Genomic DNA, 57,671 nt, shown 5'->3' on the forward strand with positions numbered 1-57,671 from the left:
GAACTCATCCTACCGCTGAGAAGTGAGGGCGCTTAAGTCGACCGCGGTGAAGAGAGCTTGAAGGTGCCCAAGAAGATCAACACCTATTGTCCCAGGTGCAGGAAGCACACCGAGCACAGCGTGACCCTCTACAAGGGCGGTAAGCGAAGATCCCTCGCGGAGGGGGAGAGGAGATATAGGAGGAAGCAAGAGGGCTACGGCTCTAAGAGGAAGCCGGAGCAGAAGAGATTCGCCAAGACCACGAAGAGGATGACTCTCAAGCTGACGTGCACAGTCTGCAAGCGCGTCAGCCACAGAGAAGGCATAAGACTCAAGAAGCTCGAAATCGTAGAGGTGCACAGGTGACGGCCTCGTGAAGAGGCGCGCGATTTTAGTGCCGAAGCCCAGAAGCTACTTCATCTTGGCGAGGTGCCCGAGCTGCGGCAATGAACAGATATTATTCTCGCACGCGACCTTCCCGGCCAGATGCATAGTGTGCGGGCACCAACTCGTCGAGCCGCGGGGCGGGAGATGTAAGATAAACGCGCAGATCATGCGATATCTAGGCTAGCAGAGGCGCGGGTCCCCCGAAGTTAGGAGGTGCGCGTTTTGGTCAAGAGTAGGCGCAAGCTACCGGAGATCGGGGAACTCGTCGTAGCCACGGTGAAGGAGATCTTCGACTTCGGCGCGTATGTCGAGCTCGACGAGTACGAGGGCACGAGGGCTTACCTCCCGTGGAGCGAGGTAGCCTCCAAGTGGGTTCGCGACGTGAGAGAGCTCCTCAGAGAGAACCAGAAGATAGTGGTCAAAGTGATCCGCGTAGACAGGAGCAGAGGTCACATCGACGTATCGCTTAAGAGGGTCTACGACTCGGAGCGCAAGAGAAAGATGATGGAGTTCAAGCGAAAGCAGAAGGCCGAGAAGATCCTGGAAGAGGTAGCTCGTAGCTTGGGAAAGACCCTCGATCAGGCGTACGAGGAGGCCGGTTGGAAGCTCGAGGACTACTACGGCGAGATATGGGCCGCGCTCGAGAGGGCGTCCCTCGAGGGCGAGGAAGTCTTCCTCGCCGCCGGCGTGCCGCGCGAGTGGGCTCGCGCTTTGCTCGAGGAGGCTAGGAAACACGTCGAGGTAAAGAAGGTCACAGTAGAGGGGATCTTACGCGCGTGGACCTTGAGGCCCGACGGCGTCGAAGCCCTAAAGAGGGTCTTCGAGGCCGCTCTCGGCGCCGACGGGGCGGCCAACGTCAAAATAACCATAACGGCGCTGGGAGCTCCGAGATATAAGATCGAGGTGGAGGCCGAGGACTACAAGACGGCGGAGGAAGTTCTGGCCGAAGCGGTGAGGAGGGCAGAGGAAGCCGCCAAGAGAGAGAAAGTAGAACTTCACTTCCAGAGGGTAAAGAAGTGAGATTTCTCCTAAGAAAGTGCACGGCCTGCGGCAGGTATACGTTGAGAGACTCTTGCCCTCTCTGCGGCTCGCCGACCAGGGTAGCGCACCCTCACAGGTTCTCGCCGATCGATAAATACGCGGCCCTTAGGTTGAGAGCTAAGAGAGAGGGCTCGTCGGAGGTCACCAGGGGACCCTCTTAAGCCCCAGTTTGTAGGCCGCGTAGTTCGTGCTCAAGTGTAGGAGCGGAACCAGGATCAGTCCTAAAAGGAAGCTGGCGAGGAGCGGCTGTGCGCACTTGTCACACGCCAGGACGAGCAAGGTCGCTCCCAAGTAGAAGTCCAGCTGATCGGCCGGGACGAGAGGGGCCCCGCGCTCTATCCCCGCCCTCCTCTTGAGGAAAGACTTCGCCAGATCCCCAATTATGGCGCCACACGACGATACCAGGCCCGTCCTCAACAGGAGGGAGGAGAACTCGGGCAACGATAGCGCGAGGAGGAGAGAGACCGCGAGTCCCGAGACCAGACCCACCAAAACGCCCTCGACGGTCTTGCCGTCGCCGAGCAGCCTCCGACCATCAGGGAGAACCAGCCCGAGGTCCAACGGCGTGCACCTCCTCCTCGAGAGGAACGCGACTGGCGCGGCGTTAGTCACCATAGCTGGCAGATAAACAGTGATGAAGTTGGCGGCGAGATCGTAGCGGGGATCCACGAGCCGCTCGCCTCTCGAGCCGCGGAAGCACTTTAACCCTCTCCGCGATATTAAGCGCGTGCGCGGAGACTCTTCAGAGCCTAGGCTCGTGGTAGTCACAGTGAGGCCCAGGACCTTCGTAGCGATCCTTAGCAGGTTGAGAGAGCTGAGCTTACCGTACAAAATACCGGAGAGCCTGCCGTACGAGTGCGGCTCGGGCGAAGTCGTCATATACGACGACGCTCGCGCGTACAGAGGCCCTTGCAAAGCCGTAGAGGCGCGCGGGCCAAGCGAGACCGAGAGAGCCGTGATAAGCGCTTTGCTCGCATTGCGCGACAAAGAAGCGTTCGACGAGGTTCTGGTTGGTGTGGATGTTGGCGAGAAGCGCCACGCCGTCGCGGTCTTAGCCGACGGAATCCTGCTCTACTCATTCAAGGAGGAGGCGGCTAGGCTCGCGCAGAGGTTGGCCGAGGCTCTGCGAGGAGTGCCGCGCTCTAGGCTGAAGATCAAAGTGGGCTATAAGCCGGCCAAGTCCGAGGCCGCTCTCTCGCTCAGCGTCGAGATCTCGAAGGCCTGCGGGACGTCCGTAGCGCTAGTCGACGAGAGCTCAACGAGCAGAGCCCTCCGCCTGAGAGCGCGAGAGGGCATGGATCCCGACATCGTGGCTGCGCGATTTATAGCGCTGAGAGAGGACTACCTCGAGAGCCTGGGCTAGGTGCTTAGCTCTATGGGAGCCGCTACGGCTGCGCTCGCTCCCACGATAGAGTCCTTCCTCAGCAAAATGGGCTTCGAGGTTCTCGAGGAGGAGTTAGAGCCAGGCCCCGAGGTCTCCAAGCTCTTGAGGAGCCGGGAGGGCTCTCGACCGTTGGTTTTCAGAGTCAAGGGGTCGCGCTTCCCGATCGCGTCGAATCTCGTTGACACGAGAGAGAAGGCGGCGGCCGCCGCCGAAGGAGTCGGCGGTGAGGACCTCCTCTATAGGGCCCTGGCGTCGCTCCCCCCGGATCCTAGGGATAGCTTCGTCTCGGCCTCCTTCGACGAGCTCTACGATAGAGTCGAGCTGTCGGCGCGCGAGCTCGGAGCGATTAAATACTACGAGGGCGACGCCGGGCTCTACATAACCTCCGCTATCATCGTGGCGCGAGCGGGCTCCTCCCTGAACGCCAGTGTGCATAGGATGCTCGTGGTGAGCGACAAGAGGCTCGTCGTGAGAGTATCGCCAAGACATCTGCACAGGTCCATCGTTGAGGCGAGAGAGGCCGGGCGCGAACTCGAGGTGACCATACTCTTGGGGTCACACCCGGCTCTTCTCCTAGCGGCCTCGACCTCTCCACCCTATGGCTTCTACGAGCTGACGACGGCCTCGGTGCTCTTGGGCAGGAAGCTGCCGGCGGCCCCGTCCCCCATTCACGGCCACCTCATCCCATTGGGAGCCTCGATCGTGGCGGAGGCTAGGATCACGCTCGAGGAAGCGCCGGAGGGCCCTTTCGTCGATCTGCTGTTGACTTACGACAAACAGAGGCTTCAGCCCGTGGTGGAGATCGACGGGACGTGGGTCATTCGGGGCGCTAAGCCTTGCCTCCACGCTATACTCCCCGGCGGCTCGGAGCACGCTCTCCTCATGGGTTTACCGCGCGAGGCTGCGATAAAGGAGGCGGTCTCGCGCGCCGTGCCCCACGTGGTTAAGGTCAGACTGACCAGAGCCAGCGGCTGCTGGCTTCACGCCGTGATCTCCATAAAGAAATTGAGCGATGGGGATCCCAAGAACGCGATACTAGCGGCCTTCGCGGCTCACCCGAGTCTCAAGCACGTCGTAGTGGTCGACGACGATGTGGATCCGGACGACCCCGAGGAAGTTGAGTGGGCCATCGCGACGAGATTTCAAGCTGATAAAGGTCTCGTCGTAATCTCGGAGGCTAAGGGCTCCACAATGGACCCCAGTTCGAGGGACGGCCTCACGGCCAAGATGGGCATCGATGCCACGAAGCCCGTGGGAGCGGGCAGAGAGTTCGAGAGGGTGCGACTCCGTTAGGCGGGAGGGACCTTTCTTGTATCTGACTAAAGAGGAAGAGAGAATGCTCAGCGGCGAGGCCGGACCGGCTATCGAGCTAGCTATGAGGGCGATTGTTAAAGTCGGCGAGGCCATGAAAGCCGAGAGGCTCGTCGAGGTGGCTCACGCTCACGTCTCCGGGATTTCCTACATGAACATCGGGGAGCCCGGCAGAGCTTTCATCGAGAAGTTGGCATCGATGGGGGCTCGCGTCAAAGTCTTTTCAACGGTGAATCCCATTGGAATGGACCTCAACAGATGGCCGGAGATGGGGATCCATCGGGACTTCGCCGAGAAGCAGCTGAGCATAGTTAGGAGCCTGACTCAAATGGGCTTCGCGCCCTCGTTTACTTGCGCCCCCTATTTGCTCCGATCGCCCTCGGTCGGCGAGCATTTGGCATGGGGCGAGAGCAGCGCCGTCGCCCTCGCTAACACGTACTACGGGGCAATGACCAATAGAGAGGGGGGTCCTTTGGCCCTCCTCTGCGCTATAGCTGGGAGGACTTACGAGGCGGGGCTCCACCTATCCGAGAATAGAGTCCCGACCATTGAGCTCATAGTCCCCAGAGAGATATCGCGAGAGCTGAGCGACCCGGGCGTGGCTGGGGCGCTCGGCTATGTGGTCGGCGAGAAGCTTAGCGGCCACGTGCCCCTCCTCAGAGGAGCCTCTCGCATGACCTTCGAATCGCTGAGAGCTTACACTGCTGCTGCGGGAGCGACCGGTGATATAGCTCTCACGATAGTGGAGGGCGTGACCCCGGGCTGGCAGCGTGCGCTGGCCTCGGCCGGGCGGCTGGAGAGGGTAGAAATAGAGGCCGAGGAAGTGAGAGGGCTCCTGCGAGATCTCGATGATAGCATCGATACGATTTTCATTGGGTGTCCCCACGCCACCCTCGAGGAGATTCGCTCCGTCTTCGAGACCCTCTCGCGGAGAGGCCGGGCCGAGCAACCAAGGATAGTCGTCTCGACGTCGAGGCAAGTCTATGAACTCGCCGAGTCGATGGGCTTTATCTCGAGAGCAGATGAATTGGGCGTCGAGATAGTCAAAGATACCTGCCCCGTCGTCTCTCCCATGGCGCCGCGACTAGGCGCCGTGGCTACGACGAGCGCCAAGTGCCTCTTCTATTTACCACGCCTTCACGGAACAAAAGCTAAGTTGATAGCCTGGTCCTCGCTGGGGGCTTTGAACGTTGTGGCGCAGAAGCGTTAGGGTGTTAGTAGAGGGAGAAGCCGAGGGCCCCCTGCTGGTCCACGAGGGACCCCTGTCGCTGCTAGGAGACGTAGACGCGGAAACGGGGGAGCTGCGAGCACGCCCTGGCGCCAAGATCGCGGGGAGGGTGCTCGCGATTTCCCACGTTCGTGGTAGTACCGTTGGCAGCTACGTGCTCTTCGCCTTGAAGGAGAAGGGACTCGGGCCCTCGGCCATAGTGACATGTAGGGCTGACCCCGTGCTCATAGCGGGCTGCGTCTTGGCCGCTATACCGCTGGCCGAGGGGCTAAGCAGGGAAGACTTGAGAGAGCTGAAGTCCCTGAATCGAGCTAGGCTGGATGGGGCCGGGGGAGCACTCGAGGCGTGGAGAGAGTAGAGTTCTACTTGCTCGACTGAGTAGAGTGGGACTTTAACCTCCTGATCCTCTCGAGGACCTCGAGCCACGCGGACGCTCTCCTAGCCGTTTCCTCGTCGGCTAGAACCTCCATCTCTTCAACGAGAGAACTTAGCCTCCTAGCTATTTTCTCCTCCATAGCTAGCAGAACCGAGTCGATAGAGTGCCTCACGAGGTCCTCGTCTCTCTCTATGACGAGGACCTTACCGTGGAGAGGACAGAGGACCTCGCCGGACTTGAGCTTAAAGAGCGGAGCCCCGCAGGCGGAGCAGCTCATCGAGAGCATGGCGGCGCCCTGCCTGAGAAGCTCAACGCTCCTCCTGACGATCAGCCCCTTTTCGTCCTCCACGCGCTCCGCCACCTCGAGCGGTCCGTGCTGCAGATGCTCGTCACGGCCTCCGAGGGCTCGGTCCGCCCGTCGAGCGTCATTCCGCTTAATACTTCGGCCCGTAGCAAGAGATAAGCTTGACCGCGAGCGCCCCACGGTGAGCTCTCCGTGAAGCGCGATGTTGTCGACGAGATATTCGAGAGGGCTCTAGCTAGTAGGATCTTCAAAGATAGAGACAAACTCAGCCCGGACTACGTGCCCTCGCGACTTCCCTTCCGCGAGGAGCAGATATCGAAGCTCGCGTCGATACTCGCTCAAGCTCTTCGAGGCTATAAACCGAACAACGTCCTCGTCTACGGTCTGACGGGCACGGGCAAGACCGCGGTGGTACGTTACGTCCTGTCGAAGCTGGGGGAGAAAGCGAACGAGCTACGCGTCCCCCTCATGACAGTCTACGTCAATTGCAGGCAGAAGGACACGGAGTACAGAGTCCTGGCCGAGGTCCTTGAGGCGCTTGGGGTGCCCGTGCCGTTCACGGGGCTCAGCGTCGCCGAGCTCTACAAGAGGCTGGCCAGGCAGCTGGATCGCTCGGGGAGCAGGCTCATCGTCTCGCTCGACGAGGTCGACTACGTCGTCAAGAGGCACGGCGACGACCTACTCTACAGGCTCTTGCGATTGAACAGCGAGCTGTCCGAGCCGTCGATCAGCCTCATCGGCATAACGAACGACTTGAACTTCGTCGAGGAGCTGGACCCCCGAGTCAAGAGCAGTTTGGGCGAAGAGGAGCTCGTCTTCCCGCCTTACGATGCTCAACAGCTCAAATCGATACTCGAGGAGAGAGCAGGCCTGGCCTTTCGGGAGGGAGTGTTGGGCGAAGGCGTGATAGGGCTCTGTGCGGCGCTGGCCGCGAGAGAGCACGGCGACGCAAGGAAAGCCCTCGACCTGCTGAGAGTCGCCGGGGAGATCGCGGAGAGGGAAGGAGCGCAACGCGTCGAGGTGAGGCACGTCGAGGCCGCGCGGAATCAGCTCGAGAGAGATAAGATCCACGAGGTAGTCTCCACGCTCCCGCTTCACGCGAAGCTCATTCTGCTGGCCGCGCTGTCTATAGCCGAAGCCAAGGGCAGGGCGACAACGGGCGAAGTATATGCCAAGTACCTCGAGTTAGCGGCGAGGGTGGGAATAGAGAGCGTGACGCAGAGAAGAGCCACCGATATTCTAAGCGAACTCGACATGTTGGGCATAGTCACGGCCAGAGTGATCAGCCGAGGGAGATACGGTAAAACCAAAATCGTTAGCATACGGAGCGGGAGAGACAGCATATTAGAAGCTCTGCGCACCGACGAGCTCGTCTCGAGACTCCTGCAGGAGTGAGCCAATGGAATCTTGCCCCGCTCTCATCGGAATAGACGACGGATATTTCCCGCATCCCAAGAGCGGGGGCTCGACCGTTCTGGCGGGGGTCTTGTGGAGCGGGTGGGCTCCGCGCGACTGCTCGCTCGAGCTGATTGAGGTCGACGGCCTCGACGGAACCGAGAAAGCGTTGAGACTCTACGAGAGGCTCCTCCCGTCTGGGGCGAGAGACGTCGTGATATTGCTCGATGGGATATCGGTGGCGGGCTTCAACTTCGTGGATCCCGTCGCCCTAGAGGACGAGACGGGCTCCCGCGTCTTAGTGATCTTCAAGAAGCCTCTAGACCTCGGGAAGATTGAGGCGGCTCTGCGCGGCAACTTCCGAGACTGGGAGCTGCGGTTAGAGGTCTACGCGGAGGTCGTGCCGAAGACAAACAGGCTGGTGACGAAGAGAGGAGTGGTGCACTACTACTCCTCGTCGATGGGGCGGAGGGAGGCGTTGCGAGCCGTCGAGTGCGGCCAAGTCTTCAGTCCGACGCCAGAGCCCCTGAGATTATCTCACATGCTCGCCACGGAGGTCTCCCTCCTATTGCGGAGGCTCAAGCTACTTTAGCTCCTACGCGAGAGTGAGCGCGAGGCGAGCTCGCGTGAATCGAGAGAGGGAGTCTCGCAGAGCTCTGATAGAGCTCGCGGAGGTACGAATAGAGTACGATCCTCAGAGCGACGTACTCTACATAGACTTCGCCCCCGACTCCGAGGAAGCGAGCGAGGAAGAGCTCATCGGAGACGACGTAGTGGCCAGGCTCCGCGAGGGGGTTCTAGTGGGCTTAACCGTGCTCGACTTCTCGAGGAGAATCCAGCGCGAGATACTCTAGGCTCAGATTTGTCACCTCAGAAGGCTCGTCGATCGCAGCCGGCTCGAGGCACTTCTTATAAAGAAAAGCATGTAATATCGTAACTCATGGTGCCGAGATTTGAGCCATGCTATCGACGCGATGCGCGAGATAATCTCTTTCATAGATAACGCGATAAAGCGGCTCGAGAGAGCTCAGCTCGAGGGCTTGTGCGACCTCCTCATCGACGCCTACAAAGCGAGGAGGTCGGTGCTGGTAATGGGGGCTGGGAGGAGCGGGCTCGTCGGGCGGGCCTTCGCTATGAGGCTCAGGCATCTGGGATTCGAGAGCTACGTGCTCGGCGAGACAATAACGCCGGCTCTTAAAGAGAACGACTTGGTGTTGGCCATAAGCGGCTCAGGCTCCACCGAACTGATAGTCACGGCGGCGACTGCTGCCAAGAAGGTTGGCGCCAAGGTGGTGGCAATCACATCTCATCCCAACAGCCCCCTCGGCAGGATAGCGGACCTGATCGTGGAAGTGCCCGGTAGGACGAAGATATCCGGCGAGAGCAATTACTTCGCTAGACAGATACTAGGGATACACGAGCCCCTCGCTCCTTTAGGTACGCTGTTCGAGGACACGACCATGATAGTTCTCGATGGTCTGATAGTCGAGCTGATGCAGAGGCTAGGTAAGAAGGAAGACGAGCTCAGGATCATGCACGCCAACATCGAGCTCTAGTCGCCGGGAAACCGAGAAAAGCCAAAATAGAGACCCCCATATGAGGGGCGGAGAGCGATTTGACGTCTAAGAGGATATACTTGTCCGTCGACTTCGAGGGCCTCGCCGGCGTCTCGTCGATGGCGCATCTCGGGCCCGGGTCCCCCTTCTATAGTGACGCGAGAGAAGCCGCTCTCTTTCTCGTCAAGGAGGTCGTGGCGACGTTGCGGGAGGCGGGAGTCGAACCTCTCGTAGCCGACAGCCATGGGTCCATGGTAAATCTGCGCTACGTCGACCTCGACGCTCAGCTAATCCAGGGCTTTCCCAGGCCTATAGCCATGGTGGCCGGAATCGAGGGGGCGAGCGCCGCCATCTTCCTCGGCTACCACGCGGCGGCAGGCACGCCGAGCGCGTTCTTCGATCACACGGTGAGCAGCGCAGCGATTCACAGAGTGACGCTCGACGGCGAGCTCGTGGGAGAGACCACGCTGAACGCTCTTTACGCTGGAGAGCACGGGGTCCCCATAGCGCTGGTAGCCGGCGATGAGGCCCTGTGGACCGAGCTCAAGAAGTTCGTCCCCTGGGCCGTGTTCGTCCCATTGAAGCGAGCTCTCTCTAGGTACTCCGCTCTCTCCCTCTCGCTCTCCGAGGCGAGGAGGACCCTGAGGAGCGGGGTCGAGGAGGCCCTCAGGAGACTCAAGGAGGGCTCGCTCAGGCCTCTCAAGCTGGAGTGGCCGCGCAGGCTGAGGGTAGAGCTTCGAGACCCGGGACTTGCCGATCTTCTAGTTGGCTTGAGAGGCGTTGAGAGAATAGACGGCTACACGCTGGAGCTCGAGGTCTGGAGCGCGAGAGAGGCCCTGATCTTCATTGAGCTGGCTGCTCTAGCTCACGCGGGCCTCAGAAAGCTCGTCGAGATCAAGTGAGTGAGAGGGTGCAGCCAGAGCCTCAAGTGCTCGCTCCGAAGATGAGTCGGAGCGGCACGTAGCCGGCTATCACGTGGTGCAGTACCAAGAGCAATAGGAAATGATCGCTGTAGTACTTTATTTTGCCGCGAACTATCTTGCTAATGAACAGTGAGGCGAAGAGCGATATCAGCATGTTCCCAATGTACATATAGATCCACATGATCTTGGGCTCTATGGGAGGGGTCAGTAAACCGAGCCCGGCTCCCCCCGCATATATCCTCTGTGATATGTAAAGCATCAGAACGCACGCCCCCTCGAAGATCAACACGGCCATCAAAACGATGTAAAGGTACGACCTTAAAGTGTCGCGCTTTATCCTGTCGAAGACCAACATCCTCCTCGCGAAGTCGGCTAGGACTTCCGCGACTTCTGCCGCTCGGCCGCCGCCCTCGAAGAGCGGTTGCAAGAGCGAGAACACCACGGCCGCCCTCTCGGGGAGACCTCGCGTGACCTTCTCGAGGGCCGAGCTCAAGCCCTCCTCCCAGAGCAGCGCCTCCAACAACAAGACCCTCCTCCGGAGAGGAGCCGACGTCAGTTTCAATGCACTCATCACGAGAGAACGGCGGGCGTCGAGACCCGCACTCAGGTTGGAATACATAGACCCGGCTAAGACGGGCAGATCGGCGTTGAGTTTTTCGAGCTCTCTATAGGCGAGGACTGACCTGACCGCTGTCGGCGCGTGAGCGACTATGAGCGCCGTGCAGAGGCTCATCCAGAGCTCAGGCCTGTAGAGCATTGAGGAGAGAGGACCTCGAGGCACCCACGCATAGAGCATGACCGCGAGCGCTAGAGCGCCGGCAGCCGCTCCGCTCAAAACGGCCCTCCAGCCTATGGAGCCCACTTCCTCGAGCTCGAGCTCGCGTGCCGCTCGCGAGAGCCTGTGCCCGATCATCAAGCGCTCACCTCGCTCAGAGCCGAGTCGGCCAATATGAGCAGGATTACGAACATCGTGGGCACTACGATGAAGTCAACGATGACGAACAGTAGGATCGGAGAGATCGGCATGCCCACGAGGCCTCCCAAGAATAACACAGCGACCTCGACCGTGAGGGGCAGCACTAGCGCTCCGACGACGAACATCTCTGAGAGAACCGCTAGAGAGTCCACGGTTTTCCTTAACTTGGCTTCGAGTTCGTCGAGGACTGCGCGCATTGAGTTATCGAGGTACTCGAATAACCCTACCCCGGTCCTAGCTATAGACGCCAGCCCCTCGTAGAGGCCGGAGAGCACGGGCGAGGCAACGATAGTGCTCTCGCGGTAGAGAGCGTCGGCGACTTCCGCTCCCGACATAACATCGAACAGGATCCTCGAGAGAGACCTCCTAGTTGCGCGGCACAACACGAAGCGAGAGGCCATCAGGAGCGCCTCTCGCACGCTCAGCCCAGCGGCCGCGGCGGTCGCTAAGACCACGAGAGTGAAGGGCGCGTATTTATTCATCGAGGACATGGACCTCTTGAATTTTATCACCGGCGCGTAGAGTAGAGTCGCTAAGACGAACAAAGACGCAATGAAGGAGAGCAGAGCGGCCAAGAGGATCGATGCGAGGAGGTCGTATCCCAAGACTAGCATGTGGAAGGGCAATAGCGCGATAAAAGAGGCCGCCAGCGCTAAGAGAGAGGCTCCGAGAGAGGCGCGGGCGTAGTACTCGCTAGGGAGGGGGAAGCCGGCTTCGATGACATATCTCTCGAGCCACGAGAATCTGGACACGATGAGCCTATCGAGCGGCGTCCCCTCGACAAGTTTAGCTAGATCGGTGAACCTCAAGGCGCGCACTCTCTCACGCGTATCCGGCGCCTCGAGCTCTATCGTAGACTCTCTCCGGGTACTCGTGGAACTCTCTCAGGACGCCCGAGAGCTGCTCCGGGGATATTATCCCCTCGCCGGCCAACCACTTCATTATGGTCACTCTCCTATTGAAGTCTTCGATGACTTTCTCCTCGCTGAGGCCGCTCCTGGCCGAGATGACCGCGAAGGTGGAGTGAGGGGTCCTGAAGGAGAACTTCTGAGTATAGGGATCATATCTGGCCACGACGGAGCTCCTCACGAGATTCCTCTCCGGATCGTAGCCTAAGACCTCGACGAGCTCGAAAAGCCTCCTCGTCGTCCCGGTCTCCTCCCTAATGCTCCTCATGACGGCTACGGCGTTGAGGAGCCCGATCATTTGTCTCGAGACGTTCATGGGGGGGTTCTCCAGCCTCCTGATAACGTGCTCGTAGCTATCCCCGTGTATCGTGCCGAGACCGCCGTGGCCAACGGCTATGGCCTGGAAGAAAGTGTAGGCCTCCTCGCCCCTGATCTCGCCCACGATGATGTAATCGGGCCTCTGCCTCAGGCTGGACTTTAACAGGTCGTAGAGGGTCACATTGGCCACGCCCGGCTGTCTGCTCTCTCGGACTACCATGGGGGTCCAATTCTCGTGGAAGAGCCTGATCTCGTTCACTTCCTCTACCGTGACGATCTTCTTTTGCGGGGGGATGAGCATGGCTATCGCGTTTAATAGAGAGGTCTTACCGCTGGCCATCGGACCTGCCACTAGGATCGTCAACATGTTGCTCACGAGGAGCCAGAGGTAAGCGGCTATCTCCGGTGAGAGCGTGCCAAGCCTCACGAGCATGGGCAACGTGAAGGGGGCTTCGGCGCCTTTCCTGACCGTGAAGGTGGAGCCTCGTATTGAGACCACCTCCAACGTCAGATGAGCTCTATACTGTTTGGGAGGGAGAGGGCCCTCGACTATTGGGTTCGCGTAGACCAAGTCTTGGCCAGCTTTCCAGGCAAGTCTGCGCGTGAAGTTCAAGAGCTCTTCGGGGTCCTCGAAGATCACGGTCGTCTTGAGCCATGAGTATTTCCTATGGTAGACGTAAACGTGACTCCCTGCTCCAGCGCACGTTATGTCCTCGACAAACGGATCGTTGATCATTACGTCGATGGGACCCATGCCAATGAAGTCTCTCCTCAGATAGTACATGAGCTTCCCAAACCTCGCTTGATCGAGCTTCAGCCCCATGAGCCCGAGGACCTTTTGCGCGGCTCTCTCCAACTCGCTGCTCGTGGTCTCGAGACCTCTGCCGAAGAGCCTGGCCTCCGCTTTGAGGACCCTCGGGACATACTCCCTCAGAATCGAGAGGAGCTTAGCCTCATTCTCGACGAGGAGAGGCTCCACGGGCATGTACCCGAGGCTCGCGTCCTCTCTATATATCAGGGCTCCGCTCCACGGGCTAATGCGATAGAATTCCACTACGTCGAGCTCCTGCACTAGCTCTTTCTCCAGCGAGTTGTTCCTAGCGCCCCAGCTCTTCTCGTTAGCCAAGCGTGAGCACCGGATAGACGACGCTCAAAGGATATCATGAAGCGCTCGACCTTTAAACCTACATAGCGTAGCGAACCACGCTCGAGGGGGCATATGCTTTGAAGGTGACGCCGGATCTCGTAGCTCACATAGTCGAGGAGAGGGCGAACGAGGTCTCGGCCCTTCTGTGCCGCGAGAGCAACGACACGGAGCTCTGCGTCGGCGCGTTTAACGAAGTTCTGCGGGTCGTGGCAAGTTATTCCACCCCGGCAACAGAGGTGGTTCTCTTGGCTACGGCCTCGTACAGGGCTCTCAAACGTTTGCTGAGGTCCAATGACCCCCATAGGAAGCTGAAAAGCCTCGAGCTGGCCACGGCCTCGAAGATCAAAGACGAACTCCTCGGAGGCGAGGGGCGAAGTCTCTCCGATATAGTCAAGCTCTCGGCGCTGTTGACGACGCTCAGCCCCTCTCTCGACAACGCCGACGTCCTAAGATCGCTGGGGAGCCTCTCGGAGATACCGCTCGAGAGCGTTGGAGCCGTGGACCTCTCCGAGCTAAGAGGTAAGAAGGTGGCGTTTGTGCTGGCCAATATAGGCGGTTTGCCAGCCGACGCCCTGCTCATTAGGAGGCTCACGGAGGAGCTAGGATGCAGCGTAGACGTCTACGCGAAGACCGGCGCATACTCCAACGATGTAACATTCGAGGAGCTGGAGGAGCTAGGCCTACTCGAGGGGGTTCGCGTTCTACCCGTCGACACAGACGCGGCGGGGATAGACGAGAGCGTCTACCCGAGGCGAGACCTCAGGGAGATCCTGGAGCACGATTGGGTCGTCGCGAAAGGCCTCATGAATTATTGCGGGCTCCGCGAGCTGAGCCCCGGGAACGCGCTCTGTCTTTTGACGGTTTCTAAGAGTAGCGTAGCGAGAGCTCTCGGGTTGAAGCCGAACGTGCCAGTGCTGGCGAGAGTGTGAGTCAAGTCGTCCCGACGAGAATCGATTCTATAGGCGATCGCGATATCCACAATTACTTATACCTAAATATCCCCTAGGCCGGTAAATCGACTGCGAGGGCCGCCGCGGAGCGAGCGGTCGAGCTCGCAATGACGTGTGATGAGGCTCGTGGCCGCCGTAGCTCAGCCGGAAGAGCGCCGGACTGTGGATCCGGAGGTCCCGGGTTCGAATCCCGGCGGCGGCCCTCAGAAGAGCTCGCTCGAAGACGTTATTTAGCTGGTTCGAGTGACTATTGGGCCGCGTCGTCTCGGTGATCTGTGACATGGGCGAGAGAATAGCTATCATCGGAGCCGGGAAGATGGGTAGAATTTTAATAAAGACGCTCGTGTCCTCCGGCTACTCCGTCGTGGCTACCGGGAGGTCCGAGGCCACGATAAGAGAAGCAGAGGCTCTGGGGGCCATCGCCACGCGCGACAACGACCAAGCAGTTAGAAGCGCCGATTTAGTGATATTAGCGGTCAAGCCCTTTCACCTCTCCAACGTGGTAAAGGAAGTAAAACCTGAGAGCTGGGACGGCAAAGTCGTGCTCTCTATTCTCGCCGGAGTCAAGATAGCCACCATAAAGCGTTTCACCAGAGGCTCCGAAGTCTACAGGGCCATGCCCAACGTGTGCGCTCTTGTCGGTAAATCATCAACTGCGGTCTCCCACGACGGTGGAGGCAAGGGACCGGGCGCCGAGGTCGTCGAGAGGGTCTTAAGCCAGCTCGGTAGAGTTTACTGGGTTCCCGAGGAGCTCCTCGACGCCTGGACCGGGCTGGTTGGCTCCGGCCCGGCCTACATAGCAGAGATAATCGATGGACTCGTGCTGGGCGGGCTGGCCGTCGGGATGCCGAGGGAGCTCGCTCTCGCCTCAATCCTCGACGTCCTCGAGGGGACGGCAGAGTACCTCAGGAGGCTCGGAGTTCACCCGGCTCAGATGAGAGACGCGGTGATAACGCCCCGGGGAACTACCATTGCCGGCATAGCGGTCTTGGAGAGAGGCAGAGTGAAGTCGACGCTGATCAAGACCGTGCAGAGCGCCACGAAGAAGTCCGAAGCGCTCAGCAAAATGGTCAACTCCATGGTGGAGGAGGGAGGCGCGAACTGAAGATAAGAGCTCTTACCGCCCACGCGAGCCCGCGCGATTGGAGTAAAGCTGAGTTAGAGAAGACGTTGCTCGACGCCTCCGAGCAATTAGAGCGCGCGGAGAGATCGCTGAGAAGAGCTCACCTAGACGTGTGGTCCAAGCGGGTCTCTCTACCTCCTCCCCCTCCCGGCGTTGACGTGCGCACCCTCGTCTCGGCTGCTCTGAACTTAGACGAGAGCCTCATGATATCAATAGGGGGCTTTCTCTCGAGCGACGCGCGCTTGCGAGAGATCAAAGACGCTCTGAGCAGCGGCCTCTTCGCTCACGCCATAGTGGCGAGTAGGGAGGATCTGGGGAGGCTCGCCGAGCTCTTGATCGATTGGTCGGCCGAGGAGCCCGAGAACCTCACGAGATTCGCCCTCGACTTCCACGGCGGAGAATTCGTCTCGCCGTACTTCCCCATTTCTCGCTCTCCTCCCGCTGCTCTGGAGGCGCCTATGCTCACGGTGGCGCTGCTCTACGTTGAAGACGCCGAGGGAGCGCTGAGGAGAGGAGGGCTCGCCGCTCTCGAGGAGATGCTCATCGATTTCTCCGAGAGGATCAGGGGTGCCCTCTCCGAGGTCGACGACGGGAGGGCGCGCTTGAGGGGAATAGACTTCTCTCTAAGCCCCTGGATGGAGTCGTCGGTGGCCAAAGTGATCGAAGCGTATGGGCGCTGTCGCCTAGAGGGTGGCCGCTGCATACCAGTCGTGAGAGACCTGAATCGCGCGTTGAACTCCGAAAGGCTGCGCCCGCTCTCCACGGGCTTCAACGAGTTGATGCTGCCCGTGGCCGAGGACGAGGCGCTCAAGCTGAAGGCAAAGACCGGGAGCATGCGCGTGGCCGACCTGCTACTCTACGTGCCGGTCTGCCTGGCCGGACTCGACATGGTGGCCTTTCGAGCCGGTCGCCGAGACCTGCTGACTGTCCTCGACTCTCTCTACTGCTACTCCGAGGTGAAGAGGAGGCCGCTAGGATTCAGGGGAATACCCGTCGAGCCCGAAGAGAAGGTCGAGAGCATAGAAACCTCGGTCTTCGGAGAGATCCCCGTCATTGAACTCTGAGGAGGCTCAAGAGCTCTTGCGGCTGAAGCTGTACAACACGCTCACGAGACGCGTGGAGGAATTCGAGCCCTCTACCCCGGGCCTGGTCAAGATGTACGTGTGCGGCCCCACCGTCTACGACGAGACGCACGTCGGGCACGCTAGGACGTACGTCGCCTTCGACTCTCTCAGGAGATTTATGGAGAGCAGAGGAGCTCTCGTGATCTACGTGCAAAACATCACGGACATCGACGACAAGATCATCAAGCGGGCTCAAGAGCTGAACGTCGCGTGGAGAGACGTGGCCGAGACCTACATCAAGGACTACGCCGAGGCTCTCCAGAGGCTGGGCGTGGAGCCCGTGATCCATCCGAGGGTGACCGAGCACATAGACGATATAATCTCTTTCGTGAGCCTCCTCCTCGAGAAAGGCTTCGCCTACGTATCGCACGGCAGCGTTTACTTCGACGTGGCGCGCTTCCCCGACTACGGCAGACTATCGGGCAGGCTCGAGCGCGAGTCGTGGAGACAGGAGGAGGAGCTCCTGCGAGAGAAGAGGAACCCCTTCGACTTCGCCCTCTGGAAGAGGGCGAAGCCGGGGGAGCCGAGCTGGGACAGCCCATGGGGGCCCGGAAGGCCCGGATGGCACATAGAGTGCAGCGTGATGTCCACGAAGTACCTCGGCGAGGACGTGGACGTGCACGGAGGAGGACAGGACCTGATCTTCCCTCACCACGAGAACGAGAGGGCTCAATGCGAGGCTCTACTGGGCAAGAGATGGGTGAGGCACTGGGTCCACACGGGCATGCTCACGGTTCGCGGAGAGAAGATGAGCAAAAGCCTCGGCAACATCGTGACTCTGCGCGAGCTCCTATCGAAGTTCGATGGGGGAGTCCTAAGAACCTGGATCCTGAGCTCGCACTATAGGTCTCAGCTCGACTTCTTGGAGGAGTCTCTGGAGCAGGCCAAAAAGGCGAGGGACAGAATAATCGCGGCCCTCAGAAAGGTCGAGGACCTCGTGGCCTCGAGCAGCTCAGACTACTCTCTCAGCGAGAGGGACGTAGAGCTGGCCTCCAGGATCGCTACGCTGTTCTCGCGCATGGAGGAGAGCCTCGCCGAGGACTTCAACACCGGGAGGGCTCTGGCCGAGGTGTTAGAGGCGGTGAAGCTCTTCCACCGCGACATCGAGGACTCTCCCAAGCTGGCCCACTTGCTCATGTTGCGACGCGTGCTCGGATTCGCCGACGAGATCTACGGGTTCAGCGTGGGGCTGGAGAAGCCGGAGCGTCGGGGGATCGAGCGCGAGCTCATAGAGGCGCTCGTTAGAGCTAGAGCCGAGCTGAGGAGGCGAAAGCTCTTCGACGCGGCCGACGCTCTCAGGGAGGAGCTCAAGCGGCTCGGTGTGATACTCGTAGACCGAGGGACCGAGACTCGCTGGTACTACGCGAGCGAGAGGGCTGGCGAGGAGCCTCCAGGCCGATAGACGAAAACTAATGAGACCAGCGGAGCTCCCGGCGCCGCGGCGTAATCCGCTGCCCGCGACTCGGAGCTCGTGAAAATGTGAACAATCGATGCGGAGGCGCGTGGGAGAGCGCTTGCCGAGAGGGGGCCTCGGCCTCGCCTGGCCGCGCGTGATCGCGGCTCTGTTGGAAGCATCGAGGTTCTACGAGCTCGCGAACAAAATCATGAGCCTAGGAACCGTGGGCTATCTGAGGAGAGCGGCGGCCCGCGGCCTCAGAAAGTGCGAGGGCCCACTCCTCGACGCGGGCAGCGGCCCGGGCCAGATGCTCGTTGAAGCCCTGCGAGCCGGGGCCAAGCCCAGCGTCTTCGTAGCACTGGACCCGCTCGAGGAGATGCTGAGATTGATTGGGGGGGTCGACGAGCTGGCGCTCGAGAGAGTGCGCGGGGTATTCGAGAGGCTACCCCTCAGGAGCGGCGCCTTCGAGTGCGTGGCGACGAGCTTCGCGCTGCGCGACGCATTAGACGTTTACAGAGCTCTCAGAGAGCTGTCAGCGGTCGTTGGGCCGGGCGGTCGACTCGTGATCTTGGAACTTCACAGACCCCGCGAGCCGGTGAGGAGGATCCTTGTGGAGCTGTACTTCAACTTGGCTCCAAGGATAGCTGGGGCGATCGTCGCCGGACACCGAGGGCTCAAGCTCTACGGAGCTCTGCCGTTGACGATGCGCCTGCTACCTCCGGGGAGACTCTACGAAGCGGTGCTTAGGAAATTGGGCCTGATCGCTTCATCGAGGCTGTTTTTCGCGTCCTCGGTGGCCATAACCGTGGGCGTGAAGCCGCTCTCGCGGGCACGGCCCGCGGCCGCCTCAGGTGACCCTGATCTTCGCTAGAGCCACGACGGGGCGGAACGGGAAGCCCGTGCCGAGGTAGAACTTCGTGAACCACTCGTAGAAGTGCAGCCTCAGCGTGTGAGCGAACACTATGATGCCCTCTAGAGCTATCGCCATCAGATTGCCTATCGCGTATATCAAGAGAGCAGCCGCGCTTCCGAGGACCCCACCATTGACGAGCTCGGCCAACAGCATGAAGCCTACCACCATCCCACTGTGAGCCACGGCTAGGCCCATGATCCTGAGGAAAGAGGCGGTGTTGCCTATCACGAGGAGGACGCTCTCGAACAACTCCAGGAAAGCCGCGCCGAGGCTCGCTCTGGCGTGAGAGAGGCCGTGCTTCACTCCCTCAATGATGGGCTCTAACATCAGCAGACCAAAGAGGGAGGCTAGGCATCCGTACCTGGTCAAGGCGCCCTCGAAGGTCGCGGCTCCGCCGAACGTCGCGTCGTAGATCACTAAGCCAGCGGTCTTAAGGTCAAAGAAGAGGAAGGGGTAGGTGGCGAATAGGAAGAGCAGGAACTTGGGGAGCCTCACGGTCAGGGCATCCTCTACGTTCCCAGCGAGGATGGAGTTCACCACTCCGAAGAGCGTCCCGCTGATTAGCATCACGGCCGCGAGCCTGAAGGCCGCGAGCATCAGGAGCTCGAAGGCCCCTCCCTCGGCTCCAGCTTCTATGGGCGAGGCGAGCGGCGGGTGACCGTGCCAAAGCAGCTCGGAGAGGCCCGTCACAGGGCCGAAGAACTCGCCGGCGAGGACTCCCGAGACGAAAGAGGCGGCTCCCAAGTAGAGAGCGAGCATCCCTAGAATTTCTCTGGTCTCTCTACCTCTAGCCGTCTTCAACACCAGCGCTCCGAAGGCCATGATCGCTAGCGCGTGGCCCGCGTCGGGGAACATGAGAGCGTAGAGTAGGGGGAACGTGACTGCGACGAAGATCGTCGGCACGAGCTCGTGCGAGGCCGGGGTCCCGTACTGCGTCACCAGCCAGTGGAAGGGCTTTAGAGGCTTAGGCACCCTAACCAAGGTGGGTTGAGCCCCCCTCTCCTCGGACCCCCTCACCGTGGAGCCTATGAGCAACAAGTAGCGGCCCCCGGTGGCCTTATCGATAGCCTCGACGAACTCCTTCTCCTTCCTCTCGGGCACGTACCCTGCCAGAAACGCCATTCTACCGACTCGCAGAAGCGAGGAGAGGACCCTGTAGACCTCTCTCAACGTGTAGAACGTAGCGTGGAAGAGCCGCAGCTCGTCCGCTCGCGACGCTATTTCTCGGCGCATGCTCCGCAGCCTGTCCTCGAACCTCTCGATGTCCTCGACAATAGCGCGGTAAGCGAGCGACGGAGTCCTCGGATAGTTCTCGGGGATCTGGAGAGGCTTGAAGCCCCCCCTCTCCAACATCTTAGAGAGCGAGGGGAAGTCCTCGGAGCGGCAGATCAACACGACGCTGGCCGAGTCGTCCTCGCGTACCATCAAGGCTACATGGGGGATTCTCCTCTCCTCGAGCGAGCGGAAAACCTCCTCCAGTTTCTGAAGAGTCATGCTGCCCACCGCGACTTTGACCCGCTCGAGCCGCGAGAGCTCATCCAGGTCCACGTCGAAGTCCTTGAAGTGCTCGAGCTCCTCTCTCCTGCTCGTCAACTGCGCCAACGTCTCTCTAGATCTCTCGATCTCCTCTATCACGCGGTCTAAAGGCTCCTCGATTTGCGCGAAAGCCCTGAGCGCTCGCTCAGCGGATTCCCTCCACCCACCCTCGCCAACGACGAGCTCGCCGGTCGCGTCAGAGAGCTCGAGGCCGGCCTCTCTCAGGTATCTGTCCACTTTATCGAGCTTGCTCGAGAGCTCGCCGAGGACCCTGCGCGAGTAGGCGTCCTCCTCGCCCTCGAGCTTCGGCCTCGCGGGATGAAAGGTCCCGAGCTCAGCCAGAGAGGCCACGAGCTTGGGAACGTCGCTCTCTGCTACGATCAGGCCGACCTCGGCGAGTCTCTCGGGCACGAGCGACAAGCCGTCGCGCCTCCTCGCGAGCGATATCCCGCGCAGAGGGGTCCGAGCGGGGGCTAAAATGATTGAGTGCGCCGAGAGCGCGGCAATGTTTAAAATACGTTGATAATTCACGATAGCGCGAGTTTCGGAGGCGCGCTGAGCGGATGGACCCCCTCCTCCAGGGGAAGATCGTAGTGATAGGGGGCGAGGACCTCGCCACGGCCTACGGGTTACTCGGTTGCGAGACGAGAATAGCATCCTCGCCGGACGAGCTGCTCAGCGTGCTCGAGGAGGTCGTTGCAGCGGACGACGTGGCCCTAATACTGATCTCCCAGGAACTCTCCGAGCCCGTCCGAGGGGAAGTAGACGCTCTCATAGCCAGGACCAAGAAAATAATCTCGTATCTACCGACGCCGACAAGCGAGGGCAGGCCTATCGACATGCGTAAGCTCCTGCTCAAAGCGCTGGGCTTCGGGTAAGATGAATGGTGTGCTGGTGATAGCTTGGCCGAGGTGCGCGGAGACTTAGTTAGGCTCGTCGACTCAGTGATAGAAGAGGCCCTCGCTAGGGCGAGGAAGGAAATAGAGGAGGTCTATAGCGCATCCTCTAAGATTCTCGACGAAGCCCGCTCTGCGCTCGAATCGAAGATAGAGCGCGGGCTACTTGAGAGCTACTCGAGAGCGCTCGAGTCATTGAAGAGCGCCGAGGCCTCGGCGGAGAGCTCCATCAGGATGAAGCTCTCCGAGGTGAAGTCCAAGTGGATAAACGAAGCTCTCGGGGTCATACGAAGCGAGGTCCTCTCGTGGCGCGGTGAGAGGCTCAAGAAAATACTCGAGAAGCTCCTAGAGGACCTGATCTCGAAGGCGCCCGAGGGATTGAGCATCAAGCTATTGGCTCCCCCCTCATCGGCTGAGGCTCTTAGGTCCCTCCTCGAGCGAGGCGGCGCTGCCGATTCCGCTCGAGAGAGGAAGCTCAGGCTCGTGGTGGAGATCGATGAGAAGATAAGCTCGGGGTTCAGAGCGGTCTCGGAGGACGGGAAGATCTCGTTCGATTACACGCTCGAGCGATCTCTAGAGCACTTAAGACCCGCTCTGGAGGCTATGCTCTCGGAGGAGCTATTTGGGGAGAGGTGAGCGAACCGTGGGCGTAAGAGGTAGAATAGTTCGCGTATCGGGCCCCCTCGTCGTGGCCGACAACATGACGGGAGCCCAGATGTACGAGATGGTGGAGGTCGGCGAGGACAGGCTCGTGGGCGAGATAAATAAGATGCGAGGAGACCTGGCCTACATACAGGTCTACGAGTCGACCTCCGGGCTGAGACCCGGGGAGCCCGTCTACGGGACGGGCGGACCTCTCAGCGTGGAGCTCGGACCGGGTCTGCTCTCTCAGATCTACGACGGCATCCAGAGACCGCTGAACGTCATTAAGGATCTAATGGGGGACATTTTCATCAGGAGAGGGGTCAAAGTCTACCCCCTCTCCCGCGAGGCCCAATGGCACTTCGTGCCCAGAGAGGACTTGAAGCCGGGGACCGAGGTCTCGGGAGGAGACTTGTTGGGCACGGTCCAGGAGACCCCCCTCATTGAGCACAGAGTAATGGTGCCGCCCGGCTTGCGCGGGAGATTGGTCGAGCTCTCCCCGGAGGGACGTTACGGGGTCGAGGACGCGATAGCCGTCGTGGAGCACGACGGGCGTAAAGACGAGGTGAGGCTGCATCACAGGTGGCCGGCTAGGCTGCCCAGACCGTTCGTCGAGAAGTTGGAGCCCACGGAGCCTCTGATAACCGGGACGAGGATCATAGATACGCTGTTCCCCATGGCCAAGGGAGGCACCGGCGCTATCCCCGGGGGCTTCGGCACGGGAAAGACCGTCACGCTTCACAGCTTGGCTCAGTGGAGCGCCGCGAGGGTGGTCATCTACATAGGATGCGGCGAGAGGGGCAACGAGATGACGGAGGTCCTCGAGAGATTTCCCAAGTATAAAGATCCGTGGACTGGCAGACCTCTGATGGAGAGGACCATACTGATAGCCAACACGAGCAACATGCCGGTGGCGGCGAGAGAGGCCAGCATATACGTGGGAGTGACGATGGCCGAGTACTATAGAGATCAGGGCTACGACGTGCTGCTCGTCGCCGACTCCACGAGCAGGTGGGCCGAGGCGCTCAGAGAGATTGGGGGGAGACTCGAGGAGATGCCGGCGGAGGAGGGCTTCCCGAGCTATCTCGCGTCCAGAATAGCGGAGTTCTACGAAAGAGCGGGCAGAGTCGTCGCGGTCGGCTCCCCTCGGAGAATCGGCTCCGTAACGTTGGTGGGAGCAGTCAGCCCGCCCGGCGGAGACTTCACCGAGCCTGTAACGAGCCATACCAGGAGGTTCATAAGGGTCTTCTGGGCTCTCGACACCGCTCTGGCTTACTCCAGGCACTACCCGGCGATAAACTGGATCCTGAGCTACAGCGCCTACGCCGATACCGTGGCGGACTGGTGGACGCGAGAGACGGGACCCCAGTGGAAGAGGCTCAGGGAAATCGCGATGGAGGTTCTCCTCAGAGAGGACGAGATAAAGGAGATAGTTAGGTTAGTCGGCACCGAGGGGCTTTCAGAGCAGGACAAGCTCGTTCTCTTGGCTTCCAGGCTCCTCAAGGAGGGCTTCCTCAAGCAGAACGCCTACGATCCCATCGACGCCTTCGCGACTCCCCTCAAGCAGTACAAGCTCCTCGAGGCCATCGTGAGCTTCTACGAGGAGGCGCTGAAGCTCGTCAGGGCTGGCAAGGTGACTGTCGCCACCATACAGAGCGAGATGTCCGAGCTCCTGGCGGAGCTCATGAGGGCGCGCTTCCAAGTGACTAACGAGCAGCTCGACAAGGTGGACTCACTACGAGATAGACTCCTCCGAAAGCTCAACGAGCTGGGGGGTGGTAGGGCATGAGCTCGAGGGCGAGCAGGGCCAGACCCCTGGGCCTGATCGAGTACGAGACCATCGAGGCCGTCTCCGGGCCGCTCGTCTTCGTGAGAGGCGCCTCGATGGTAGCCTACGACGAGCTGGTCGAGGTAGAGCTCCCCAGCGGCGAGAAGAGGCGCGGCAGAGTGCTCGACGTTAGCAGAGACGTGGCGGTGGTGCAAGTCTTCGAGGGAACCACCGGCGTAACCACCGTGGGAACGAAGGTCAGATTCCTCGGTAGGACCCTAGAGATCCCGGTCTCCGACGACATGCTGGGGAGAATATTCAACGGATTGGGGGAGCCTATAGATGGAGGCCCGCCGATCGTGGCCGAGGAGACGAGAGACGTGAACGGGGCGCCGCTCAACCCGGCCTCGAGAGCTTATCCCGAGCACTTCATACAGACGGGAGTGAGCGCTATAGACGGTATGAACACCCTCGTGAGGGGGCAGAAGCTGCCTCTCTTCAGCGGCAGCGGCCTCCCTCACAACATGTTGGCCGCTCAGATCGCCAGGCAGGCGACGGTTAGGGGAGAGGGAGAAGAGTTCGCGGTAGTCTTCGCGGCGATGGGAATAAAACACGACGAGGCCCTGTTCTTTAGGAGATTCTTCGAGAAGACCGGAGCAATGAGCAGAGTAGCTATGTTCTTGAACTTAGCCAACGAGCCGGCCATGATAAGGCTCGTGACGCCTAGAGCAGCTCTCACTCTAGCCGAGTACCTGGCATTCGAGAGGGACATGCACGTTCTCGTCATATTGACCGACATGACCAACTACGCCGAGGCTCTCCGAGAGATAAGCGCGGCCAGAGAGGAGGTGCCGGGCAGGCAGGGCTACCCGGGCTACATGTACAGCGATCTGGCTTCGATATACGAGAGAGCGGGCAGGGTCCACGGCAAGAAGGGCAGCATAACGCAAATGCCTATACTCACCATGCCAAACGACGATATAACCCACCCCATCCCAGACCTCACAGGCTACATCACTGAGGGCCAGATAGTGCTTGACAGAAGCCTTCACAATAGGGGCATCTATCCGCCGGTCAACGTCTTGATGAGCCTCTCCAGGCTCATGAAGGAGGGCATCGGTAAGGGCAAGACGAGGGAGGATCACGCCAACGTCTCCGACCAGCTCTACGCGGCCTACAGCAGGGCTCAGGAGCTGAGAGGGCTCGCCACGATCATCGGCGAGGAGAGCCTCAGCCCGGTCGACAAGAGGTATTTGAGATTCGCTGAGGCCTTCGAGAGGAGATTCCTGAGTCAGGGGGTCACGGAGAATAGGAGCATAGAGGAGACCCTAGACATAGCGTGGGAGGTGCTGAGCATTTTGCCAGAGACTGAGCTGACCAACATCAGGCCGGAATTCATAGAGAGATACTACCGCGGCGAGAGGCGCCTCCCAAGCTGAAGAGGCTGAATTCGCTTGGTCGTGGACCCGAGGCGCCTTTTACCAACGAAGATAAATCTCATCAGGCTTAGACGCGAGGAGCGCGGCATAAAGAGGATCAGGAAAGTCCTCGAGGAGAAGAGGAGCGCGCTCGTCCTTTACGTCAGGACCATGATAGAGGAGTACGAGAGACTTTATCGAGAGGTCTACGAGAGCCTGACCAGAGCCTACGACGTCTACGGGAGCGCACTCATTCGGACGGGTTACGAGAGAGCTAGAGAGCTCGCGGCCGCCGTTCCCCCGACGCTGAGCGTCGTGGTGCAGGAGAGGATGGCATTCGCCGTGAGAGTCCCCGTGCTCAGACTCGCCGAGGAGGCGCCGGAGAGCCTCAGCGAGGTCCTCGATGTGCCCCCAGCCTTGGTCGAGGCCGTTGCCTCTCTCCGCGAGGCCCTCGCGAGCTACGTGAAGCTCGTTGAACGCGAGTACGCTCTAAGAAGGCTAATAGAGGAGCTCAAGAAGACGCAGAGGCTGATAAACGCCATAGATAACGTCGTCATGCCGAGCATTCAGAAGGCGATAAAGCACATAGGTCTGGTTCTCTCGGAGAGGTCGAGGGAGGAGTTCATTCGACTGAAGCTTATGAAGAGGAAAAGGAGCGCATAGAACTTTTAACACCCTCACTGCGAGCGTCCGCTCGGAGGATGCCCATTGAGGAGCAGCATCGAGGAAACGAAGCCAGCATCGTTTAACGGTCTGCTACTGCTGCTAGCTCTGAGCCTCGTTATCTGCGTCGCCGAGCCAGCTTTTGCCGAGAGCTCCCCCGAGGATGTGATCTACAAGCCTATCGGCGCCGCGCTAGCCGTCGGGTTGTCGGGGATAGGAGCGGGACTAGCTATAGCGGTGGCCGGGGCCTCGGGCCTCAGCGCTTTAGCTGAGAGACCAGAGATGTTCTCGTCAGTCCTGCTTGTCGTCGCTCTCGGCGAGGGGATAGCCATATACGGACTCATAGTGGCTCTGCTGCTCATAATCATGTGAGGACCGCTACGGTCGAGCGTCAGTTTTTTCCTCGCTCGGCATACTCTATTCGAGGAGCTTGCCGCGAGGCACCGCGCCTTGCTCGAGAGGCCCGAGCCCGAGAGCTTCGGCGAGTGGTTCGACAAAGTATTGAGCGACGCCGAGCTCTACGACTATGGCAGGTACCCGGTCAAGGGCGCCGGGGTGTGGATGCCCTACGGCTTCGCGCTGAGGAGGAATGTTCTCGAGGTGGTCAGGAGGCACCTGGACTCCACGGGGCACGAGGAGGTCCTATTCCCCATGTTGATTCCCGAGGAGCTCCTCGTTAAGGAGGAGGAGCACGTGGCCGGCTTCAGAGACCAGGTGCTCTGGGTGACGCACGGAGGATTGGAGGAGCTCGACATCAAGTACGCTCTCAGACCCACTAGCGAGACATCGATAAGCTACATGGAGAGTCTGTGGTTGAGCAGCTACAAGCAGCTCCCCAAGAAGTACTATCAGGTGGTCAGCGTCTTCAGGTACGAGACCAAGGCCACGAGGCCTATGATAAGGCTAAGAGAGGTCACTACGTTCAAGGAGGCTCACACGGCTCACGCCTCATTCGAGGACGCCGAGAGGCAGGTGCTCGAGGCGATCGAGATCTACAAGAAGATCTTCGACGAGCTGCGCGTGCCCTACGCGATCAGCAAGAGGCCAGACTGGGATAAATTCGCCGGCGCCCTCTACACGATAGCCTTCGACACAGTCTTCCCGGATGGCAGAGTCCTTCAGATAGGCACGGTCCACCACTTGGGGCAAGCCTTCTCGAAAGCTCTTGACGTCAAGATACAGTTGGCCGACGAGGACCACGACTACGTCTGGCAGACGAGCTACGGCTTATCGGATAGAATTATTGCCTCCGTCGTAGCGATCCACGGAGACGTTCGAGGGCTCATTCTGCCCTTCGCGATAGCGCCGATCCAGGTGGTGATAGTACCGATACCAGCGAGGAGCGAGGAGGTCAGGAGGAGAATAGAGGAGCTGGTCTCGAGCCTAGCCTCTCAGCTGGCCGAGTGCGGCCTGAGGGTCAAGGTGGATCTCAGAGAAGAGCTCACGCCGGGGAGGAAGTTCTACGAGTGGGAGACCAAGGGAGTCCCTCTGCGCCTCGAGGTGGGCGCCGCCGAGGTAGAGAGCGGCGAAATCGTGGTGGCGAGGAGAGACACTCTTACGAAGATGAAGGTAAAGCGCGAGGACCTGTGCCAAGAGCTGAGAAGGCTGGGCCAGGAGATAGACTCAAATCTCTCGGCGAGAGCCTGGAGGTGGCTGCGCGAACACTACGCGGTCGTGAAGAGCGTCGACGAGGCGAGGAGCGTCCTGAGCAGCGTCGGCGGGATTGTGGAGGTGCCGTGGTGCGGCAGGAGCTCCTGCGGTAAGGGGCTGGAGGATAGAATCGACGCGAGAGCTCTCGGAACTCCGTTGGACGAAGTCAGGGCGAGCGGGGACTGCCCTCTCTGCGGGAGCCCCTCGGTCACGTCATTGCGCTTCGCTAGGACATATTAAGAGGAGCGGAGCATCGATACGACAGCACGGGGTGCGACGAGTTGCCGAAGAAGAGGGAGAGCAGAGGTAGAAGAAAGGGCGATAAGGGTTACGTGGAGAGGATCCAATGCGATAACTGTGGAAGGCTCGTGCCGGAGGACAAGATAATAGTAGTCACGAGAACGTATAGCCCGGTGGATCCTCAGCTCGCGAGAGAGCTGGAGAAGAAGGGAGCGATGATAATGAGATTCCCCATCGAGAAAAAGTACTGCGTGTCGTGCGCTATACACTACGGGATAATCAAGGTGAGAGCCGAGGAGGAGAGGAAAAGGAGAGGCCTGACGCTTTAGCTTGCGCGCCGCGCTGGTCGTCTTCTCTCTCCGCGGCGAGACTGAGATCTCGTCTCTTCCTCGCCGCGGCTTCGCCTCGGCGTCGCGCAGACTCGACATAGCGATTAGAGTCTCCTACTACATTCTCACCAACCGCTACCTCGTTAGACGTCTGAAGCCCAGGATCTCCATAGTGATAGGAGAACCTCCTCGCCGCCCTCTCCACCTTATGTTGCGCGAGGACTTCTGGGAAGACTTCGCCGGAGCCACGGAAGTTGAGGCTCTCGGGTACTTCAGGGACTCGGTGGCCGGCCGGAGGAGAGTCAATCGACTGAGGGAAGGGCTTTACGAGGCTCTATCGCGTTACGTCCACTCCGGCTACAGGGTCGTGGTGCTCAGAGAGCGAGGCGCGAGAATAGCTCCGCAAGAGTTTCGGAGCCTCGGGGATCCCGTCTTCGTCGTAGGCAGCGACGCCGACCCCCCCGATTGGGTGGAGAGATACTTCAAGGGCTCGATAAACATCTCGCTGGGCTCCAGAAGCTACTTGACGCTCCACGCGGCTCTCTTCGCTCTCTTATGCTGCGCCTCCTGGGAAGATTACGTCCTCATCCCTCGCAGGCTCTCGCGCACATCTCTCGCATTACGATAGCGTCTCTCTCGAGAAGGGGGCTCTCGCTTATCACGACGGCGTCTATCCCAGCCTCCGAGTAAGCCGAGCATACTGCCCCGAAGTCAGGGCCCCCCTCGTCGGACATCACCAGGTGCCTCTTCTCTCCACCCCGCCCGTGCTCTATCTTCGAGAAGTGCGTGTGGAGGGGCCTCACGGCCTCTCTCCCGAGCTCTCTCTCGATCAAATCGATGGTTCTCAGAACGTCGCTCGGACTCGAGGGGAACTTGCCGCCGCTCCTCGCGTACAAATGAGCCCAATCGATGGTCGGTCTGCATCTATCGACAGAAGAGCATATGGCGATGATCTCCTCGACGCTTCCTATCTGCTTGGTCTTGCCCGTGGTTTCGGGCGCTAGCCACGACGACCTGCCGCTCACGATCTTCGAGACTTCCTCGACGCCTTTCACGACCATCTTCAGGGCCTCGGTTCGCGTGAAGGCGCCGTAGTAGCCCGGGTGGAAGACGACGGCGTAGCTTCCCATCCAATCGCTGGCCTCGACGGCCTCGGCGAGTCTGCGCACGCTAGCCTCGCGAGTCTGCTGCTTCTCGCTGGCTAAATTGATGTAATATGGCGCGTGGAGGCTCAATAGCACGCCATTTTCCGAGGCGGCGCGTCCGAGCGCCTCAGCCCTCTCCTTGGAGATGTTGACCCCGCGGACAGCTTCGTATTCCATGGCGTCAAGGCCCAATTCTCTGAGGAATCGAGGAGCCTCGAGCAGGTCTCCTCTGAGGTCGATCGGCTTCCCAGCTGGACCGAACCTAACGTCTCCGCACTTGCGGCCGAGCCTCAGAGAGCACCGCCCGGCTCGACGTACGTGAAGACTCTAGATTTTTATTGTTTCGCTCTGCGCGGAGTCGAAGGCAGCTGCGCTGTCGGCGTCGAAAATCTTATTAATTGAGCGCGGCCCGGAGCGGGCCGCGGAGGTCCAGGGCCTTGGTCAAGATGGAGTGCCCAATCTGCGGCGGAGAAATCGAAGTGCCCGAGGATGCGATGCCGGGAGAGGTCTTCGAGCACGCGGAGTGCGGGACGCAGCTCGTCCTCTATGAGGAGGGGGGAGCGCTCAAGCTGAGAGAGCTCGAGGAAGTGGCCGAGGATTGGGGCGAGTAGCGGCGAGCCTCACAGAATTATCTTGAGCCCTCTCTTAGCCAAGAAGACTTCTCTGTGAATGGCGAGAGCCTCACTGAGCAGCAGCCACTCTCTCCCCCTATATCTGGTGCTCCTGTGGAACAGCACGAGCATCTTGCTATTGGTCTCCTCGGCAACGAGAGCGGCGTCGCGAGCCGTGGAGTGTCCATATCGATGCGCTACCTCTCTATCAAGCCAACTGAACGTGGCATCGTGTATCAGGACGTCGGAGCCCTCGACGTGGCGAAAATAGTCGGGGCAGGGGCTCGTGTCGCCGGTGTAAGAGACCTTGAAGACCCTCGAGAGCCCCTCTCTCTTCTTCCTGTACCCGCTGACAGCGTACCCGTAGGACTCCGAAACGTGGCACGTTCTGAAGCACGAGACCTCGAGGAGAGCTCCCGAATCCTCGAAGATCACGGGCTCGTTGCACGAGGCAAAGCGCACGGAGTAGGAGGGCTCGAAGCCCGTATTGACGAACGAGGCCTCGAGGAGAGACCTCACGGCCTCGGGCCCCTGCAAAATCAAGGGCCGAGAGCGAGAGGACATGCTCATGCTCTGGAGGAGGCCCGGGAGGCCGAACACGTGGTCTCCGTGAGCGTGGGTTACATGGATTGAGTCCAATCTGGCGGGCCCCACGCCTGCTCTCAAGAGCTCGAGTTGAGCTCCCTCTCCGGCGTCTAAGAGGATCTTCCACCCGCGGAACGACATGAGGATCGCCGGCATGCCCTCCGACGGCAAGGGCGCTCCCGCCGAAGTTCCCAAGAACAGCACGTAGCCCTCACTCACGCTCGTACACCGTTATCTGCCTGGTGAGCGCCGAGTGGACGTACATGGGGCATCTCCTCCAGAGCGCCAGGCCTCCTTCGCCTCGGCGGGGCAACCTCCACTCCATCGGTGTTACGATCACGGCTCTTCCTCCTCTTTTCAGGAGGAGGGGGAGCAACTCGATGAAGCGTCGAGCTAGCTCCTCTTCGCAATTGGGCCCTCGGGTCGATCTCCCGTACGGCAAATCCGAGGCGACGGCCTCTATGGCTTCTCCTCGGAGCGGCGGAGAGCGCGCGTCCCAGCGAACGACGTCGCAATTGGCCTCGCGCTCGGATCCCGCATTTAGCTTCGCGCACTCAGCGTAGTCGCGCCTCAACTCGCCGCAGAGCACGTAGAGAGAAGCACCGATGGCCTGCCTCGCGATCGTGCCCACTCCACAGAAAAAGTCAGCGAACTTAGAGACTTGATTGCGCGAGGCTAAGTTGAAGAGTAGCCTTGCGAACCACGCGTTGAGAGCACCAGGCCTATAGCAGGGAAGCTCGTGTGGGTTCTCGAGAAGCAGAGCGCCCTTGCTCTCGCTCGAGAGCACGCGCCCCAGAGCCATGAGGCCGTCGACTAGCGCGATCCTAATCGCCCCAGCTCTCCCTCTGCCCCCTAGTCTGACCCTCACGCCCCAGCGCCCCTCAATGAAACGAGCGGCCTCGCGCAGAATCTCCTCGCCCGTCGGAATCGCCGACGCCGAGCCGAGAGTCCTCAGGCTCAGGGTCACGCCGATCGTCGGAGGCTCGCGCAGGCACTCCTCGAGGAGAGACCCCACGTCCTCCCTCCGCTCGAGCTCGCCGATGCAGAGGAGCTCCCCGACCTCCTTGATGGTAGCCGAGAGCCTTTGAGCCATCACGGCTCTCTCGGGGGAAGTCCTGAGAGCAACGAACTGGGTCAACTCTAGCAGGATCTCCTCCTCATTGAAAAAGGAGAGGAGCTCGGCCATAGACAAGCACGGGTGCGAGCCGCTATAGAGAGCGTAGAGCGCGCCGTCGCGCTTCCACATGCCTCTCCTCCTACCTCAAGAGCCCGGATCGCTCTATGGCCTCGGCGGCCTCTCTCAGGAAGCTGTGATAGACCACCCCCTCGACGGGGGGGAGCGTATCGAGGGCGTGCACCTCGGCCACGCCGGCCTCTCTCAGCCTCTCGCGCGCTCCGCCGCACATGAGAGCGTGCGACGCGACCACTCTGACGCTCTTGGCGCCGCGCTCTAGCATCATGGCGGCGGCTCTGGCCACGGTGCCTCCCGTACTTATTATGTCGTCTACTATGAGCACATCCCTCCCGCTCACGTCGACGCTCTTCGGGCTCACGCTGACTTCTCCCGTGACTCTGTCTCTGCTCTTCTCGAGGTAGTCGTGTGGCGCTCCGAGGATCGCGGCCAGAGAGCGCGCGCGGTAGAGCGCTCCGGCATCCGGGGCCAAGACCACCAAGTTCTCGGGCCTCAGCCCGGCGGCCGCCTCGGCCAGAGCCCTTGTGGCGAGGACGTTCTCAGCGTATCCCCCGAAGGCTCGGAGGACCGACGCGCTGTGGACGTCCACGGCGAAGAGAGCGCGGATCCCCTGGAGCGAAAGCACCTCGAGGAGCGCGAAGACGCTGACGGGCTCGCCCGGGAGGAAGACCTTATCCTGTCTGGCGTATGCTAGGTAGGGCACTAGCGCGAGCAGCCTCTCCGCTCCCGCGCGCCTACAAGCGTCGGCCATCAGCACGAGCTGCCACAGACTCTTATCCTGCGGGGGCGCGAGAGACTGAAGGAGCAGTACTCGCCTACCGCGCACGAGGCCGGGGTCGACCCTCACGTAAGTTTCCCCGTCGGGGAAATCGCGGTGAGCGGCGCGCGATACCTCAACCTCTCCGAAGGCCTCGATCACGCGACTCTCGTCGAGCCACCACGATTGAGGCCCCATGATCACCACTACGTCTCTCGACAAGGCTCTTCGCCCCTCGCGCTCACTGGCGGATCTCGAACTTTATAGCTCCGCTCAAAATGCCCTTGGCCACCTCGCGAGCGGCCGAGCCGTGGGACTTGCTCTCGGCCACCCAGGCAACGGCCTTGATGGGGCCGACCCCCAGCCTCTCGACGAGCTCGCTCAAAGAGCTCGAGAGAGACTCGAGGGCTCTGCGATGAATAAAGCAGAGGCCCCCGTCGCTGGGCAGCTCGCAGACCGCGCACTTCTTATCTCTCGGAGTAACCTCGTAGGATGAGATCAGCGAGATCGCCTCCTCTATCTTGCCGCGCACCTCCTCAATGAGCTTCACAACGGTTCTCCTCGCCTCGTCGAGCACGCGCTCTCTGGTCTCCGCCCTCTCTCTGACGCGCCTCAACATCTCTTCGAACTCTCTTGTGAGGTTCACGTCGGCTAGCTTGGGGAAGTATCGCTTGGTCAACTCGTAAATCTCGAGGCCGAGCCTTGTGGGCTTGACCTCCTTGCCATCCTCCACCACGTAGCCCCGCTTAAACAGCGTCTCGATTATCGGCGCTCTGGTAGACTCAGTCCCTATGCCGCTAAGCTCCATCCAAGATAATAGCGAGGCCTTCGTATGGCCTCGTCTCCTCCTCTCCGACTCTCGCCTAACGCTGGCTCTCACGAGAGTCAGCTCTTCTCCCCTCTCGAGGGGAGGGAGGGGCTTCTCGCGAGGCTCGCGCGGGTAGCACTCAGTCCAGCCGGGTTCCACTACTTTTACGCCCGAGCACCTGACTTCGACTCCATCGAAGGAGACCACCGCGTCGGTCTTCAATAGAACCGCGGATCTCATGAATGTGGCTATGTAGCGTCTCGCTACTAGATCGTAGAGTCTCTCTTGAAGCTTGCTTAATCTTCGAGGTCTGAGGCCCGTGGGGAATACGGCCGGATGAGCCGGGTCGGTCCTCTTCCCCTCGACCGGTTTAGGAGGTCTCCCGCGCCCTAGTATGGGCTCAACGCAGTCGGCGTAGCCAAACGACGAAAGAGACCGGAGGATCCTCTCGTGATCGGCCTCCGGCGGATAGCGCTGGCTATCGGTCCTGGGATAAGTTATCAGGCCCTCGAGGTATAGCTCCTCAGCAATTTTTTGAGTAACATAGGGAGAGAGGCCCATGAGCCTATAGGCCTCGGCCTGCAAATCGCCGAGATTAAAGGGCGGAGGAGGGTCGAGGCGCAAGACCTCCTCGCGAACCTCCTTCACGATTCCTCGGCCAACTTCGCGTATTCTCTCTACTCGCTCTACAGCCTCGGCTCTCGTCCTAAACGGGCTACCCTCCACGACGCACTCTACCCTCTCTCCGCTCCTTCGCGCGGCCACGACCATAGCTCGGTAGATCGGCATCGCGATCTCGCTGGCTACCTCGACGAATCTATCCACAGCCTCCACTAGCGTGGGCGTCTGAACTCTTCCAACGCTGAGCACGAGCCTCCTGCCGGTGGCCTTCTTGTGAATGTCCATGAGGAGCCTGCTGAGGTTGACCCCCCATAGCCAGTCAAGCTCGTGCCGGCAGAGGCCGGCCTCAACCATCTCGACGTCGGGACCCGTCAAGCTCCTGTAAGCTCTCGTCAGCTCCTCGGGCGTGAGGCTGGAAAACTTCATCCTCCTGTAATCTCTTCGTCTCATGACGTTGACTATTACGAGATACCCTATCACGCTGCCCTCGACGTCGTAGTCGCAGGCGTTGACGAGCTTAGAGGGCCCGAGCCTCGAGAGCCACTCCATCAGCTCAAGGAAGCGCCTCGTGTGCCTGGCCTCACGATCTACGGACCACCTAGGGACCCAAGAGTACTCGAGCACCGGGTAGCCGCGCGCCTCTGTGTGGAGTTCGAAGAGGTGGCCCGCGGCCGGCGCGACAACCGCGACCTCCTCATCGGTCGCGCCGACCCAATAGGGCGCGCCCCCGAGCCTGCACTCCACGGGCCTCTCGAGCAAGGCTAGGGCCAGAGCTCTAGCAGCCTTGGTCTTCTCGGCGATCAGAAGCGTGAAGCCGCTGGGCGGAGCGCACCGGCCTCTCTTCGCCGAGCCTCTCTTCAACGAGCGACTACACGCTCTTCAGCTTTCTCTGATCGAATGAGCCAGGAGATGGGGACGAGCTGAACGCCTCTGCCGGGCACGCGCCGAGCTATAGTGATGGGCAGAACCCCTCTCTCGAGCTCGGCCTTTGCTAGATCTAGCGGATCGGTGCTGCCCACCTCTCGGGGATCAACGAGAGGAGGAGCGCCGAGAGAGAGCTGGAGAGCTCGAGCGCCTATGATCCTGGCTCTCTCGTACTTCGTCAACTTCTTCGGCCCCACGACCTCGTCCAACGAGCTCGGTATCTCGATGGACGCCAAGGCGCCGTCCTCCACCTGCTCTGGTCTCTCCGAGAAGCGCCGATGATGATCAAAGCTCGCGAATCTGAGATTAAAAGAGGTTAAAAATAGTTTGTCATAGTGGGGAGAGGTCAGAGCTCTCCGAACTTCTCCTTCTCCTCCTCTTCTCCCTTCTCCTTCTCCTTCTCCTCCTTCTTCTTAGGCGGCGCCGCCGCTATAACGTCGTCGATCTTGAGGATGGTCACGGCGGCCTCGGTGGCGCTCTTGATAACCTGCTTCTTGACGAGCACGGGCTCTATGATGTTCTCGGCCAGAGTATCATCGACGAGCTCTCCCTTCACGACGTTGATTCCCGCGAACACTTTGCCTTCGCCGTGCCTCTGCCTTAGTTTCATTATTGACTCGAGCGGGTCGAGGCCCGCCGTCTCCACGAGTATGGCCGGTATCTCCTCGAGCGCGTCCGCGAAGGCCTCGACGGCCAGCTGGGTCTTGCCACCGAGCGTCTGAGCGAATCTCCTGAGCCTCAACGCGAGCTCGATCTCCGGGGCGCCTCCTCCTCCTAGGACCTTAGGCTCTCTCAACACGTTCCTCAACACGTGGAGAGCATCATTCGTGCTCCTCTCGGCCTCGTCCAGTAGCATGTCGTTGGCTCCTCTTAGCAGTATCGAGACGCTCTTCGGATTCTTCACGCCCTCGACGAACACCATCTTGTCGTTACCGACCTTTCTCTCCTCCACGAGCTCGGCCTCGCCCAGGTCGGTCGACCTTAAGTCCTGTATGCTCGTGACTATCCTCCCTCCGGTCGCCCTCTCGAGCTTCTCCATGTCGCTCCTCTTGACCCTCCTCACCGCGAGTATGCCCCTCTTGGCGAGGAAGTGCTGAGCCACGTCGTCTATCCCCTTCTGGCATATCACGACGTTGGCTCCGGCCTCGGCGATCTTGTCGACCATGCTCTTGAGGAGCTTCGTCTCCTCCTCGAGGAAGGCCTTTATCTGCTCGGGGCTCGTGATGTTTATCTTGGCCGTTATCTCGGGCTTCTTTACCTCGAGCGGCGCGTCGAGCAGCGCTATCTTAGCCTTCTCGACCCTCTTCGGCATGCCGGGGTGCACCACCTCTTTGTCGAGGACCACTCCGCGCACTAGGACGCTGTCGAGGAGACCCCCTCCCTTCTTCTTCTCGATCTTGATATTGTCCAGTCTGACGTTGTAGCCCTCGCCATCTTTTATCGGCTCAGCAGCTATCCTCGCGGCCTCCAGAGCCATCTCCGTGATCTTGTCCATGGTGGCGCCCGTGCCGATGTACTTGCTGGTTATGGCGGTTCTGGCCACTCTCTTGAGCATCTCGTCGTCGTTGAGGTCAACCTTCTTAGCTATCTCGTCTAAGTACTCGAGCGCCTTCTTCATGGCTTCATTGAAGCCGCTTATTATGATGGTCGGATGGATGTTTTGGTCGAGCAGTCTCTCGGCTTTTTCCAAGAGAGCTCCGGCTAGCACGACCACTGAGGTCGTGCCATCGCCTACCTCGGCGTCTTGAGCCTTGGAGGCCTCAACGAGGAGTTTGGCGGCCGGGTGATTTACCTCCATTTCCTTGAGTATCGTGACGCCGTCGTTCGTCACGGTGACATCGCCGAAGCTGTCAACGAGCATCTTATCGAGGCCTCTAGGCCCGAGGCTAGTTTTGAGGACCTCGGCGAGGATCCTCGCGGCCATGATGTTGCCGCGGAGAGCGTCGCGGCCGGTGGTTCTCCTGGTCCCCTCTTTCAATATGAGTACGGGGACGCCGTAGAGTGCCAACCCTCGTCACACCTCGAGCCGAGTAAGGACTTAGCGAGCTTCTATAAAAGCTTTTCGCATTTTGACACCAGAAATATGCCGTCTAGCCTATTAGTAATTATTAATGATTAACGTTTAAGAGCCGTGCCCCCCGTTCGGTGAGCCTGTAGACTCTGAGGGCGCTCGAGCGACCCGACGAGCTCACGACGGAACAGGAGGGCCTCAAGGGGCAAGCTTCGCAAGGCTTGACGAGCTCCTCCTCGACGACGAGCCCCTCAGCGACCGCTGCTCCGAGTAGTAGCTTGAGGTCTCGCTCATCGACATTCACCGCTCTGAGCAGATCTCGCAGAGTTTTGCACTCGCCGCACGCGAGAAATCGGAGGATCGAGCGAAGAATATCGCCTCGCTCGCTCAAGCTGCTCGACCTCACGCTAAGAGCTCTAGGGTTGCGTAGAGCGCGAGCGAGAGGACGTAGGCAAGACCCACGGTGTAAACCGCTTGAGCCAGCACGGCTCTCAAACTCCTGGTCTCAACGTATAATGTCGTTATTGTAGCTACGCAGGGTACATATAACATAACGAAAACTAGAATCGAAAAGGCTTGAGCTTGGCTCAGCCCTAGTCCCAGAAGAGCCTCTCGCGCGTCGGCGCTCCCCTGCATAAGCGCGATCGTCTCGAGGAAGATCTCCTTGGCGAAGAACCCGCCGACGAGCCCGACAGCCACCTTGCGGGCGGCCTCGTCGCCGAGGCCCAGAGGGCTCAGGAGCGGCGAGAGAACTCCCCCCACGGCGTAGGCGAAGCTGTCCTCGGGCCTCGCCGCGAGGCCCGAGGCCCCGAAGCTCATGAGAGCCCATAGCACGACGCCGGCGCCGAAGAGCACGGTGCCCGCCCTCTTAAGGAAGCCGGCCAGGTAATCCCACGAGAGCCAGAGGACTACTCTGAGGTTGGGGGCGTGGATAGGCGGAGCCTCGAGGAGGAGGATCGGCGGCTCCGCGGCCTTTGACACGATCCTCCTGTAGGCGAGACTCGTGGCCAGGAAGGCGGCGAAGCCGATCGCGTAAACTGAGAAAAGGCCCGCCGCTTGTTTGAGCGGCGAGGCGAAGTAGGCCGAGAGAACGGCGAGAGCCACGACGAGTCTGGCCTGACAAGGTATCAGAGGAGCTGCCAACTGAACCTGCCTCCTCTCCGTCTCGTCTGCGAGAGTTCTAGCGGCCATGATGCCCGGGACGTTGCAGCCCAGACTCACCGTGGCCGGATAAATCGCGACCCCGGTCAAGCCGAACTTGTTCATTAGGCTGTCAACGCCGAGCGCCAGCCTTACGAGAAGGCCGCTGTCCTCCAGCGCCGATAATATCACGAATACCGTCAAGACGAGCGGGGCGAACGAGAGAACGGCGCCGAGGCTGGCCAAGACCCCCTTCGAGATCAACGAGGCTAGGAGAGGGTTCCAGCCGCCGAGTCTCTCATCGACCGCGGCGGCTAAGGCCTCGAAGCCTCTGCCGAGAAGACCGCTCAGAGTGTGCTCCTCGAGCGCCTTTGCGGCTTCCGCGAGCCCCGCGTATTGCAGGATCAAGTTCAGCGGGAAACCTGTATTGATGGCGAAAGCCGCAACGAAAGCTAGAGCGTATATGGTGGCTCCGACGGCGAAGCCCACGACGCGCGCTTCGATGATCCGCCCCAAGAGCTCCGCCCCTCTCCCTCGCTTGGTCCTCACCACCGCTCTCCCGGACAGCGAGCGGACGTACTCGTATCTGGCGCTTATCGCCAGCTCGAGGGGCTCCCTACCGACGGTCCTCCTCACCGCGTCCCTCAACTCCCTGGCCCTCTCGAGGAGGGCCGCGTCTCCCCTCGATGCCAGAAGCTTCTCGATTTCTGGGTCGCCCTCGAGGAGCTTCAGCGCGATCCAGCGCTTCGGGTAGACCTCGGGGATCTCGACGCCGGTGAGCCCCCTCTCGACCTCGTCAATGAACGGCTCGAGGGGCCCGTAGCTCAAGCGGAGCGGCTCGCGCTTCGCTCGGTCCTGGGCAACCTCGAGGAGGCGGTCGAGGAGCTCCTCGAGGCCTCTCCTGTTCACAGCCGAGGTGAGCACCACTGGGACGCCCAAAGCCGACTCGAGCGCGTGAGTGTGGACGTGTATCCCCAGCTTCTCCATCTCGTCGGCCTTTGTCACCGCCAAGACTACTCGGGGGGTCAGCTCGAGGACCTGAACGGCCAAGTAGAGAGTCCTCTCGGGGGCCGTGCCGTCGATTAGCACGAGCACTACGTCTGGCTCACCGCTCGTTATGTAGTCGCGAGCCACCTTTTCCTCTGGGCTCGTGGCCGTGAGCCCGTAGACGCCGGGTAGGTCGATGAGCACGATCTCGCGCCCTCTGCGCGCCACCAAGCCCTCTCTCCTCTCGACGGTCACGCCTGGCCAGTTGCCTATCCTCGTTATCTTGCCGGTGAGAGAGGTGAATAGAGTGGACTTGCCCACGTTGGGATTGCCGAGTACGGCCACTCTGACTTGGGCTTTCTCCGCCGCCCTCTCTACTCCCCCGAGGTGGCAGCTCAACTTAGCTCCTTTAGAGATATCTAAATTTTCGATTATAAGCTATTCGTCGGAGCTCCCCACGGCAGGAGGAACCTGAGCGAGGCGGCTAGAGACGAGGACGCTATGAGCGCCAAGACGATCCTCTCCAGCAGCTTGGCCCTCTCGCTAGCGCGCTTCAATAGCTGAGCGCCGAGCCAGTATCCCACTAGCACGCCCGGGGCCAGGAGCGCGAAGACCTCGAGGTGCTCGACCCTCAAGCCCCCGATCATTGGGAGAGAGATCAAGGCCAGGAGATCGGTGAAGCTGACGAAGGTCATAGTGTATCTCCTCACGTAGACCGGGTTGCGCCCTTGATTGATCAGAGCGAGAGCCACTTGGGGGCCAGCCACCCCCGTGAGTATGCTCATGAACCCCCCGGCGAAGCCGGCGACGCTCATGAGCTCTCTCTCCCTCCTCACTCTCCACCTGGCTCCCACCAACATGAGGAGGGCTAAGGCCAGAATCCCCAAGCTCAGCACCGCTCCGACCAGGCGCTGAGAGGCCAGCGAGTATAGCGCGAGGCCGAGGGCGAAGCCTATCGCGCCCGACGCGTAGGCCCCCGCGAACTCGAAGAGAGGCCTCTCACTGAGCAGGAACGTCGCGTCGATCAAAGCTCTGACGAGTATCGAGAGGGCGATCACGTCCTTGGGCGGCAGCAGGAAGGACACGAGAGGGGCGATCAGCGCAGCCGCCCCCATGCCCGAGAAGGCCCTCGCGATCGACCCTACGAGCACCAACATCTCCAGCAGCGCTAGCTTAAGCGCGCCGAGCTCCACCGTATTCCATCTCCAGGAACGGGGGTCTCGGAAGAGTTAAAGATGTCACTTTTAAAAAATCCGATAAAAAGCGAGGGCGCGGACTTAGAGGGGCCAGCTCTCCCCCCTATACGCCATGTCCCAGAACATGTACTCGAAGCGCGAGCCTCTCAGGAAGTGCCTCAGGAGCCTATCGTATCCTCTCCCCTCCCAAGCAGCGTCGACGAGCGAGCGCAGCCTCTCCACGAGCGACCTGTAATCGGCGGAGAGGTACACTTTAGCCCACTTGACGTACAGCTCGATGGGGTTTCTCTCCAGTTTATCGGCGTGGCGCTCGGCGATCTCGGCGTAAGACCAGAAGCAGGGCAGAGTGGCCACGAGGCACTCAAGCGGCTCCCCGAGAGCGCACGTCGACACGAGATAACTCATGTAGGCCACGTTGGTCGGCGCCGGCTCCATCGCGATGACGTCCTCGAGCCTCATCCCCAGCTCCCTCAGTAGCAGCTCATAGTTCTTCATCTCGACGGTCGCGTCGGCGTGAGCTATCTCTAGAGCCGTCCTCGCCACCTCGTAGTCTGCTCTCGAGGCCAGCAGAGAAAAGGCCCTCATCATGCCGACCAAATAGTTGTAGTCCTGAGCCGCGTAGAACTTGAACTTCTCGAGGGGGAGCGAGCCCTCGTAGAGCTCTACCACGAAGGGGTGCTCGAAGATCTTAGACCAAATGGCGTCGGCGTCTCTCCTGAGCCTGGAGCTGAGGCTCTCGCTCGAGCCCACGCTCTCTCACCTGTAGATCGCGTCCCAGAACATCTTCTCGTATCTCTGTATCATCTTGGCCACCAGGCTGTACCTGCCGACGGCCTCATACCTCTCGATCACAGGATAAGCGGCCTCTTCGAAGGGGGCGTAGTCGACCGAGAAGAGCTTGAAGAGCCCCGTCTCCTTAATGCCGTAGATCCTCTCGAGAGCGGATCCGAGCCTGCTCACGGCTCGGCCCCAAACGGGGAGATTGACCACGAGCGCCACGGCGGCCTCGCCCGGGTTGGCGTACAGCGAGAGCCAGGCCAAATAGTGCGTGTACGCGACCGCCTCCGGGTCAGGCTCCTCCGCCTCGCTCACTCCAAGCTCCGCTGCGAGTCTCCTGAGCTCGGCGAGAGCCGCGTAGTCCCCATCGAGCGCCCCCTTGAAGAGGCTCTGCTCGTCGGGGTGCTCGGCTCGATGCAGCATATGAGCTATGCTCCTCATGTCATGTGGTATTATGTAGAGCTGATTGACGGCGAAGCGCTTGACCTTCTCGAGCGGTAGAGCCCCGCTCTCGGCCTCGCGGAGGTAGGGGTGGTCTATTATCGCCGCGTTGAGGGGCTCGAGCTCTCTCCTGAGCCTCTCCACGATCTCTCGGCCTCGTCTCACGTCTCACATCCCTCTTAACTTGAGAATAGTCGACACAATAAAAAAGATATCGAGACGTTCTGGAACTCAAGCTTTTTAGTTGCGCGGCGAATCCTCTCCTCCACGCGGGCGGGGGTGCCCGAGCCAGGACAAAGGGGCGGGACTCAGGCTCCCGTGGCGAAGGCCTGCGTGGGTTCGAATCCCACCCCCCGCACCAGCGAGCCTCCCCTCGATTTTCTCGCGGTCGCCGAATGGCCTCGCGACCCTCTTCTCGAATCCACTCATCGATTATGTAGAGCTTTACCTCTCTCGACCCGAAGAGCGCGAGGAACGCTCGCGCTCCAAGCTCTTCGGCATCGCGAAGACGGCCCGCTCTCCTCTAGGCGAGGCCCCCTCGCGGCAGTTGAACGCACCGCGGCGCTAGAGCCTCTCGACCTCACGGAACCCCCATTCATAGGATCCTCGGGAGCTCCTCGGCCTCTCTCGAAGCAACAGAGAGGGCGCTTCGCGTCGCTCGACTCGGTTCGCGCCGCTAAAGTACTCGGCAGAGCCATCTCGGCTGCCTCCGCTTTAAGCGGCTCGAGGGCTCGACGGGTGCCCCCCTCTAAGCGCTCGATCGCCCTCTCGATTCCGAGAACGTCGGGCTTCTCCGTCGACTCGAGCTAGCTCAAAAAGCATTTATATTCAGCGCTCGCTTTAACGCCTGTGATGAGAGACGAAGAAAACCGTCCAAGCCGGAGTAATAGCGGCTCTGCTTTTGCTCTCTATATCAGCTATCTCCGCGGTGAGAGCTTCTCAAGGCGCGATAGAGCTCGTAGGCAAAGAATGGAACCATGATCCTTTGAAAGTCTACGTGAAAGCCCCCTCGGATCTGTTCCTCCAAGTCTCGATAGCCCTCAACGATTGGTCGAGCGCTCTAGAAGCCGCGAGCGGGAGAAACGTCGATAACAGCGAGTTGGGAGGGAGCCTCCCCGATGGAGTCTTCGATTTCGTTATCGTGAGCTCGAGCAAAGAAGCTGATATAATCATAAGCGTGGAGAGGGGAGCGGCGGCTGGACTGCTGGGAATGACGCTATTGCAGGATAAGAACGGAGACGGGTACTTCGACAAGGCGAAGATAACGGTCAAGGCCGGGCGGGGGCTCGACGTCGCCGACTTCAGGAATGTCATGAGGCACGAAATAGGACACGCGCTAGGACTCGGGCACGCGGAGGATCCGAGCGACTTAATGCACCCGACATATGATGCTTCAGCGACTAAGACCGATATCTATCCATCGAACCTCGACGTCTGCGCTCTGCGATCCATATACCTAGACGACGGCTTCGGTGGCGATAATCTGCCCCCCCAACTGATACCATCGACGTACAGCTCCACGTGAGAATAGATCTTTCTTCCTTTTTAGAGAAAAATATTGTCGCCTCGAGGCTGCGAACGTCGTCGGAAGCTTCTGCTCCTCGCGCGAAGGCACGAAGCCGTGAGCTCCTAGCTCGGTCGATCCTCATTTCGGGAAGTGAGGAGAGAGTGGTGGACCGGCCGGGATTCGAACCCGGGACCTCACGGATGCCAACCGTGCGCTCTTCCGGGCTGAGCTACCGGCCCTCTCTCCGAGCACCTCTGCCGTTAGAGGCGCCGGAGTCTTTAAAGGTTTCGCGAGTGGCCGAAGCGCGGGGATCGCCACAGTAGCAAAGATACATATTTTTATATTTTTCGAGCTCAGCTGCGGGTCGCGGCCGAGGAGGTCGGAGAGGGAGGCGGGCGATCTTTGCCGGGCGAGGACCGCCGAGCTCTGAGAGAGCTGCTAGGCCTCGCTCTCCCGGCGGCGCTTCAGGAGGCGGTGAACATCTCGTACTGGTTCATCGACTCCCTCTTCCTCAGTAGGCTAGGCGAGGAGGCCTTCTCGGCTCCCGTGCTCAGCTGGCCGATCATATACGTCTTCTATCTAGGGGGAGTAGGCCTCCTGCTCGGCGGCACGGCGCTCGTGAGCCAGAGCTTCGGGTTCGGCGACGCGGCGAGAACGCGTAGAAGCGCGGGCGCGGTCCTCCTCGCCTCTCTCCTCGCCTCGATCCCCCTCACGCTGGTCCCGCTCGCGGCGAGAGGCCTACTGGTCGAGGCGATGGGGGTACCGGTCGAGATGCGAGAGGAGGTCGAGGTATACTTCGGCCTTACCCTTCTCGGGATCCCACTGGGCCTCGGGACTCAGGCCTACGCGATAATCTCCAACGCGCTTGGGGACACGAGGACCCCTCTGCTCATCGAGCTGGCCTCCACGATCTTCAACCTAGCGCTCGACCCCCTATTGATCTTCGGCCTCCTAGGAGCTCCAGCCATGGGGGTCGCGGGGGCGGCGATCGCCACCGTCGCGGCCAGAGGCCTGGCCCTCTCGCTGGGGCTCCGCGTCCTCTTCGCAAGCGGGGTCAGAGGGCTCAGGATCTCGCCGAGAGACCTGGCCCCCGACTCGAGATCACTTATTCTCCTCGCGAGGGTGGGCCTCCCTCTCGCCGCCACTAGAGTGCTCAACGCACTGGCGGGATTCGTCTTCGTCTCCCTCGTGGCCAGGGCCGGCCCGGCCGCGGTGGCGGCGTATGGCTCGACAGACAGGATAATGCAGCTCGTCATGATAGGCTCGACCGGGCTTCAGAGAGCCTCCGCGGCCATGATAGGGCAGCGAATCGGGGCGGGCGATGGGACCGGAGCCAGGAGGCTCGCCGCGATCTCTTCGCGAGTCATGGCGACCTACATGGCCGCGTGGTCCGCCATCCTTCTCGCTTCCTCGCGAGAACTGACATCTTTCTTCCTCAGCAGCGGGGAGAGCCTCGCGGAAGGAGCTCGTCTGCTCTCTCTCGTGGCTCTCACGCTCCCCCTCCTCGGCCTCCACCTGGTCATGGAGGCCGTGGCGCGCGGCTCCGGGCGCACCGTGTACTACATGCTCACGGTCGTGGTCAGGCTGTGGGCCGTGAGGATAGGCTTGGGGCTCGCGCTCCTCGAATCCATGGGCCCTCTCGGCCTCTGGCTTGCGGCCTCGCTCAGCAACGCCGTCGCTGGAGCCCTGGCGGTTCCGTGGATAACTAGCGGCCTCTGGGCGGCGAGGATCATCGAATCCAACGAGAGGGAGAAAAATTTTTCCCCGAGATAGCCTCGAGAGATGCTGAGCGAGCGGGGAGGCGATGAGTCCTTTGAGCTCGGGGGCGGCGCACGGGAGCGAGGACAAGATAAAAGCGGCCATAAATATGTTGACGAAGATAGTCGGCGACACGAGCGTCCCCAGGAACATAAGGAGAGTCGCCACCGAGGCGATAAATCAGCTGAGGGCCCCTAACCTGAGCCCGGGGGTCAGAGCGGCGAACGCTGTGCACGTGCTCGAGGAGATAAGCCAGGATCCCAACATGCCTGTCCACACGAGGATAGCGATTTGGAACGTGGTGACGCTCCTCGAGACGGTCAGAGATTGAGGCCTTCCCTCAGAGGTGGCCGCTGACGCTTGAGCTCGGAGGAGAAGCCTCCCGGGGCAGCGGCCGTCAGGGTCAGGGGCATATACTCAACTGCGATCAGCAAGTTTCTACTCGATAGAGGTTTCCGAATAGCGCAGCCTAGCCCCAAGATCGTCGAGAGATTGAAGCTCGAGAGAGCAGACCACGAGCTGGCCGACGTCACGATCAAGGAGCTCGACGACGATAAGAGCAGGCTTCTCGTGCTCGGACATCCTCGAGCCTTCGACGACGTCCTCCGAGCTCTACTCGAGCTCTTAGAGGGCTCTTTCGTCCGAGTGAGCGAGCTCCAGAGGTACTCCACCGTGGCGGTCGAGGTAATCGGCGGAGAGAGAGGTTCGTGTGTGGCCGCGAGCGGCGGCGCCCGCCTCCTCCTCGATACTGGGAGCTGCGTGCCGGGAAAACTCGTCAAAGCCTCGATAATCAAGGCCCCGATCTTCCCGAGCGATCAGGCCGTAGCGAGGGAGGGCTTCAGCGTTCTGAAGAGGACTCTCGTTCTCACGAGCTGGCGCGAGCTCAGCTTCAGCGAGCACATCAAGAGCAGGTCCAGGAGAGACGAGCTGACTCAGCTCTCGGCCGAGGTTCTACGAGCCGGGCTCGGAGTCAGGTGGCGCAGCAGCGCCGGCGTAGCCCCCATAGAGGTCGTGAAGTCCGAGCTGAGCGAAGCGCTCGAGGAGGCGAAGCGCCTCTCCCCAGCGCTCCCCGAGCGCGGCGCGGTGCTCAGCCCGGGCGAGAAGATAGCTCTCCTCACGCTTTCGAGCGTCGACAGGAAATCCCTCGACGAGTTGAGGAGCTCCGCGATTCCGACCGCCTCTTTTCACCACACGCTGAAGATGCAGGGGCTCGCGGGAGGAGCCATGGCCGATCTCGCCGACGAGCTCGTCGAGAGGGGGCTGGACGGAGAGCTCGTGGGGCTGGCCGCCCTGGAGCTCTCGCTCGAGAAGCTCCTCGAGCGCCAATCGATCGAGCTCAGGCACTACACGCCTGAGGGCGAGGTGATCCGGATAGGCCCGGCGCGACCTTCTCGGCTCGCGAGGACGAAGAAGGGCCCGGTTCTGCTGCTCGAGAGGAGAGCGAGATCCGCGGGGACCTACGATGGAATCGGAGCTCGGAGAGAGCCGGGGGACCTTATGCTCACGGCCTGCCCCCTGGGCGCGTGGTTCTCGCTACACGCGTATTTCGGAGCCGACGAGAAGCTCAAGGGGTTGTACCTCAACGTCAACACGCCGGCCGAGCCTCTCGAGGACTCCATAGCGTATCTCGATCTGCAAATCGACGTCGTGAAGCGCCCCGGAGAAGCTCCCGACGTCATAGATAGGGAGAAGCTCGAGGAGGCGGCATCGAGGGGTCTCCTCGGGGAGAGGCTTAGAGCTAGAGCGCTGGAGGTCTCGGAAGAGGCCGCCTCCGCTCTCTCGAAGTCCGAGGATCCGAGGTCGCCGAGCGATCTGCTAGGATTGCTCGAGGCGCTGAGCGAGAGAGAGCGGCTCTTTGGGTTCAAGCTCTCCTCGGGCAAACGTTAATTCTCGCTCTCGGAGCTCTTCCTCCCTCGGGCGGGGGTGCCCGAGCCAGGACAAAGGGGCGGGACTTAGGCTCCCGTGGCGAAGGCCTGCGTGGGTTCGAATCCCACCCCCCGCACCATCGAGCTCATCCACGCTATCGAGGAGGCCATCTCCTATCGAAGAAGACGCTCTTGCTGGTCGCGCTGAGAGGCACCCCCAGCGCGAAGTCCGCGTCGATCAGGCCGAGTCTCAGCGCGGCGTTACCCGCCGTGAGCATGATCCTGTTGTCGACTCCGAGTTCTGCCGCGGCCCTCACCGCGGAGCCGAGCGCTATGCCGAGGTTCACCAGGCTCAGAGCCTCGTTGAGGCCTACTCGGAGGCCTTCCATCGATTTCAGGCCGAAGTCCACGATCTTACAGCCCACTATCACGACGGCCGCCGACCTCCTTACGGAGATCGCGTCTCTCGCGTAGAATTCGCCGAGCTCGGCAGCCATCTCCTCCATCGCTTTCGCGAGCATCTCGATCTCCTCCGGCCTCTCGAGGATCCTCGCGCGCACGTTGTCGACCCCTCGAGCTTTCGGGGCCGTGATAGCGCTGACAACCATGAGCCTGGCCGCGGCTAGGATCCCCTCTCTGAGGGCCTCGCTCTCCTCAATCAAGCGCGGTCACCGCGCGGGTTGGTGAGAGGCTTGCTTAAAAAGCTCGGCAGCCTCTCCTTCTCCTCGAGGGAAGGCGAGGTGAGCGAGGCGACGTTCCCGCGCAGAGTCGAGGGGCGCGGATACGTGGTCGTCGAGTACGGCGAGGTCGACCTCTCGGGCAAGGTAGTGGTGGTGGGATTCCCGGGCATGGCTCTCGTGGGCAAAATGGCGGCCGAGGTCCTCATCAATAGGCTCGGCCTCACGAAGGTGGCCTCGCTATACAGCACGCGCTCGCCCGGCGCGGTCCCCGTGGAGGAGGGCATACTCAAAGCCGCCGAGATAACGGTCTACGCCGGCGACGGATCACCCATAGCCGTGGTGACTTCCTCCTATCAGCCTCCGAGCGACGAGAGCCAGAACGCGCTCGCCCACGAGGTGTTATCCTACCTGAGCTCTCGCGGAGCTAAGCTGATCATCTCGGCTGCGGCCTACGTGAGCCACGAGCCTCCTCAGCAGAGGAGAGTCTTCGCGGCGGCCTCCAATAGGAGGATCCTAGAGAAGCTGGTGAAGACCGGGGCCATCCCGATGAGCGGTGGCATATCCGGGCTCAACGGCTTAGTGCCGGCTTTGGCCCCCGTCTACGGCATGGAAGGCGCTGCGTTGTTGGGTGAGGCCGAGGAGCTCTACGTGACGAGCGGCCTGATAGACCATAGAGCGGCGGCCAGCGTCGTGGAGCTCGTGGCCAGGCTCCTCGACATCGAGATAGAGGTGAGCGACCTCATCAGAGCGGCGGAGGAGATCGAGAAGCGCATCACCAGGGTCTCGAGAGAGGAGGCGGCCGAAGAGGCGGAGGAGAGAAGGCCTCCTCCGACTCACATGTGAGGGGCTCGAGGGAACCGGTGCACGGCATTGCCGCTGTGGCCCGTGTCGACGAAGCTCAGACTTGCGCTGAGCTCTCTGAGCTCGCAGAGCGTCGTGGTCGAGAGAGAAGGCAAGAAGATCGTAGTCAAAGACTACAACAGGCCCGCCTCGCTGAAGTGGCTGATAGCGCTTCTGCCCCCGGCGGCGCGGAGCTACCCCTTTGAGTTCGATCCGTCTGTCAGAATGGAGAGAGAGCTGAGCTTCTTCGAGGACCCGCCCAGCGGCGTCGGGGTGCCGAGGATCTTGCTCGTGGATCGCGAGAGGAATATCGTCGAGAGAGAATACGTGGAGGGGGAGCCACTCTCGACCGACCCCCGCGGCCGCTCGCGGGACCTCGGCGCGGTCCTCGCGCTAGTGCACTCGGGCGGGCGCTGCATGGGGGACACGAAGCTCAACAACTTCATCGCCTCCGGGCAGACGATATACGTCGTGGACTGCGAGCAGTGTCTCCGCGAATGCGACAACCCCGGCTACAGAGCGTGGGATCTGGCGCTATCCAGCGTCCTCCTCTACTACACTAAACCGACGGCCTCTCTCGAGGACTACGAGGAGCGCCTCGACTCCTTCCTCGCGAGCTACCTCGAGAGGCTGAGCGCGGAGCGCCCGAGCGCCTCGAGAGTGTTGAGTACGGGGCTGCTGAGTCTGCTCCCTCCGAGCCACGGTCTCCTGGCTAAGAGGCTCCTGGGGTCGAGGCTCGGAGCCCCTCCTTAGATGAAGCCCTCGTAGGTCACGCGATAGAGCGGGTGGCTCGTCAGGGCCCTCAAGTCCCTCGAGTACTTCTCGCTCACTCCATAGCGATGGGGCCTTCCTCTCCAAGAGCTCATCGGCGCGCCGAACTCCTTGAACACGCTATCTCTGTATATCTCGTTGAGCACGTTGTACGTGCAAAACGGTATGATCCTCCCGTCGGGGCTCGCGTAGTGTATGTTGCATCTCATCACCCTCTGCACGTCGTAGTTGTACAGGTCCATGAAGTGCATTATCCCTAGGAACAGAGCAGAGTAGTGCAGCCTCCCCAGAGCGTCGTAGCTCCTCTTGGTGAATATGTCGATGAGGAGCCTCGTGAGGCTCTCCCCGTTGGGCAGCGCGTCCCGCTTCACGAATCTCCGGAGCGACGCCACGGTGGATAGAGCCCTCAGGGCCTTGGCGATCCTGCCCGAGCCCTCGAGCTTCTCTCGAGCTTCGTCGAGGTGAGCCAGGAATCCATCTACATCGAAGTACTCCGTGAGCGGTCGAAAGACCACGCTGCCGCTGCTCCTCTCGACGAAGACGTAGGTCGCTGCTCCGCACGCCACGTGATTGGCCATGAGGAACTGCTCTCTGCCCGTGAGAGCCTCAACGAATTTGGCTATCTTGGCGGCGGCCGGGCAGGGGTACCAGGACTCCCTCCCGATCTGCCCGTCGGTCTGCTCCTCGACGAGCCTTATGACGTCGGCCACAGTCACCCTAGAGGCCTCCAGCTCCTGCCTCCTCATCCTCCCCGTGAAGCTGATGGGCTGAAAGTTCACTCCGCGGACCAAATCCATGTTGCGAGCCGCGAACTTCAGTATGTCCCCGAGAGCGTGATCGTTGAATCCTCGAATGACCGTGGGCACGAGCACTACGCTGGTCATGCCGGCTCTCCTAAACGTCTCAAAGATGAACGGGACCTCCCAGTGGTTCTTCGGATTGGTCTTCGGGGTCGTTCCATCGAAGCTCAAGTAAACGGTATTGACGCCGGCCTCTCTCAACTCTCGGACCCACTCCACAGCCAGCTCGGGGCTCCTCAGATAGAGCTCAGCCACGCTGACTCCGGCTATGTTGAGCTGGACGTGCCTGACCCCCTCCTCCTTGAGAGCCCTCACGATCTCGGCGAGGTCGTCTCTCAAGAGGGGCTCCCCGCCCGTGAGCTGAACCGCTAGGGCTCTGCCCTGCCTGAGAGCGCTCCTAGCGAAGCCCCGTATCTGCTCTATCGACGGCTCGTACACGAAGCCGGCCTGCTCGGCGTAGAAGAAACAGTACCAACAAGAGAGAGGGCACCTATTGGTCACCACGATGTTGAGGAGGGCGGTGTGGTTCCGGTGCATGTCACAGAGACCGCAACTGAATGGGCAGGGAGCCGTCGAGTCAACGTATTTGACTGTCCCTCTCCCCTCCTCTTCGAAGCGCAGGAACCTCCTGTAGAGCTGGGAATCACCGTAGTACACGTCCTCGAACTCTCCGTGGTCTGGGCAGGTCTTGCGCACGAGGATCTTACCGCCTCGCTCCACGAGGGCGGCCGGGATTATCCTGAGACACTCGGGACAGAGGCTGGCCGTGAGCCTCTCGAGCCTCTCCTCCGGCTCGACTCTGGGCCTCGGGCCCCCCACTCTGATGAGAGGCCTGAGAGGGCGAGCCCCGCTCAGCGCGACGGCAGACCCATCATCCAAGGAGGCCCCCATTCCGTCCTCTATCGCTACAAATGTTATTAATGATTTCCGCGCCCCGCGTCTTAATATGCCAGCCGCTCGTTGAAGTCGTAGGAGAGAGAGGTGAAGAGAGCCCCCTTTAATCTGATAGTGACGCACTACCCTGGCTACGATAACTACGTGGCGGCTCGCCACCAGCTGTTCGACGTGTTGGGCAGAGCGATGGTGGTAGACGACACGAGCTACAGCATCATGCTCCTCTTAGTCGATGACCCCTACGAGGCGGTAGAGAAAATCAAGAAAGACCTGCCGGTCGCCACCCCAGTGCTGAGGGTCGTGCCTGTGGACGCGGTGGTCGACGTCTACGTCGATAGAGTGGGGCCGGCGGCTAGGGACAAGCTCTACGAGAAGAGCCGAGACGAGCGGGAGACCTTCGCCGTGAGAGTAGACGGAAGGCTCTACGAGCGGGGCGAGGGCGGGGTCATCGTGAGGCTCAGCACCCCCGAGGCCGTGAGAGCTGTGGCGTCTTACATAGATAGGCCAGTCAATTTGAGCAGCCCCGATTGGCTTGTCTATGTGAAGACCGTGCGCATGTACAAGTCGACGAATCTGGCCGCTGTCACGGTGGCCAGGCCCGATCAAATATTCAGCTCCGTGAAGAGGTCGGCTGCGCGATGAGGCGAGGCCCCCGCCTCTTCGGGACCTCGGGCATAAGAGGCCCTTATCCCGAGGCGGTCAACCCTGCGCTCGCCTACAAGGTGGGTCTCGCGCTGGCCAGGATGATGCGAGGCCCCATAAACATCGGCATGGACTCGCGCAAGACTAGCCCGGCCCTCGCCTACGCCGCGGCGGCTGGGGCGATGGCCGGGGGCAGCACGGTCAGATTCGTCGGTCAGGCGCCAACCCCGGTCCTGGCCTACAGCGTCAGGAGCCTTGGCTCGAGCGGCGGCGTAATGGTCACCGCTAGCCACAACCCCCCCGGCGACAACGGCTTGAAGATCTTCGAGTCGACCGGAATGGAGCTGCGCAGCGAGGGAGAAGCCGAGCTCGAGAAGCTCGTGGAAAGAGAGGAGCTGGTCGAGTGGAGAGAGGTCGGCTCCTGCGAGGACGCGAGCGGGGCGGCCTGGCTATACCTCGAGGAGCTCTCTCGCAGACTGATGGAGCGCCCCATCGGGGGGGCGAAGGTCATAGTCGATTGCGCTAACGGCCTCTCGAGCCTCTACACGCCGACGCTCTTGGAGCGCGCGGGGTTCACCGTCATGACGACGAACTGCAATGTGGATCCCCTCTTCGCCGGGAGGTACCCGGAGCCGAGGAAGGACGTGCTCGAAGCCTACGTGCCTCTCCTGAAGCACTTCGGAGCGGTAGCTCTCTTCGCTCACGACGGCGACGCCGATAGGCTGTCCGTGCTCACCCCTAGGCGAGGCTTCGTGAAGCAGGACTATATCATCGCTCTTATCGCAGCGCGCAAGCTCGAGGAGAAGAGGGGGGAGGTCATAGTGTCGGTCGACGTGGGCAACAGCGTCAAGAGAGTCGTAGAGGAGAGGGGAGGGCGCCTCGTCTTCGCGAGACTCGGCAAGACTCACGAGAAGCTGCTCGAACATCCCAACGCGCTGTTGGCGGCCGAGCCGTGGAAGCTCATCGACCCGTCGTGGGGTCCCTGGCCGGACGCGATATATCAAGCCGCGCTCCTCGGCGAGCTGATCGCCGAGGGAGGAGACCTCGATAGACTGCTCGATGGCGTGCCCTCCTTTAATTGGGCCAGAGGGAGCATCGAGTTCGCCAATCATAGCGAGAAGGAAGTCGTATTCGAGGCTGTGGCCAACGAGCTGCTGGCGAAGTACGAGAGCAGAGGCCGAACGCTGGAGATAGATGGCCTCAGGATAGACCTCGAAGACGACAGCTGGTTCCTCGTGAGGCCCAGCGGCACCGAGAGGAAGCTGAGGTACTACATCGAGAGTCCGAGCGCCGAGAGACTCAGAGACCTCGAGGAGGAGATAACGTCGATGATAAGAGACGTGGCCTCGCTCATGGACGCCAAGATCTTGGGGACCACGGTAGACCGAGGATCCTAGCCACCCAGCTCGCGGGGTGTTCGCCGAGTACCGGCGAGCTAGCCTAGTATCTCCTCTATTCCCTGCCTTATCATGGCGATGGCTATCGCGGCCAATAGCATAGCCATGAGCCTGCTCAAGAGGAGCGAGAAGTTCCTCCCGAGCGCTCTGAAGAGCCTCTCGCCGGCCAATAGGAGAAAGAGGGCCAGGAAAGCGTTAACAGCTACGCAGGAGAGAGCCACGCGAAGGCCCCAACTGTACTTCACGTAGATTACGGTCGCTATGGCTCCGGGGCCCGCCAGGAGCGGGGTAGCGAATGGCACCACCGCCAGATCCTCCGGCCTCCCGCTCGTGATCTCCACCTCGGTTTTCCCTAGGATTCCGAGGACTCCGTAGATCAACAGGATTGAGCCGCCGGCTACTCTGAAGTCGCTCAGCGTTATCCCGAAGAACTTGAGGAACGGCTCCCCAAGGAACGCGAAGAACGTGAGGAGCCCTGCGGCTATTCCAACGCTCTTCACGATGATCTCTCTCCTCTTCGCTTTGTCGAGGCTGATCGTGTAGGCGTAGAAGAGAGGGGCATTCCCTATGGGGTCCAATATTATGAAGAGGATCAGGATTGCCTGAAGCAGGCCGATGAGGGCATCCTCTCCGGCGCTCATCTATTAACCGCCCTCCTCAGCGCCTCGGCGACGGATCTCCGGAGCTCTGTGACGCAATCGTAGAGGCACTCGCCGAAGCACCGGGTCTCTCTGTGAGCGCACCTCCCCACGCACCTCTTCTCGCAAGCCTCCTCGTTGACGTAAACGACCAAGAGAGCGGAGCGAGTCGAGGACGACGAGAGCCTCCTCAGCCTGAGAGCTTCCGAGAGACCCCATTTCGCGAGGAGGTCCGCGAGCTCCTCCTCCGAGACCACGTCGAGCGAGAAGACCGCGAGACCCGCCGGGCTCTCGACAGCCGTCAGAAGCCTCGACGCTAGCTCCTCGGGGCTCAACTCGCTCCTCCCCCCAGCTCCTCGCTCAATTTCCTCAGCCTCTCCTCGCTCGATATGAGCCCGTCGACCGGCGCCTCGGTCCACACCTCGGTCCTCCCCCCTCTGATGAGCTCGACGGCCGGCTCCCCCTCGACGAACTCGCCGATCACCGTCGCCCCCACTCCCACGGAGCTGAGGAGACTCAGAGCCTCCTCGACTCGCTCTCGATCGACCGCGACCAGGAGACAGCCGCTCGAGAGGGAGGTGAGAGGGTCGACTCCCGCGGCCCTGAGAATCTCCGCGGCTACGGGGTGCAGCGGGACGTCCTCGGCTCTGAGTCTTGCTCTGAGCCCCGACGCGAGAGCCATCTCGAGGGCGCCGGCGATCACTCCCCCCTCGGTCGGGTCATGCATCGAGTGGGCCAGGCCCGCTCGAGCCAGAGCTAGAGCCTCTCTGACCACGCTCACTCTATCGATCAGGGCCCTCGCCGCTTCCAGGTCCTCGTCCGAGAAGCCCAGCCTCCTCAATAGGCCGTCGTAGTCAGACGCGAGGATCGAGGCCGCTTCGAGGGCCGCGTACTTCGTGGCGATTAACGCATCGCCCGGCCTTGCCCCGCCCGTCTTCACGATCGAGCTCTCCTCGGTCACGCCCATGGCGGTGGCGCAGGCTATGGGTCTGGGGATCCCCCACGTGTACTCTGTGTGTCCCCCCACGAGCGCGGCCTCGAGCTCCAGGAGGGCCCTCTCGGCGTCTCTGGAGATTGCGTCGACGACCTCGTCGCTCGTCCCCTCCGGGAGGAGAACCACCAGAGTGAACCACTCGGGCTTGCAGCCGGTCGCCGCCACGTCGTTGGCCGCGACGTGGATCGCCAGCCAACCTAACCTCTCGACAGCTCCGGTTATAGGGTCGGCGTGCACCACGAGGACTCTGCCCCCGCCTATCGATACGATGGCGGCGTCCTCGCCCAGCGCCGGACCCACCAGGACGCTGGGCGAGCGGACCCCGACTCTCGCCAAGAAGGTCGACGAGAGGAGCTGAGCTCTGACCTTGCCGGGCAACTCCGCGTTCCTCTCGGGGCAGGGCTCGAGGCCTCTTGTCGTCGCCCCATCATTAAGGCTGGCGCTTGGCGTCAGCTCACCGGGCAGCCCGACCAGCCGCAGTCAGCGCACGTGACGCACTTCTCGCTGTGCACGAGGTTCCTGCCTCCGCACTCGGGGCACTCCTCGACTCCGCCGCGCCCCGGCTTGGCTCTCTTCACGTCCTCAAGGCTCACGCGGAGCCTAGGCTTGCCTCTCTCGCCTCCCTCGGAGGAGGGGGGCTTGTAGAGCGGGGGCTCTATGCCGAGCCTCCTCATCAAGTCCAGCGTCGAGTTCTCGACCACCGCTACATAGTAGCCCCTCCTCTGCGACGGCGTGACCAGCACCTGCTCCCCCTTCGATCCCTCTCTGAAGACCGTGACCCCCTTGAGGCCGAGCCTGTGAGCGAAGAGAAACGCCTTCAGCACGTCGTCCACCGTGACCCAGTGAGGCATATTGATCGTCTTGCTTATGGACGACGATATCCACAACTGCATCTCGTACTGAGCCCTCAAGTGGTCCCACCAAGGTATGTCGTAAGCCACGACGAATACCCTCTTGATGTCCTCGGGCACTCCGTCGAGGCCCTGCACCGAGCCCCCGTTCTCCGCGACCTTCTTGAGGAGCTCCTCGCTGTAGAGGCCTCTCTCCTTCAGCGCTCTCTCGAACTCCACGTCCACGTAGTAGAACGTGCCCAGGGTCACTCTCTTCTCGTAGACCAGCGCGAACTGAGGCTCTATGCCGGACGATACGTCGAATATCATGGATATGGAGCCCGTCGGAGCTATAGTTGTTGTCTCGACATTTCTAATCCCGCGTCTCTTGATCTCTTCGACGAGGCGGCTCCAATCGAGAGTCCAGAGCTCTCTCCTGTAGTAGCCTTCGAACGGCATCTCGCCGTCGACGTACGCGGACTTCGCGAATAGGGGGAAAGCTCCTCTCTCCTCGGCTAGCTTCACCGACTCCAGCATCGAGTAATACGATAGGTTCTCGGCGAGCACCCGCATGAACTCGAAGCCGGCCTCGCTGTTGTAGGGGATGCCCAGAGCGTAGAGGGCGTCGGCGAGCCCCATGATACCGAGCCCTATCTTCCTTGTCGAGAGAGTCTCGGCCTCGACCTGAGGCAGCGGGAACAAGTTCACGTCGATCACGTTATCGAGGAACCTCGTGGTTAGCCTCACCGTCTCCCTGAACGCGTCCCAATCGAATCGAGCCGAGCCGCTCTCCTCCCTCCTCACGAAGGCGTGGACGTTGATGCTCCCGAGATTGCAGGAGCCGTACGGGTAGAGAGGCTGCTCGCCGCAGGGGTTCGTCGCTCTTATTGGGCCCTTGACCTTCAACAGCACGTTCCTCCTATTTATGTTGTCCAAGAAGAGAACCCCCGGGTCTCCGGTCCTCCACGCGTTCTCGGCTATCATGTGCAGGAGGCTCCTCGGGTCTATCGTCTTCCAGACCCTCCCGTCTCTCGGGTTGACGAGCGGATAGGGCTCCCCCCTCTCGTAGTACCTCCAGAAGTCCTCGGTTATCATCACGGAGATATTGAAGTTCTGGAAGTGCTCGCCCGAGGCCTTGCACGTAATGAACTTCTCCACGTCGGGGTGCCAGATCTCCAATATGCCCATGTTCGCGCCTCTTCTCTTGCCCCCCTGCTTTATGACATCTGTCACCGTGTCTATTATCCTCATGAAGGAGACGGGCCCCGAGGCGACTCCGGCCGTCGATGTCACTATGTCGCCCTCGGGCCTGAGCTTCGAGTAGTTTATGCCAACTCCCCCGCCGCTCTTGAATATGATAGCGGCCTCCATGGCGGCCTCCATTATCGATTCTATATTATCCTCTATGCCCAGGACGAAGCAGGCCGAGAGCTGACCGAGCCTAGCGCCCGCGTTGAAGAGCGTGGGCGAGTTTGGGAGGAACTTCTTTTGCGCCATCAGGTCGTAGTACGCCTTGAAGTTCTCGTAGTACCTGTCGAATGCTCCGCTCAATAGCATAGACCAGAACTCGCTCCATGAAACTCTCATCTTGCCTTCGGAGTTGAGCCTGTCGTAAAGAGCCTTCATTCTCTCGAGGTGGTATCTATTCCACGCGAAGGCTACTCCGCCGCTTCCGCCCTTGAGGCCCACTTTGCCCTCCCACGCCGCGGCGTCGAACTCCTCTCGCGGGTGCCTCGGCTGAGAGCCGGTCACGTCGAATATTCGGGGATCGTACAATATGTCCGGGATCACGACGAGCGCCGCCACTCTGATGAACATCCGCTTCGGGTCCTCGACGAGCTTGCCCCTCTCGTCTCTCAGCAGGTAGCGAGAGGCGAGGAGCCTCACGGCGTTGAGGCTCAGGCTCTTGTCGACCTCATCGACGTAGTCCTTCTCCAGGAGCTTCTTCTTCTCCTCGCGTATCTTCTCCCTCTCCTTCCTATACAAGATGTAGGCCTTCGCCACCTCGTACTGGTCGAACTTGACGAGAGCCAGCTCGACTATGTCCTGGATCTCCTCGACGTGCGGCGGAGCCTTGTCGCCGAACTTCTCGTCGAGGGTCTTGAGCACGTACTCTACTATCTTCTCGAGCAGAGCCGGGTCGTATTTGCCGACGCTGAGCATGGCCTTCTTTATCGCGTTCCTAATCCTGTTGGCGTCGAAGGCCTCGACGCGCCCGTCGCGCTTTATCACATTCTTCACTCTGATCTCGACCTGACCGCTCGCCATGTCTGCGGCGTCACCTCGCTCTCCGCGAATTCACCCCACGAAACGAGTTAGGCTCGATCGCGCTAAAAGCGGAATGACGGGGGAAGAATGAGACGCGCTCCTCGGACCCTCCCCTCTCTCCGTCTCTTTGGGGGATCTCCCCACGACCTCTAGCCGCTCTCTTTATTGGCGCCTTCCCGACTATTATTTTGTTAGGACCCTTCACTCCTCGAGGGGGGATTCCAATATCGATGATGCAAACCAGCGGAGCCGGCCTCGAGGAGGGACAGGCGATAGAGCTCATTGAGGAGCTCGTGCCGACCCGCGAGGCCGGCTCCGTAAGCGCGGCCGCGGCGGTCGCCTCTCTCGACGTCTGCGCCGACGTGGCCGCGATAGATGCGGCGGTCGAGCTCAATCCCAGATACACGCTCCTCGTGGTTTGGGTCCCCCTCGAGCCGCTCTGAGCCCCCGGGATCTTCTCTCAGTTATTAAAGGGGGTCGCGCAGCTCGAATTGGTAGAGGGCCTTTGTCGACGAGGACTCTGTTGTCGCGCAGGGGAGCGGACAGATGCAAGAGGATGTGCTGCTCCGAGCGAGAGTGCGACGAGAGCTGCCTGAGCGAGTGCTACTCGAGCTGGGGAGCGCGCGGTGAGTGGCCAGCTTAGAGGGGATAGAGCCGCCTGGGCGAAGCCGATATGCCGGGCCTCACGGTGATCTGGGGCAGAGCCTTCCT

At 60.9% G+C, this 57,671-nt stretch carries 62 protein-coding genes and 4 tRNA genes (1 of these 66 only partly in view); 41 read left to right on the forward strand and 25 right to left on the reverse strand.

Annotated elements, in window-relative coordinates:
* Positions 1–63 precede the first annotated feature (63 nt).
* From QXU97_02945 to QXU97_02960, 4 genes are read left to right on the forward strand one after another with little or no spacing between them, the layout of a single operon-like run.
* A complete protein-coding gene (locus tag QXU97_02945) occupies positions 64–345 on the forward strand; it encodes a 50S ribosomal protein L44e (protein ID MEM4035556.1) in 282 nt (93 codons plus the stop codon).
* A 7-nt stretch (positions 346–352) separates the two neighbouring features.
* The gene (locus QXU97_02950) at positions 353–550 is read left to right on the forward strand and encodes a 30S ribosomal protein S27e (protein MEM4035557.1); all 198 of its coding nucleotides are present in this window, start codon (positions 353–355) and stop codon (positions 548–550) included.
* Between the two features lie 38 nt (positions 551–588).
* Complete coding sequence (locus tag QXU97_02955) at positions 589–1,386, forward strand: translation initiation factor IF-2 subunit alpha (protein ID MEM4035558.1); 798 nt, start codon at positions 589–591, stop codon at positions 1,384–1,386.
* Positions 1,383–1,568, forward strand: a complete 186-nt coding sequence (locus tag QXU97_02960; protein ID MEM4035559.1) for an RNA-protein complex protein Nop10 — start codon at positions 1,383–1,385, stop codon at positions 1,566–1,568. Before QXU97_02955 ends, QXU97_02960 begins: the two co-directional genes overlap by 4 nt.
* Here the strand turns inward: QXU97_02960 and QXU97_02965 are convergent.
* Positions 1,549–2,076, reverse strand: a complete 528-nt coding sequence (locus tag QXU97_02965) for a CDP-2,3-bis-(O-geranylgeranyl)-sn-glycerol synthase (protein ID MEM4035560.1) — start codon at positions 2,074–2,076, stop codon at positions 1,549–1,551. The two genes, QXU97_02960 and QXU97_02965, sit on opposite strands and share 20 nt — an antisense overlap.
* Positions 2,077–2,134: 58 nt before the next feature.
* On the opposite strand from QXU97_02965, the gene QXU97_02970 reads away from it, so the two are divergent.
* The 4 genes from QXU97_02970 to QXU97_02985 are packed head-to-tail and all read left to right on the forward strand — an operon-like array spanning position 2,135 to position 5,688.
* Positions 2,135–2,770 carry a hypothetical protein gene (locus QXU97_02970; GenBank protein MEM4035561.1) on the forward strand — a complete coding sequence of 212 codons (636 nt, stop codon included), beginning with the start codon at positions 2,135–2,137 and terminating at the stop codon, positions 2,768–2,770.
* Complete coding sequence (locus QXU97_02975; protein MEM4035562.1) at positions 2,771–4,084, forward strand: UbiD family decarboxylase; 1,314 nt, start codon at positions 2,771–2,773, stop codon at positions 4,082–4,084.
* A gap of 16 nt (positions 4,085–4,100) precedes the next feature.
* Positions 4,101–5,312, forward strand: coding sequence for an aconitase X catalytic domain-containing protein (locus tag QXU97_02980; protein ID MEM4035563.1), 1,212 nt, complete (start codon positions 4,101–4,103; stop codon positions 5,310–5,312).
* A complete protein-coding gene (locus tag QXU97_02985) occupies positions 5,293–5,688 on the forward strand; it encodes a DUF126 domain-containing protein (protein MEM4035564.1) in 396 nt (131 codons plus the stop codon). The genes QXU97_02980 and QXU97_02985 overlap by 20 nt, the downstream gene beginning before the upstream one ends.
* A 4-nt stretch (positions 5,689–5,692) precedes the next feature.
* Here QXU97_02985 and QXU97_02990 read toward each other — a convergent pair whose 3' ends face one another.
* A complete protein-coding gene (locus QXU97_02990; protein ID MEM4035565.1) occupies positions 5,693–6,055 on the reverse strand; it encodes an Sjogren's syndrome/scleroderma autoantigen 1 family protein in 363 nt (120 codons plus the stop codon).
* Positions 6,056–6,202: 147 nt separating this feature from the next.
* Between QXU97_02990 and QXU97_02995 the strand changes: the two genes are divergently transcribed.
* The 5 genes from QXU97_02995 to QXU97_03015 all read left to right on the forward strand — a co-directional run bounded on the left by QXU97_02995 (position 6,203) and on the right by QXU97_03015 (position 9,863).
* A complete protein-coding gene (locus QXU97_02995) occupies positions 6,203–7,405 on the forward strand; it encodes an orc1/cdc6 family replication initiation protein (GenBank protein MEM4035566.1) in 1,203 nt (400 codons plus the stop codon).
* Positions 7,406–7,409: 4 nt separating this feature from the next.
* Positions 7,410–7,997 carry a DUF99 family protein gene (locus QXU97_03000; GenBank protein ID MEM4035567.1) on the forward strand — a complete coding sequence of 196 codons (588 nt, stop codon included), beginning with the start codon at positions 7,410–7,412 and terminating at the stop codon, positions 7,995–7,997.
* A 34-nt stretch (positions 7,998–8,031) separates the two neighbouring features.
* The gene (locus QXU97_03005; GenBank protein MEM4035568.1) at positions 8,032–8,259 is read left to right on the forward strand and encodes a DUF2283 domain-containing protein; all 228 of its coding nucleotides are present in this window, start codon (positions 8,032–8,034) and stop codon (positions 8,257–8,259) included.
* A 99-nt stretch (positions 8,260–8,358) separates the two neighbouring features.
* Complete coding sequence (hxlB, locus tag QXU97_03010; protein ID MEM4035569.1) at positions 8,359–8,961, forward strand: 6-phospho-3-hexuloisomerase; 603 nt, start codon at positions 8,359–8,361, stop codon at positions 8,959–8,961.
* Positions 8,962–9,020: 59 nt separating this feature from the next.
* On the forward strand, positions 9,021–9,863 hold the full coding sequence (locus tag QXU97_03015) for a M55 family metallopeptidase (protein MEM4035570.1): 843 nt from the start codon (positions 9,021–9,023) through the stop codon (positions 9,861–9,863).
* Positions 9,864–9,885: 22 nt separating this feature from the next.
* On the opposite strand, the gene QXU97_03020 is transcribed toward QXU97_03015, so the two are convergent.
* Genes QXU97_03020 through QXU97_03030 form a run of 3 tightly spaced genes read right to left on the reverse strand, consistent with a single transcriptional unit; the run spans position 9,886 to position 13,212 of the window.
* The gene (locus QXU97_03020; GenBank protein MEM4035571.1) at positions 9,886–10,800 is read right to left on the reverse strand and encodes a hypothetical protein; all 915 of its coding nucleotides are present in this window, start codon (positions 10,798–10,800) and stop codon (positions 9,886–9,888) included.
* Positions 10,797–11,669 carry a type II secretion system F family protein gene (locus tag QXU97_03025; protein MEM4035572.1) on the reverse strand — a complete coding sequence of 291 codons (873 nt, stop codon included), beginning with the start codon at positions 11,667–11,669 and terminating at the stop codon, positions 10,797–10,799. The genes QXU97_03020 and QXU97_03025 overlap by 4 nt, the downstream gene beginning before the upstream one ends.
* Positions 11,670–11,682: 13 nt before the next feature.
* Positions 11,683–13,212 (reverse strand): type II/IV secretion system ATPase subunit, encoded by a 1,530-nt coding sequence (locus QXU97_03030; protein ID MEM4035573.1) that lies wholly within the window; start codon positions 13,210–13,212, stop codon positions 11,683–11,685.
* Positions 13,213–13,310: 98 nt separating this feature from the next.
* Between QXU97_03030 and QXU97_03035 the strand changes: the two genes are divergently transcribed.
* The 6 genes from QXU97_03035 (at position 13,311) to QXU97_03060 (ending at position 18,697) form a co-directional block, all read left to right on the forward strand.
* Positions 13,311–14,162, forward strand: coding sequence for a hypothetical protein (locus tag QXU97_03035; protein MEM4035574.1), 852 nt, complete (start codon positions 13,311–13,313; stop codon positions 14,160–14,162).
* 150 nt (positions 14,163–14,312) lie between these two features.
* Positions 14,313–14,385 (forward strand) — tRNA-His (locus QXU97_03040).
* 48 nt (positions 14,386–14,433) lie between these two features.
* Positions 14,434–15,288, forward strand: a complete 855-nt coding sequence (gene proC, locus QXU97_03045; protein MEM4035575.1) for a pyrroline-5-carboxylate reductase — start codon at positions 14,434–14,436, stop codon at positions 15,286–15,288.
* Positions 15,289–15,353: 65 nt separating this feature from the next.
* The gene (locus QXU97_03050) at positions 15,354–16,370 is read left to right on the forward strand and encodes a DUF711 family protein (protein ID MEM4035576.1); all 1,017 of its coding nucleotides are present in this window, start codon (positions 15,354–15,356) and stop codon (positions 16,368–16,370) included.
* Positions 16,360–17,832, forward strand: a complete 1,473-nt coding sequence (gene cysS, locus QXU97_03055; protein ID MEM4035577.1) for a cysteine--tRNA ligase — start codon at positions 16,360–16,362, stop codon at positions 17,830–17,832. Before QXU97_03050 ends, cysS begins: the two co-directional genes overlap by 11 nt.
* A gap of 112 nt (positions 17,833–17,944) precedes the next feature.
* Positions 17,945–18,697: a class I SAM-dependent methyltransferase gene (locus tag QXU97_03060; GenBank protein MEM4035578.1), complete on the forward strand. Its 753-nt coding sequence runs from the start codon at positions 17,945–17,947 to the stop codon at positions 18,695–18,697.
* Here QXU97_03060 and QXU97_03065 read toward each other — a convergent pair.
* Positions 18,674–20,686: a V-type ATPase 116kDa subunit family protein gene (locus QXU97_03065; GenBank protein ID MEM4035579.1), complete on the reverse strand. Its 2,013-nt coding sequence runs from the start codon at positions 20,684–20,686 to the stop codon at positions 18,674–18,676. The two genes, QXU97_03060 and QXU97_03065, sit on opposite strands and share 24 nt — an antisense overlap.
* Before the next feature lie 152 nt (positions 20,687–20,838).
* Here QXU97_03065 and QXU97_03070 point away from each other — a divergent pair, with 152 nt between their 5' ends.
* From QXU97_03070 to QXU97_03110, 9 genes are all read left to right on the forward strand, one after another.
* Positions 20,839–21,153 (forward strand): V-type ATP synthase subunit F, encoded by a 315-nt coding sequence (locus QXU97_03070; protein ID MEM4035580.1) that lies wholly within the window; start codon positions 20,839–20,841, stop codon positions 21,151–21,153.
* A gap of 24 nt (positions 21,154–21,177) precedes the next feature.
* Entirely contained in the window at positions 21,178–21,807 is a 630-nt protein-coding gene (locus tag QXU97_03075; protein ID MEM4035581.1) for a hypothetical protein, read from the forward strand.
* Positions 21,794–23,602 (forward strand): V-type ATP synthase subunit A, encoded by a 1,809-nt coding sequence (locus QXU97_03080; GenBank protein ID MEM4035582.1) that lies wholly within the window; start codon positions 21,794–21,796, stop codon positions 23,600–23,602. Before QXU97_03075 ends, QXU97_03080 begins: the two co-directional genes overlap by 14 nt.
* A complete protein-coding gene (locus QXU97_03085) occupies positions 23,599–25,020 on the forward strand; it encodes an ATP synthase subunit B (protein ID MEM4035583.1) in 1,422 nt (473 codons plus the stop codon). The genes QXU97_03080 and QXU97_03085 overlap by 4 nt, the downstream gene beginning before the upstream one ends.
* Positions 25,021–25,041: 21 nt before the next feature.
* Positions 25,042–25,662 (forward strand): V-type ATP synthase subunit D, encoded by a 621-nt coding sequence (locus QXU97_03090; GenBank protein ID MEM4035584.1) that lies wholly within the window; start codon positions 25,042–25,044, stop codon positions 25,660–25,662.
* A 45-nt stretch (positions 25,663–25,707) separates the two neighbouring features.
* Positions 25,708–26,034 carry a V-type ATP synthase subunit K gene (locus QXU97_03095; protein MEM4035585.1) on the forward strand — a complete coding sequence of 109 codons (327 nt, stop codon included), beginning with the start codon at positions 25,708–25,710 and terminating at the stop codon, positions 26,032–26,034.
* Between the two features lie 78 nt (positions 26,035–26,112).
* Positions 26,113–27,552 carry a proline--tRNA ligase gene (proS, locus tag QXU97_03100; GenBank protein MEM4035586.1) on the forward strand — a complete coding sequence of 480 codons (1,440 nt, stop codon included), beginning with the start codon at positions 26,113–26,115 and terminating at the stop codon, positions 27,550–27,552.
* A gap of 41 nt (positions 27,553–27,593) precedes the next feature.
* A complete protein-coding gene (locus QXU97_03105) occupies positions 27,594–27,881 on the forward strand; it encodes a 30S ribosomal protein S26e (protein MEM4035587.1) in 288 nt (95 codons plus the stop codon).
* Between the two features lies 1 nt (position 27,882).
* Positions 27,883–28,509: a hypothetical protein gene (locus QXU97_03110; protein ID MEM4035588.1), complete on the forward strand. Its 627-nt coding sequence runs from the start codon at positions 27,883–27,885 to the stop codon at positions 28,507–28,509.
* On the opposite strand, the gene QXU97_03115 is transcribed toward QXU97_03110, so the two are convergent.
* Entirely contained in the window at positions 28,466–29,320 is an 855-nt protein-coding gene (locus tag QXU97_03115; protein ID MEM4035589.1) for a TIM barrel protein, read from the reverse strand. The genes QXU97_03110 and QXU97_03115 overlap by 44 nt on opposite strands.
* A 143-nt stretch (positions 29,321–29,463) precedes the next feature.
* Between QXU97_03115 and lysW/argW the strand changes: the two genes are divergently transcribed.
* Positions 29,464–29,637, forward strand: a complete 174-nt coding sequence (lysW/argW, locus tag QXU97_03120) for an alpha-aminoadipate/glutamate carrier protein LysW/ArgW (protein MEM4035590.1) — start codon at positions 29,464–29,466, stop codon at positions 29,635–29,637.
* A gap of 9 nt (positions 29,638–29,646) precedes the next feature.
* Here lysW/argW and QXU97_03125 read toward each other — a convergent pair whose 3' ends face one another.
* From QXU97_03125 to QXU97_03175, 11 genes are all read right to left on the reverse strand, one after another.
* On the reverse strand, positions 29,647–30,393 hold the full coding sequence (locus tag QXU97_03125) for a ribonuclease Z (GenBank protein ID MEM4035591.1): 747 nt from the start codon (positions 30,391–30,393) through the stop codon (positions 29,647–29,649).
* A gap of 40 nt (positions 30,394–30,433) precedes the next feature.
* Positions 30,434–31,468 (reverse strand): hypothetical protein, encoded by a 1,035-nt coding sequence (locus QXU97_03130; GenBank protein ID MEM4035592.1) that lies wholly within the window; start codon positions 31,466–31,468, stop codon positions 30,434–30,436.
* Positions 31,469–31,478: 10 nt separating this feature from the next.
* Positions 31,479–32,393 carry a ribose-phosphate diphosphokinase gene (gene prs, locus QXU97_03135; protein MEM4035593.1) on the reverse strand — a complete coding sequence of 305 codons (915 nt, stop codon included), beginning with the start codon at positions 32,391–32,393 and terminating at the stop codon, positions 31,479–31,481.
* Positions 32,394–32,412: 19 nt separating this feature from the next.
* Complete coding sequence (topA, locus tag QXU97_03140; GenBank protein ID MEM4035594.1) at positions 32,413–34,461, reverse strand: DNA topoisomerase I; 2,049 nt, start codon at positions 34,459–34,461, stop codon at positions 32,413–32,415.
* Entirely contained in the window at positions 34,458–34,760 is a 303-nt protein-coding gene (locus tag QXU97_03145; protein ID MEM4035595.1) for a DNA-directed RNA polymerase subunit K, read from the reverse strand. The genes topA and QXU97_03145 overlap by 4 nt, the downstream gene beginning before the upstream one ends.
* 110 nt (positions 34,761–34,870) lie before the next feature.
* Complete coding sequence (gene thsA / locus QXU97_03150; GenBank protein MEM4035596.1) at positions 34,871–36,532, reverse strand: thermosome subunit alpha; 1,662 nt, start codon at positions 36,530–36,532, stop codon at positions 34,871–34,873.
* A gap of 100 nt (positions 36,533–36,632) precedes the next feature.
* Positions 36,633–36,926, reverse strand: a complete 294-nt coding sequence (locus tag QXU97_03155; protein MEM4035597.1) for a hypothetical protein — start codon at positions 36,924–36,926, stop codon at positions 36,633–36,635.
* Between the two features lie 11 nt (positions 36,927–36,937).
* Positions 36,938–39,061: a ferrous iron transport protein B gene (gene feoB, locus QXU97_03160; GenBank protein MEM4035598.1), complete on the reverse strand. Its 2,124-nt coding sequence runs from the start codon at positions 39,059–39,061 to the stop codon at positions 36,938–36,940.
* Between the two features lie 32 nt (positions 39,062–39,093).
* The gene (locus tag QXU97_03165; GenBank protein ID MEM4035599.1) at positions 39,094–39,855 is read right to left on the reverse strand and encodes a sulfite exporter TauE/SafE family protein; all 762 of its coding nucleotides are present in this window, start codon (positions 39,853–39,855) and stop codon (positions 39,094–39,096) included.
* A gap of 84 nt (positions 39,856–39,939) precedes the next feature.
* Positions 39,940–40,608 carry a TenA family protein gene (locus QXU97_03170; GenBank protein ID MEM4035600.1) on the reverse strand — a complete coding sequence of 223 codons (669 nt, stop codon included), beginning with the start codon at positions 40,606–40,608 and terminating at the stop codon, positions 39,940–39,942.
* 6 nt (positions 40,609–40,614) lie between these two features.
* Positions 40,615–41,241, reverse strand: a complete 627-nt coding sequence (locus tag QXU97_03175; GenBank protein ID MEM4035601.1) for a hypothetical protein — start codon at positions 41,239–41,241, stop codon at positions 40,615–40,617.
* Between the two features lie 108 nt (positions 41,242–41,349).
* On the opposite strand from QXU97_03175, the gene QXU97_03180 reads away from it, so the two are divergent.
* Positions 41,350–41,437: transfer RNA gene (locus QXU97_03180), tRNA-Leu, on the forward strand.
* A gap of 540 nt (positions 41,438–41,977) precedes the next feature.
* Positions 41,978–42,601 (forward strand): matrixin family metalloprotease, encoded by a 624-nt coding sequence (locus QXU97_03185; protein ID MEM4035602.1) that lies wholly within the window; start codon positions 41,978–41,980, stop codon positions 42,599–42,601.
* Positions 42,602–42,745: 144 nt separating this feature from the next.
* Here the strand turns inward: QXU97_03185 and QXU97_03190 are convergent.
* A tRNA-Ala gene (locus QXU97_03190) sits at positions 42,746–42,822 on the reverse strand.
* 163 nt (positions 42,823–42,985) lie between these two features.
* Here QXU97_03190 and QXU97_03195 point away from each other — a divergent pair.
* The 4 genes from QXU97_03195 (at position 42,986) to QXU97_03210 (ending at position 46,346) form a co-directional block, all read left to right on the forward strand.
* Positions 42,986–44,356, forward strand: a complete 1,371-nt coding sequence (locus tag QXU97_03195) for an MATE family efflux transporter (protein MEM4035603.1) — start codon at positions 42,986–42,988, stop codon at positions 44,354–44,356.
* Positions 44,357–44,387: 31 nt separating this feature from the next.
* Positions 44,388–44,672: a UPF0147 family protein gene (locus tag QXU97_03200; GenBank protein ID MEM4035604.1), complete on the forward strand. Its 285-nt coding sequence runs from the start codon at positions 44,388–44,390 to the stop codon at positions 44,670–44,672.
* Positions 44,673–44,701: 29 nt separating this feature from the next.
* Positions 44,702–46,228, forward strand: a complete 1,527-nt coding sequence (locus QXU97_03205; protein MEM4035605.1) for a DUF402 domain-containing protein — start codon at positions 44,702–44,704, stop codon at positions 46,226–46,228.
* Positions 46,229–46,258: 30 nt separating this feature from the next.
* Positions 46,259–46,346, forward strand: a tRNA-Leu gene (locus QXU97_03210).
* A gap of 15 nt (positions 46,347–46,361) precedes the next feature.
* Here the strand turns inward: QXU97_03210 and QXU97_03215 are convergent.
* Positions 46,362–46,868, reverse strand: a complete 507-nt coding sequence (locus QXU97_03215; protein ID MEM4035606.1) for a DUF2148 domain-containing protein — start codon at positions 46,866–46,868, stop codon at positions 46,362–46,364.
* Between the two features lie 30 nt (positions 46,869–46,898).
* On the opposite strand from QXU97_03215, the gene QXU97_03220 reads away from it, so the two are divergent.
* On the forward strand, positions 46,899–47,729 hold the full coding sequence (locus QXU97_03220) for a PAC2 family protein (protein ID MEM4035607.1): 831 nt from the start codon (positions 46,899–46,901) through the stop codon (positions 47,727–47,729).
* A gap of 27 nt (positions 47,730–47,756) precedes the next feature.
* Positions 47,757–48,479, forward strand: coding sequence for a hypothetical protein (locus tag QXU97_03225; GenBank protein MEM4035608.1), 723 nt, complete (start codon positions 47,757–47,759; stop codon positions 48,477–48,479).
* Here the strand turns inward: QXU97_03225 and QXU97_03230 are convergent.
* Positions 48,476–50,188, reverse strand: coding sequence for a radical SAM protein (locus QXU97_03230; protein MEM4035609.1), 1,713 nt, complete (start codon positions 50,186–50,188; stop codon positions 48,476–48,478). The genes QXU97_03225 and QXU97_03230 overlap by 4 nt on opposite strands.
* A gap of 90 nt (positions 50,189–50,278) precedes the next feature.
* On the opposite strand from QXU97_03230, the gene QXU97_03235 reads away from it, so the two are divergent.
* Positions 50,279–50,833, forward strand: a complete 555-nt coding sequence (locus QXU97_03235) for a THUMP domain-containing protein (protein ID MEM4035610.1) — start codon at positions 50,279–50,281, stop codon at positions 50,831–50,833.
* Positions 50,830–52,230, forward strand: a complete 1,401-nt coding sequence (locus QXU97_03240; protein MEM4035611.1) for a hypothetical protein — start codon at positions 50,830–50,832, stop codon at positions 52,228–52,230. The genes QXU97_03235 and QXU97_03240 overlap by 4 nt, the downstream gene beginning before the upstream one ends.
* A 38-nt stretch (positions 52,231–52,268) precedes the next feature.
* On the opposite strand, the gene QXU97_03245 is transcribed toward QXU97_03240, so the two are convergent.
* From QXU97_03245 to QXU97_03260, 4 genes are all read right to left on the reverse strand, one after another.
* Positions 52,269–52,871 (reverse strand): MarC family protein, encoded by a 603-nt coding sequence (locus tag QXU97_03245; protein MEM4035612.1) that lies wholly within the window; start codon positions 52,869–52,871, stop codon positions 52,269–52,271.
* Positions 52,868–53,203: a hypothetical protein gene (locus QXU97_03250; protein MEM4035613.1), complete on the reverse strand. Its 336-nt coding sequence runs from the start codon at positions 53,201–53,203 to the stop codon at positions 52,868–52,870. Before QXU97_03250 ends, QXU97_03245 begins: the two co-directional genes overlap by 4 nt.
* The gene (locus QXU97_03255) at positions 53,200–54,240 is read right to left on the reverse strand and encodes an AIR synthase family protein (GenBank protein MEM4035614.1); all 1,041 of its coding nucleotides are present in this window, start codon (positions 54,238–54,240) and stop codon (positions 53,200–53,202) included. The genes QXU97_03250 and QXU97_03255 overlap by 4 nt, the downstream gene beginning before the upstream one ends.
* Positions 54,241–54,311: 71 nt before the next feature.
* On the reverse strand, positions 54,312–56,960 hold the full coding sequence (locus QXU97_03260; GenBank protein MEM4035615.1) for an adenosylcobalamin-dependent ribonucleoside-diphosphate reductase: 2,649 nt from the start codon (positions 56,958–56,960) through the stop codon (positions 54,312–54,314).
* 230 nt (positions 56,961–57,190) lie between these two features.
* Between QXU97_03260 and QXU97_03265 the strand changes: the two genes are divergently transcribed.
* Together QXU97_03265 and QXU97_03270 are read left to right on the forward strand one after the other, a co-directional pair.
* On the forward strand, positions 57,191–57,403 hold the full coding sequence (locus QXU97_03265; protein MEM4035616.1) for a hypothetical protein: 213 nt from the start codon (positions 57,191–57,193) through the stop codon (positions 57,401–57,403).
* Between the two features lie 230 nt (positions 57,404–57,633).
* On the forward strand, positions 57,634–57,671 hold the beginning of the coding sequence (locus QXU97_03270; GenBank protein ID MEM4035617.1) for a histone deacetylase family protein. Its footprint extends 1,006 nt past the window's final position; the window shows 38 of its 1,044 coding nt (coding positions 1–38); its start codon is at positions 57,634–57,636; its stop codon lies off the right edge, out of view.

The organism is Fervidicoccaceae archaeon (assembly GCA_038878695.1).
Taxonomy (GTDB): domain Archaea; phylum Thermoproteota; class Thermoprotei_A; order Sulfolobales; family Fervidicoccaceae; genus JAVZVD01.

Excerpts from the sequence above, each read along its gene's own strand:
- QXU97_03000 (MEM4035567.1), top strand. The coding sequence starts at position 7,410 with ATGGAATCTTGCCCCGCTCTCATCGGAATAGACGACGGATATTTCCCG.
- QXU97_03070 (MEM4035580.1), top strand. The coding sequence starts at position 20,839 with ATGGACCCCCTCCTCCAGGGGAAGATCGTAGTGATAGGGGGCGAGGAC.
- QXU97_03085 (MEM4035583.1), top strand. The coding sequence starts at position 23,599 with ATGAGCTCGAGGGCGAGCAGGGCCAGACCCCTGGGCCTGATCGAGTAC.
- QXU97_03130 (MEM4035592.1), bottom strand. The coding sequence starts at position 31,468 with ATGTGGAAGCGCGACGGCGCGCTCTACGCTCTCTATAGCGGCTCGCAC.
- QXU97_03200 (MEM4035604.1), top strand. The coding sequence starts at position 44,388 with ATGAGTCCTTTGAGCTCGGGGGCGGCGCACGGGAGCGAGGACAAGATA.
- QXU97_03230 (MEM4035609.1), bottom strand. The coding sequence starts at position 50,188 with ATGGGGGCCTCCTTGGATGATGGGTCTGCCGTCGCGCTGAGCGGGGCT.
- QXU97_03240 (MEM4035611.1), top strand. The coding sequence starts at position 50,830 with ATGAGGCGAGGCCCCCGCCTCTTCGGGACCTCGGGCATAAGAGGCCCT.
- QXU97_03245 (MEM4035612.1), bottom strand. The coding sequence starts at position 52,871 with ATGAGCGCCGGAGAGGATGCCCTCATCGGCCTGCTTCAGGCAATCCTG.
- QXU97_03260 (MEM4035615.1), bottom strand. The coding sequence starts at position 56,960 with ATGGCGAGCGGTCAGGTCGAGATCAGAGTGAAGAATGTGATAAAGCGC.
- QXU97_03265 (MEM4035616.1), top strand. The coding sequence starts at position 57,191 with ATGATGCAAACCAGCGGAGCCGGCCTCGAGGAGGGACAGGCGATAGAG.